Source organism: Nocardia bovistercoris, assembly GCF_015674855.1.
Lineage (GTDB): Bacteria > Actinomycetota > Actinomycetes > Mycobacteriales > Mycobacteriaceae > Nocardia > Nocardia bovistercoris.
Genome location: NZ_JADMLG010000003.1, coordinates 173,015 through 229,082, shown reverse-complemented (window position 1 = coordinate 229,082; position 56,068 = coordinate 173,015). Strand labels below are relative to the sequence as shown.

The following is a 56,068-nucleotide window of genomic DNA, read 5'->3' as shown; positions in this document are numbered from 1 at the left end:
CTCGACCACGTCGAGCAGGCGACCGAGACTCTGATCGATGCTGTCGACCATGCCCGCGTACACCTCCATGTACCGGGCGAAACGGCGCTGCTCGTCCGCGCTCAGCGAATCCCATTCGGCCGCTTCGTAACCGGGCTCGGTATTGCGCGGCTTCTGCTGGGTGCCCGCGGGGAACAGCCCGGCCCCGAGCTGGGCGGCGAATCGGCTGCGGCGCAGGTCGTCCCAGCCGCGCGCGTACCGTCCGCGATACTTCGCGAGGTCGGCGGGTTTGGCCTGCAACGGTCCGTGCATGGCGACGTGCGCGAAGTATAGGAAGAACGGTTTGGTCGCGTCGTGGGCGCGCAGATCCTTCAGGTAGCCGACGGCCTTGTCGGTGAGATCGTCGGTGAGGTAGTAGTCGCTCGGATACTCCTCGATATCGACCACCGAGGAGTCCGAGACCAGCTGATTCGGATAGTAGAAGGAGTTCAGTCCCTCGAGCGAACCGTAGTAGCGGTCGAACCCCCGCTGCGTCGGCCACGAACCACGGTGCGCCGCCGGATTCATCGTCGCGTCACGCACCAGATGCCATTTGCCGACAGCATAGGTGGCATAGCCGTTGTCGCGCAGTATCTCCGGCAACGTGAGCACATCGTCGGCCAGTTCCAGCCGCAGGCCGGGATAGCCCGGATCGGCGTTCGCGACGAACCCGAAACCCGCACGGTGCGAATTGATCCCGGTCAGCAGCGCGGCGCGCGACGGCGAGCACAGCGGCGTCGTGTGATAGTTGGTGAGCCGCACACCGTCGGCGGCCAGGCGATCCAGAGTCGGCGTCTCGATCTCCGAACCGAACGGCCCGATATCGCTGTAACCCATATCGTCCACCAGCACCACGATGATGTTCGGCGCGCCCTCCGGCGCGGTCGGCGGATAGCTCCACTCGGGACTGGAGTCGACGGCGGTGCGGCCGACAGATCCACCGAACGATTCGTAACCGCGAGCACGGGACGGAACAGACATTCGCCCAGTCAAGGGAGTCGTCCGCGCGACGACCAGTGTTGGACGCACCGTGAGCGCAATCGGGGCGGGTCGCCGCCTTCCCGGACGTCCCGGTCCTGGCGGATCGTTCGGAAGCGACGCCGTCGACGCGGCGAGCGCTTTCAGCGTCCGCAGGTCACCGAACGAGCCATCGTCGGTCGGCGGCCAGAAGCCGTTCCAGCGTCGCGTAACCCGCGGGCTCCCAGGTCGGTTTGCCGCCCGGCAGGCCGAGCTTGCCGTTGTGCCCGATCCGGATCAGGCCGAGTGCGCGCAGGACCGCCCAGCCACGGGCGCGGGTGACCGTCGCTTCGTCGGCCCGGCCGTACGCGTCGAAGAACCGGTCCGCCGGCTCTACCTGAAGCCTGGCGTCGAGCCGATCACCATCGAGCAGAACCGAGGCACCGGGACGAACTGGACCTGCTGACCCCCTCCACGGACGTCGCCGCTGAACCAACGATGGACAGGCACGGCCCCGAGACCGGAGAGCGCCGTGATCGGAATGGCATGACCGCGATCGGTCGGAACCGTGTGGTGGACCCGATGTTCCGGGCGTCGAAGATGGCCGGAATCGGCCATGACGCGGTGCCTCCTCGGATTGCACACTTCTCGGCGTGAGCACCGCGACCCTTGGTATGCGGTATGGCCAGTGCGAGGGAGAGAGCCGGTCGGATGCGTCCGGTTCGGTGAGGAGAACTGAGCGTGAAGATCGGCAATCTGGTGGTGCTTGTCGGGTGTCTCGTGGTCGCCGCGTGTGGGACCGATGATCCGGCCGACAATTCCTCCGGCACCGCGACCACGGCGGCAGCGAGCGGGGATTGCGCCTATCGCGGCAAGAGCGGGTTCTGCTTCTCGCCGCCTGCGGGCGCCACCGTGACCGAATCGGGCGACAAGGTTGTCTTCGTGCGTGGTGGTGAACCGAAAGCTGCGCAGGACATCGTGATTCGCACCGAGATGTTTCCCGCATCACCGGAGTTCGTTGCCGGCCGTCGTGCGTTCGCGCGCGAAGGTGCGGGCGGTCCGGACACCGTGGTGGTCGAGGATGTCGATATCGCCGGTGGGAAGGGGTTCTACGTGTCGACGCGTTCGGCGTCGAACGTGGTGGCGACCGCGCTGGTCGCGGACGGCGACAAGTTCCATCAATGCACGGTCATCGTCTACAACGCCGACGCGGATGCGCTCGCGGGCGAAATCCAGGCGTGCAAGTCGCTGAAGTCGGCGCGCTGATCGCTTCGGTTCGCACCTGTCGCTGTGCTGTCCTCGTACCCGATATCCCTCGGTGTCGTGTGGGTGCCGCGCCCGTGGGCGGCGGGCGCGGTTCGGTACCCGTGGAATACCGGCCCGCGTCCGTCGGAGATTCCGATCGCAGGACTCCGGGAGCACACTCGATCGCGGTAATCTGTTGTTACAGGGGGTGATTGGCGACGAGGGTCGGGGTAGGGGCGTAGTGGTCGCGGATGCGGCACAGGTGTGCCCAGTCTTCGCCGTCGTAGAAGCGGCCGGTGTCCACTCGGTGTTCGGTGAAGGTGGGGATCAGGTTGGGGCGCGACCAGGGGGAGAGGGCGCGGACCACGGCGAAGGCTGCGGCTTTGCCCGCGACGGCGGCTTGGGGGGTGGGGGCGACGGCGAGGCAGAACAGGCCGTATTCGCCGGGGATGTGGGAGAGTGCGCCGCCGGATTCGGCGGGGCGGGTGAAGGCGCCGCCGAGGTGGCGCAGTTCGGCGAACATGAGGCCGGAGGTGGTGCCGTCGCCGACCATGGCGAGGAAGGCGGCGACGGCGGCGGCGTCGAGGTCACCGAGGACGCTGTGGTCGGCGACCGTCGGAGTCGGGGTCGGCGGGTCCATGTGGACGGCGAGCAGGCCCGGTGCGGGGATGCGGGCGAAGGTGTCCAGTTCCGGGGCCAGCGCGCGCAGCGGGGTCAGGAGTTCGGCGGCGGTGGCGTCGTCCTCGAGGATCGCGCCGTCGATGATGACCAGGTCGCGGCCGGACAGGAACGGCGGCAGTTCGGGCAGCGGCGGGAAACTCATGATCCGCAGCGAGGTGGTCGCGGATTCCGGTGCGGTGCGCGACCATTCGACCCAGGCGGGCACCACGTCGGCGGCGCGGGCGCGGTCCCACAGCAGCATGCCCGCGAAGATGTCGGAGTAGGGGAGCAGGTCGATCTCGAAGGACACCACGATGCCGAGGTTGGCGCCGCCGCCGCGGATCGCCCAGAACAGGTCGGGGTGCTCCTGGGCGGTGGCGCGCACCAGCGAGCCGTCGCCGAGGACGACTTCGAGCGCGCGAATCGCGTTCGCCGCCACGCCGTGTCGTCTGCCGTAGAACGAAAGACCGCCGCCGAGCAGGTATCCGGCGACCGCGACATCCGGCGCGCTGCCGTGCGCGGCGGTGAGGCCGTGCGCGGCGGCGGCGGTGACCACCTCGTGCCACCGGGTGCCGCCCGCGACGGTCGCGGTGCGGGCGACCGGGTCGACGGTGACGCCGGTGAATTCCGACAGGCGAAGCAGCACCACGTCGTCGAAGGTGTGCTCGCCGAGCGCGCCCGCGCCGTGCCCGGTGTTCTGCGGGGCGACGCGCAACCCCTCGGCGACCGCGGCGCGCACCAGCGCGGCGACCTCGGCGGCGGTGCGCGGCACCGCGACGGCGGCCGGGCGCTGGTCGACGGCGACGTTCCAGGGGGTGCGGGCGGCGTCGTAGCCGTCGTCGCCCGGCAGGTGCAGTTCGCAGTGGGCGCGCAGGTCGGCGAGGGCGCGGGAGGTGGTCATGGAGGTGGCCTTTCCGGTGGTGCCGCGTGGTGTCGCGGTTCTGGGTTCGCCGTCGACTCTGCCGCCAGGCATCGGCGCGGCGACATCCCCGAGAGCGGGGGAATCGTGTCCCGTCGGCTCTGGTGGGCGAGCGTACCCAGACTTCTGGGATGGCGTCCGGCGAATTCTCGGCGCACACTCGTCGCATGACGGCAGGACTGACGGCGGCACGCGTGCGACAGGATATGGATGTCGTGTCCCGCGCCGGGCTCGACCTCGACACCTTTCTCGAGGAAGCCGTCACCTCGGTGGCGCGGGCGATCCCGTGGGTGAGCGCCTGCGTCGCCACCCACGATCCGCTCACGCACATGCTGACCAGCGCCCGCAAATACGGTGACCTGCGGCAACGCAACAGCCACGATCACGAGTTCGGGCTCATCGAGTACGGCACCGTCGAGCCGACGGCTTTCACCGAACTCGCGCGCGCCGAGGTGCCCGCGGCGGGCGTGCACCTGGCGACCGGCGGCGAGGTCGAGCGGTCCAGCCGGATGAGCATGTTCATGAAGCCCCGGTTCGAGTACGCCGACGAGGCGCGCCTCGCGTTCCGCGACGGCCGCGAGCTGTGGGGCGCGATGGCGCTGTTCCGCGGCGACGAGGACCCGCCGTTCGATGCCGCCGAGATCGATTTCCTGGCCTCGCTGGCGGTGCCGTTCGCACACGGGGTGCGCGCGGGCATGTTGGCGCGGCTGGTCGACGCGCCGCCGCCGGTCGCGGTGACCGGCCCGGCCGTGGTGATCGTGGCCGCCGACGACGAGATCGTGCAGATGAGTCTCGGCGCCGAACAGCGGCTGGCCGACCTGCACCTCGGCCCCGCGAGCGGCGACCCGTTGGCCCCGGTCGCGGCCCTGGTCGGCGCGGCCCGCCGTTTCGGCCGCGGTGAGACGACCGTGCCCCCGCGCTGCCGGTTGCGCACCGCGGGCGGGATGTGGCTGGTGCTGCACGCCGGACCGCTCACCTCGCGGGGCGACCGGCACGGCGACGTGGTGGTGACGATCGAGGAGGCCCGCCCGCCGGAGATCGTCGCGCTCGTGGTGGCCGCCTATGGACTCTCCCCGCGCGAACGCGATGTCGTGCAGTTGGTGTTGCAGGGCGTGGACACCAAGGAGATCGCGGCGACCCTGCACCTGTCGACCTACACCGTGCAGGACCACCTGAAGTCGGTGTTCGACAAGGCGCACGTCCGTTCCCGGCGTGAGCTGATCTCGCGCGTGTACTTCGACCAGTACGTGCCGCGCATGGGCAGCGAACTCACGCCCGCCGGGTGGTTCGTCGAATCCGAGACCCGACCGTAGTCGCTCGGCTCGGTGCCGTAGCTGTTCGGCTCGGTGTCGTGACCGCTCGGTCCGATGCCGCCCGGCCCGGTCCGGTGTCGTCGGGGCGCGCTCGGTGTCGTGGCGGATCGGCTCAGTCGAGGTCGGACAGCAGTCCGAGCACGACCGCGGCCATGGCGGCCGGATCGCCGTGTTCGGGCCGCAACACCAGGTCGGGTTCGACCGGCGCCTCGTACGGCGCGTCGATTCCGGTGAATCCGCGGATCTCCCCGGCGCGCGCCTTGGCGTACATCCCCTTGGGGTCGCGTTCCTCGCACACCGCGAGCGGGGTGTCGACGAAGACCTCGACGAACGGTATGCCCGCCGCCACGTGCGCGGCCCTGACCCGATCGCGGTCGGCGGCGAACGGGCTGATGAGCGAAACCACGGCGACCACACCGGCTTCGGCGAACAGCTTGGCGACTTCGCCGACGCGCCTGATGTTCTCGCCCCGGTCGGCGTCGGAGAATCCGAGGTCGGAGTTGAGTCCGTGGCGCAGATTGTCGCCGTCGAGCAGGAAGGCCGGACGCCCGCTCGCCACCAGTCGCCGCTCCAATTCCACGGCGACGGTGGACTTCCCGGATCCGGACAGCCCGGTCAACCACACCGTGAGACCGCGGGTCGCGCGTTCGTCGCGGCCGACGGCGGTCGCGTGCCACACCACCCGCGCCGAGGGCAGGGTCGGGCCGAGGATCATGCCCGCGGCGACGGTGTTGTCGGTGGCGTCGTCGACGAGGATGAAACTTCCCGTGGTGCGGTTGCGCCGGTACGGATCGAAGAGCAGCGGTGTGCGGGTGCGCAATTGGACGCGCCCGATCTCGTTGAGCGTCAGAGCTTCCGCGTGTTCGTCGCGGTGCAGGGTGTTGACGTCGAGACGGTAGTCGAGGCTGCGGATCTCGGCGGTGGCGGTGCGAGTGGTGTGCCGGACGGTGTAGGTGGCGCCCGCGGCGAGACGGGAGTCCTCGGCGAACCAGCAGACCATGGCGTCAAGATCGCGCCCCACTTGCGGGCGGTTGGCGGGGCGGCAGAGCAGGTCGCCGCGCGAGATGTCGAGTTCGTCGGCGAGTTGGACGGTGACCGCCTGCGGCGGGAACGCCTCGGCAACCGGCACGCCGCCGGGACCCCAGATCGCGGTGACCTCGGTGGTGAGTCCCGAAGGCAGCACGAGCACTTCGTCACCGGGTTTGAAGACGCCGCCCGCGATGGTGCCGGCGTAGCCGCGGAAATCCTCGACGTGCCTTCGGGTCACGTACTGCACGGGCAAGCGGGCGTCGATGAGGTTGCGGTCGGAGGCGATGTGCACCTGTTCGAGGTGGTGCAGCAACGGCGTGCCCTCGTACCACGGCATGCTCGCTCCCCGGTGCACGATATTGTCGCCGTGCAGCGCCGAGACCGGGATGAACGCCAGGTCGGACACGTCGAGTTTGCTGGCGAAACCGGTGAATTCCCGACGGATCTCCTCGAAGCGTTCCTGCGACCAGCCGACCAGGTCCATCTTGTTCACGCACAGCACCAGGTGCGGTATGCCGAGCAGACTCGCGAGAAAGGCGTGGCGCCTGGTCTGCTCGACCACGCCCTTGCGCGCGTCGACCAGGATCAGCGCGACGTCGGCGGTGGACGCGCCGGTCACCATGTTGCGGGTGTACTGGATGTGGCCGGGGGTGTCGGCGACGATGAATTTGCGTCGCGGCGTGGCGAAATAGCGGTGCGCGACGTCGATGGTGATGCCCTGTTCGCGTTCGGCGCGCAGGCCGTCGGTGAGCAGCGCGAGATCCGGGTAGTCGTCGCCGCGTTCGCGGCTGGCGCGTTCCACGGCGGCGAGTTGATCGGTGAAGATCGTCTTGGAGTCGTAGAGCAGGCGGCCGATGAGCGTCGACTTGCCGTCGTCGACGCTGCCCGCAGTGGCCAGGCGCAGCAGGGTGCCCATCAGAAGTACCCCTCCCTCTTGCGATCTTCCATGCCCGCCTCGGAGATCCGGTCGTCGGCGCGGGTGGCGCCGCGTTCGGTGACGCGCGCGCCCGCGACCTCGGCGACGACCTCTTGCGGTGTGGCCGCGCTGGATTCGACGCAACCGGTGCAGGTGGCATCGCCGACGGTGCGGAAGCGCACGGTGGCCTCGTAGGGCTGTTCGCCGTCGAGGAGTCGCAGGAATCGAGTGTGCGCCAACAGCATTCCGTCGCGCTGCACCACCGGGCGGCGGTGCGCGTAGTACAGCGGCGGCAGGTCGACGTCTTCGGCGGCGATGTAGTTCCAGATGTCGAGTTCGGTCCAGTTCGACAGCGGGAACACCCGGATGTGTTCGCCGGGGCGGTGTCTGCCGTTGTAGAGGTTCCACAGTTCGGGTCGCTGGTTGCGCGGCTCCCACTGACCGTATTCGTCGCGGAAGCTGAACACCCGTTCCTTGGCGCGCGCCTTCTCCTCGTCGCGACGCGCGCCGCCGAAGACCGCGTCGAAGCGGCCCTCGCGGATGGCGCGCAGCAGGGTGGCGGTCTGCAGGCGGTTGCGCGAGGAGCGCGGGCCGGTGTCCTCGACCACCCGGCCCGCGTCGATGTCGTCCTGGACCCGGCCGACGAGCAGGCGCAGGCCGAATCGCTCGACGGTGGCGTCGCGGTAGGCGATGATCTCGTCGAAATTGTGCCCGGTGTCTATGTGCAGCACCGGGAACGGCGGCGGCGCGGGCCAGAACGCCTTGGCCGCGAGGTGCAGCATGACCACCGAGTCCTTCCCGCCGGAGAACAGCAGGACGGGACGTTCGAAAGTGGCCGCCACTTCCCGGAATATGTGTGCCGACTCGGCCTCGAGCGCGCCGAGATGCGTCAGCTCGTAGGTGTTCGCCGTCGACTTCGCGTACTGGCTCACCTCATAAAACTAGAACACGTTCAGGTCATTGGTCAACGGGGTGACGCCCACCCGATGCCGCGGTGACGGCGTCCGCCGCCGCGGCCAGCGCCCGGCCGCGGCGCTCGATCTCGGCCCCGGTGATGGAGCGGCCGACATACATGGTGAGCACCATGTTCTGCCTGCCGTCGGCATCGTAGGTCGGTGCGGCGAGCAGGCTCACCGGATGTTCCTTGCGTGGCCGCAGGTCGCTGCCGAGGTAGACCCGCTCACCCAGGCTCGACACCAGTTCGCCGACGAGTTCGCGCAGCTCGTCGGGGATGTCGCGGGCCGCGACGCCGGCGAGAACGGCGTAGAGGCGCCTGCCCGCCGCGGTCAGGCTCTCCACCAGATAGCCGCGCTCACGGCAGTCGGCGACGATGCGGCGCAGGCGCGTCTCGTCCTGGTTCAGCGGGACCGTCGGCGGGGTCGCCAGCCAGGCGTCGAAGGCCGCGTCGGTGTCCCAGAGCACGTACATCAGCCCGACCGGCGGCGCGAAGGTGTAGGAGGCGCCGACCTTCACCATGCCGGGGCCGGTGCTCTCCAGGACCGCGATCCGCTCGCCGAGCAGCGCCGACGCGGTGCAGGTGGTCCGATAACGCTCGCTGAGCCGCTCGAGTTCGACCCGCGCGATCGCGGAGATCGCGACGCTGTCCTGCGCGACCCGGCCCGCGGCGATGAGCGCGGGGCCGAGTCCGTAGGTGAGGTTGGCCGGATCGCGGATCAGGTAGCCCGCCGCCGTGAGTTCGGTGAGTATGCCCAGGCAGGTCGGCTTGGCGAGGTCGAGTTCGCGGGCCAGTTCCGACAGCCCGAACCGCTTGCCGCGCTGTTCGACCAGGAAGTCCAGTATCTGCACCACACGCGCGGTCGGCGCGGATCTGCGCGCGACGCCCGAAGTCGCCGCCGTGGTGACTGTCATTGACCACTCCTAGAACAAGTTCTAATATTTCTCGCATCGTAATGTACCAGATCGGTACATATATGGACCATCGGGAGAGTCTTTTGCTTACCGAACCGTTCGCCGAGGCGATCGCCGCCGCGGAGCAGATCATCGCCGAGGCGCCGCATGTCGAGACCGAACAGGATCTGACCGAGGGCTACGACTACCTCGCGGGCAGCATTCGCGCGTCGATCCAGATGGCGTGGGCCTACGAGCGCGACTTCCCGTTCTTCGTCCAGTCCACCGGTCCGTACACCAAGATGGGCCTCGACAATCCGGACACCCTGTACTTCCACTCCTACCTGCGCCCCGACGCCGAATACGTGGTCACCGGCAGGCGCGGCAGTACTCGCGACCTCAGCTTCCAGGTGCTCAACGGCGACTACTCCCCGGTCGACGTGCCCGACAGCCTCACCGCCTTCGACGACCGCGCCCTCGATATCGCCGCCGACGGCAGCTACGAGATCCGCTTCGGCCCCGAACGCGCCCGCCCCGGCTACGTCCAGCTCGGCGCCGACGCCGCGATGCTGGTGGTGCGGGAAGTGCACAGCGACTGGTCCACCGAGAAGGCGGGCATGATCCGCATCCAGCGGGTCGACAGCATCGGCGATGCCCCGCCGCCGCTGACCAAGGACCTGATGGCCAAGCGCTACGCGGTCGCGGCCCGCATGCTCACCTCACGCCTGAACACCTTCCTGGCCTTTCCGAAGTGGTTCTACCTGAATCTGCCGGTCAACACCCTCACCGAGCCGCGCCGGACCCCCGGCGGACTGTCCACCCAGTACTCCTCGGTCGGCCACTACGACCTCGCCGACGACCAGGCCATGATCATCACCGTGCCCGAATCCGACGCGCCCTACCAGGGCTTCCAGCTCGGCAGCATGTGGTATGTCTCGCTGGACTACATCAACCACCAGACCAGCCTGACCGCCGATCAGGCGCGGGTGGACGAGGACGGCATGATCCGGCTGGTCGTCAGCGAACGCGATCCGGGACTCGCCAACTGGATCGAGCGCACCGGGCACGACCGCGGCTACCTCCAGTTCCGCTGGCAGCGGCTCTCGCGCGAGATGGGACCGAAGGACGGGCCGACCGTCGAGATCGTCGCGGTCGACGAACTGCCCGACCGCCTGCCGTTCTACGAGCAGGCGCGGGTGTCGCCGAAGGAGTGGCAGGCGCGCATCGCCGCCAGGCAGGTTGCCGTCGCGGAAAGGATGCTCGGCTGATGTTGTTGTCGGACAAGGTCGTCGTGGTCTCGGGCGTAGGACCGGGACTCGGTCGCGCCATAGCGGTGCGCAGCGCGGAGGCGGGCGCGGATCTGGTGTTGGCCGCGCGCACCGAATCGCGGCTGCTCGAAGTCGCCGAGGAGATCGAGAAACTCGGGAGGCGCGCGGTGGTGGTGCCCACCGATATCGATGACGAAGCGGCGGTGCGGAATCTGGTCGCCACCGCGACCGAGGCCTTCGGGCGCGTGGACACGCTGGTGAACAATGCCTTCGCGATTCCGCCGATCACCGATCTCGCCGAGGTCGAACTGGATCAGGTGCGGGCCGGATTCGAAACCAATGTCCTTGCCGCCCTGCGCCTCACGCGCCTGTTCGTGCCCGCGCTGACCGAGACCGCCGGATCGGTGGTGATGATCAACTCGGCGGTGCTGCGGCATTCGCGGCGCACCTTCGGGCCCTACAAGATGGCCAAATCCGGTCTGCTCGCCCTCGCGCAGAGCCTCGCCACCGAATTGGGTCCCAAAGGCATCCGCGTCAATTCCGTTGCTCCCGGCTATATCTGGGCCGACAACTTGAAGTGGTACTTCAACTTCCTGGCCGAGCAGCGCGGCGTCACCTCCGAGCAGGTGTACGCGGAGACCGCTTCGACCATAGACCTGCGCAGGCTGCCCGAACCCGACGAGATCGCCGACGCCGTAGTGTTTTTCGCCTCCGCCATGGCGCGGGCGATCACCGGCGCCTGCCTCGACGTCAACTGCGGCGAATACCACCATTGAGCACGGGAGAGATGTCGGACATGATCGGAAGAGACGACGTCGGCACGGTCGACGACCTGCACGCCTCGGCCACCAAGGTGGTCGGCCTCGACGATTTCGGCGATCCCGGATACCGCGAAGGACTCGGAGTCCTGCTCGATTCCTACGCCGAGGACGCGGCGCTGACGCCGTTCGGGAACAAGGTCAACCGCGCCTTCCTGCGCGGCGCGCTGGTCGCGCGGCTGCTCAGCGAAGCGGCGTGGCGCGCGAATCCGGAATACGCGCAGGTCGCGATCGAGCGGCCGGTATTCGTGACCGGGCTGCCGCGCTCGGGCACCACGGCCGTGCACCGGCTGCTCAACGCCGACCCGGCGCACCAAGGTCTCGAGATGTGGCTCACCGAGATGCCGCAGCCGCGTCCGCCGCGCGAGACCTGGGCGGCGAATCCCGTCTACCAGCGGATCGAGGCCGCCTTCGCCAAACACCACGTCGAGAATCCGGAATTCATGGGGGTGCACCATATTTCGGCGGATCAGGTCGAGGAGTGCTGGCAGTTGCTGCGGCAGTCGGCCATGTCGGTGTCCTACGAATGCCTGGCCTACGTGCCCGGCTATTCGAAATGGCTGCGCGAACAGGACTGGACCGACGCCTACCGCAGGCATCGCCGCAACCTCCAGCTGATCGGCCTTCCCGACGCGGGGCGGCGCTGGGTGCTCAAGAACCCGAGCCACCTGTTCGCCCTCGACGCGATCTTCGAGGTGTATCCGGACGCGCTGATCATCCAGATGCACCGCGACCCGCGCACCATCATCGCCTCGGTGTGCAGCCTGAACGAGAAGGCGTCGCAGGGCTGGTCGGAGAAGTTCCGCGGCGCGACCCTCGGCGCCGAACAATTGGACCTGTGGGCGCGGGGAGCCGAGCGGTTCCTCGCCGACCGACAGCGCCACGATCCGTCCCGCTTCCGCGACGTGTACTACGACGATTTCGTCGCCGACCCGATCGGCACCGTGGAAGGCATCTACCGCGACTTCGACATGCCCTTCGACGAACGGGCGCGCGCGGCGATGACCGCCATGCATTCCGAGAGCACCACGGGAGCCGCGCGGCCCGCGCACAAGTACACCCTCGACGATTTCGGGCTCACCGCCGACCGGGTCGACGCGCGTTTCGGCGCTTACCGGGACGTGCACTTCCCCGGCAGCTGACCTGCTACTGCTGGCCGACCTTCAGCACGATGAACAGCCCGTTGGCCTCGGCGCACAGGGTTTCGCCGTCGTGCAGGGTGGCGCGCACGAAGACCTTGCGGCCCTCCTGCCGCTCGGCCCACGAACGCAGGGCCAGCGGCTTGTCCAGCGGCGTAATGGCCCGGTAGTCGACGGTCAGCGACGCCGTCCTGGTGACCGCGCCCGCACGCACCGCCGCCGCCATGCCCATGAGGTCGTCGAAGGCGAGCGCGATGTGCCCGCCGTGCGCCGCGGCATTGCCGCCGAGGTGGAAGGTGCGGAAGGTCACCGAACTCAGCACGCCGTCGCGGTGCACCTTCTCGAGGGTGTAGGGCGGTAGCGTGACATTGCCACGTGCGGGCAGATCGTGCCTGCTCCAGGCAGGCGCCGCCCATTCCTCGACAACGCCCTCGGTGAGCCGGTCATTGAGCTTCTCCAGCGCCGCGATGGCTTCGAGAGCCAGATCGTCGGAGGGTGACAGCAGCCGGGCTCGGTCCATGAGCGTACGGATCTGCTCGACCAGCGGCCCCAGATGCGGCCCGCCGCGCGAGGTGTCGGCCGAGCGTTGTGCCTCCACGATATCGGTCAGAGTCGGCCGAAAGCCGCCCTCGTGATGCTCCTCGCTGGGTAGCGCGGCGCCGCTCTGCTCTTCACTCATATGAAACAAGTTATCGGTAGCCGGTCGAATGCCCCAGCGCGGTACCCGTCGTACCGGTCACACCGTGCGTGCGCCGTGACCTACGCTGGATATCCGTCGCGCCACCAGAGTGTGCGAACCTCCCCCGCGGCGTCGGTGCGACAGCCGGCCCGCATCGGACGCCGCGCGAGCCCGCGGCCTGCGAAAGGCGTTGTACCGATGCGTATCACGGCGGTCGTCTTCGATATGGACGGTGTGCTGATCGATTCCGAGCCCGTGTGGGAGCAGGTGCGTCGCGACTATGTGGCGGAGAAGGGCGGGCGGTGGCTGCCGGATACGCAGAAGCGGCTGATGGGTATGAGTACGGGGGAGTGGTCGCGGTATCTCAGTGCGGACCGTGACGCCGATGGGCTCGGTGTCGGCGGGTCCGCGGAGCAGGTGGCGCGTGAGGTGATCGAGCGGATGGCCGCGCATTACGACCGTGCGGTGCCGTTGCTGGCGGGGGCGGTGGACGCCGTGCAGCGGATGAGCCAGAATTGGCCGCTCGGGCTGGCCAGTTCGTCGCCGCGCGCGCTCATCGACACTGTGCTCGGCCGCACCGGCCTCATCGAATTCTTCGATGTGACGTTGTCCACCGAGCAGGTCGAGCGCGGCAAACCCGCGCCCGACGTGTACCTCACGGTCGCGCGAGCGCTGCGTAGGAACGCTGCCGATTGCGCCGCGGTGGAGGATTCCAGCAACGGACTTCGCGCCGCGCACGCGGCCGGTATGCGGGTGATCGCGGCGCCGCGCCCGGAATATCCGCTCGACCCGGAAGCTCGCACGCTGGCCACCCACGTCATCGATGGCCTCGACGAGTTGACCCCCGCTCTTGTGGTGGCCGATAGCTGAGCGGCAGGATTCGAGCCGGGTGCGGGCGGCGGCGAGCCGGTCGGGCAGCGTCGGCGGACCCGATGAACTGCCTCCGCCCTGGTGGTGGCCGATAGGTCAGCGGCGGCAGGATTCGAGCAGGGTGCGGGCGGCGGTGGCGAGGTCGGCGTCGAGCCAGTCGGGTAGTGCGGCGGCGTGCCTGCGCAGCGCCGCGTACGGGAGGTCGATGACGGCTCGGCTCACGGCCTCGAGTTCGCGTTCGCCCGCTCGCCCGCACAGGTCGGCGGTGACGCGGCGCAGTTGGTCGTAGAGCGGCTCGTTCATGCGGGCGCGGGTGCGTTCCAGTTCGCTGTCGGAGCCCGCGTCGATCAGGTCGCGCGGACGCAGGTCGAGCAGGAGTCGGGCGTCGTCGGGGGTGCGGCGGCCGAATTCGATGCTCGCGCATGCCATCGCGACGCCCGCTTCGAGCGCGTCGTCGTTAGCGGTGGCGGCTGCCATGGCGAGGGTTTGGAAGCGTTCGAGCGCGCGTAGCCAGACCGCGGTGAGCACGCCGTCGCGATTGCCGAAGCGGTGGTAGAGGGTGCCGACGGGGGCGCCGCTGGCGGCGGCGATGGCGGCGACGCTCGCGGCGCGCGGTCCCGCTTCGAGGACTAGGGTGCGTGCCGCGTCGAGGATCGCGTCGGTGTCGTGCTTGCGGGGAGGCGCCATGTACTAGTACGTTCCTTCTATATGGAGCGGTTGCCCTATATCGATGAGCATGCCAGGTCTGTCGCCGTCGACCGGGAGCGGGTCTGGGCGGCACTGCTGCGGGTCGTGTGTCGCGACCCGGCTGATCCGCGCACCGTTCCCGCCGGATTCGTCCTCGACGTCGCCGAACCGCCGCGTCGACTCGCCCTGCGTGGCGGTCACCTGTTCGCCCGATTCCTGCTGGAATTCGAACTCGACGCGGTGGACTCGAATACCACTCGCCTGCGGGCTGTGTTTATTGGCGTCGCCTTCGGCGCCGCGGGTTCGCGGCCCTGGGGGTCTCGCGTCCCAGCGGTCGATACTTGCTCCTGCGTCGCATCGTCTCGACCGCTGGGGCGTGGGACGGGCGTGAACCGTCGCTCGTCGGGCTCGCTCCCGACGGGGCTGGGTTGGTGGGGATGTTGCGGGTTTTGGGTGTGCCCGTCGGGGATGGGTGGGGGCTTGGAAGGAGACTTGCTGGGTACCGCTGGTGGTGTTTGGGTTTGAGGTGGCTGCGAATTGTTGCTCGTCGGACTCGCTCCCTTGGGGTGGGGTGGGGCTTGGGAGGAGGCGCATTGCTGGATACCGGGCGGTGGAGGTTGCGGGTGCACCGAGATGAGGCGGGTGGGCGTTCAGCCTTGGAGTGGGAAGACCTTGGCTTGGCCTGCGACGACGATGTCGGCTCGGTCGACCAGCGCGACCCGGATCTGTACCAGAGCGCCAGCGGCCAACGGCGCCTCGCCGGGGGCGGCGGTGAGGGTGATGGTTGCGGTCTTCTCGGTGCCGTCGCAGGTGATGGGGTCGCCGACGCCGAGTGCTGCCGCGTGGTCGGCGGACGGATCACCGGCCATGGCCTTGATCGCGACGGCGCCCGCGGCGGCGTCGCAGGTGTAGGCGGCGGCGACCGCGGTCAGGGTCGCGCCGATGATGTCGACGGTGTCGGCGGCGGCCGCGGGGCCTGCGGTGCACACGAGGGCGGCGGCGGAGCCGGTCAGTGCGGCGGCCAAGCGAGTGCGAGCGAGCATCTTCGTTCCTTCCGTACGGTGGGACGGAGCGGTCACGAACTCGGACGGCGCGCGTGCGCCACTGCGGCCCATCATCCAGCCCATCGCCGGAGTTCGTGGCGAAACCGCGGGTAGATCCCCGGTTCGGGGCGCTCAGCGACCGGTGACGCCGTCGATGCGTTCGCGCAGCAGATCGGCGTGGCCGTTGTGGCGCGCGTACTCCTCGATCATGTGCAGATAGACCCAGCGCACGGTGTAGGAGCGGTCGGCGAAGACGAAGATGTGATCGAGTGCCAGTCCTTCCATCGCGCGATCGGCGGCGGCGATCTCCTCGCGATAGCGCGTGAGATCCGCCTCCGGTTCGGCGGCGTCGACATTGTCGAAGTCGGCGTCCGGATCCGCTTCCGAACAGTAGACATAGTCCAGCCGCACACCCGCCGCGGCGATGCGGAACCAGCCGCGCTCGCATTCGGCGAGGTGGCGGACCAACCCCAGCAGGCTCAATCGCGAAGGTGGCACCGGACGCGACCGCAGCTGGTCGGCGTCGAGCCCGGCGCATTTCGACAGCAACGTCGCCCGATGGTGATCGAGCCAGCCGCGCAGCAGGGTGCGTTCGTCGCCGAGCGTGGGCGCCGGACCTCGCTCGACCCGCGGAGCCGTCCAGGTCACCGTTGTGAGGGTAGTCGGACGCCGCGTCGAACTCCTCCGAATTTCCCGGCGGCCGGGGCGGATTCAGGCCTCCCTGGTGAACCGCCACGCCGCCGCGCCGCGCAGGTGACCGGGCGGCAGGCGGCGACCGCAGAGCACGAGCAGCAGATCCTGAGCGCGACCCGTCAGCGGCGCCCCGGAGCCGTAGGTCCAGTCGATGTCGTCGGCCCGCAATTCGACGCCGCGCAGATCGACGCCGAAGTATCGGACACTGCGCGCGGAATTCGCGTCGAGAACGTGGCGCATTCGTTCGGGCGGCACCACCCGGTCGATGCCGAGGGCGACGGTGATGTCGAGCCCGTGGATGACATCGTGACTCAGCGCGCCCGCGAAACCGCCGCCCGGCGGTTTCCACGGATGGTCGGCGTTCTCGCGCAGGCATGCCAGCAGTTCGGCGTCGGTGCGGGTCGAGGTGTCGCGGCGGGCCGCGCGATCGGCCATGCGGTCGAAATTGCCGCGCGCGGTGATCATGTCGAGTACGAAACGTGGTGTGGACAGCCGGAACGGCATGGTCATGTGGGCGAGCACCTCCCTGACCCGCCAGCCCTCGCACAGGCTCGGCGCCGCCCAATCCCGCGCGTCGAGCTCGTCGAGCAGATCGGCCAGTTCACCGCGTTGCGCCGCGATCTGCTCGCGGATCTCGGTTTCGGTCACAGTTGTCCTCTCGTCGTGGTCCCCACCCGATCGGACGGTATTCGGAGCCGCCATTCATCGGTCGCCGCGCAGGCGGTGTGGTCGATGCGGCACACTGGTCGCGGTGAGCGAGGAATCCGGTATCCGGATCCGCACCGAGGACGGATCCGAACTGCCCGCGCTGACCGAACCGGTACTGGACGAGTTGTTCGACGGCGCGGCACGGCGCGAGCCGCATCTCGAGGTGGCGCGCGGTCCGGACGAGTGGATCACGGCGCGCCTACTGCCCGGCGAGATGTTCCGGCTCACCCACCGCTGCGGCCCCGACGCCGACGAATTCGAGCTCTACACCGGTGACGCGATCATGCTGCGCGACATCCTCTTCGCCTGGATCGATCGCGACCCGTGGTGGTGCGAGCGGGTGGTCTGGTCACGGGTCGATCCCGCCGTTGCCGAACTGGAAGCCGTGCGCGGCGAACTCGCCGATCTGCTGGACGGATTCGATGTGGTTGAACTCATGACGGGCGCGCTCGACGATGCGCTCACCCGTGCCGACGCGCTGCTCGCGGATGCCGAGACACCGAGCGTGACGGAGTTCGCCGACTCGGGAAGGTCCGCCGAGTTGGGCGAGATCGAGCGATCCACACCCACCGGAATGCTCCCGACCGGTCGACACGAGCGGTCCGGTTCGGACGCTGCCATGCTCGACAACGCCGCATGCGACACCTCGGACCCCTTCGCGCGCTTGGACGCGCTGCTTGCCGTTGATCCCGCTGCCTTCGAATCGAGCGGTGCGGAGACGGTGGAGTCGAGCGCGCTGGAGCCCGATGTGCGGCGTATCGCGGCCGAGCGGGCCGGGTCGACCGACTGGGAATCGGCCGATTTCGACGCAGGTGATCCCTTCGCGCGCCTGGACGCGCTGCTTGCCCTCGATCCCGAAACCTACGAGTCCGTCGGCCGCGAGTACGACGATCGCGAATCCGCAGGCCGTGGATCCGCCGATCGTGAGTCCGACGACCGCGAAGGGTGAGCGCGCCTCACAAACCCGGCCAGCCGTAGGTGACCGGTCCGGTCGCAGGCCCCGCGAGTACGCGTGCGGCCGGTACCGCCGCCGTCGCCGCATCGATATGCGCGGGGACCGAGTCCCGCGCGCCCGAGTCGGACTGTTCGGCGGCGGCGCGCACGGCGTCCATGTCGAGCCAGCGGATGTGCTGTACGACCTCCTCCAAGGCGGCGGCGTGCAGGAATCCCGGCTGGGAGAAGACGATGATGCCCTCGCGGAACGCCATCAGGGTGGGGAAGCGGTCGACCTGGGCCATGGCCGTCAGTTCCGGTTCGGCCTCGGTGTCGACTTTGCCGTACACGATCTCGGGGTGCTCGTTCGAGGACGCCTCGTAAACCGGCGCGAACTGACGGCACGGTCCGCACCAGCCCGCCCACCAGTCGACGAGCACGATCGCGTTGCGGTTGACGATCTCTGCGAAGTTGTCGCTGGTCAGCGTGAGTGTCGACATCGGTTCCCTCCGTGGGCGTCCGGTTCGCGCCGTGTCTCGACGCTCGAACAACCCCGAATCTTCGCACGCGACCACGATTTCGGGAAGGCGAGGATTCGCGTCAAACCCGCGGTTCGCCGAGCAGTGTCGCGGTGAGCGCGTCCAGTCTGCTCGCGGACTCGGGGTCGAAGTTCCTGCCGGTCAACGGGATCGGCGTGCGTCGGCGGAAGGCGCTGACGGCTTCGGCAGGCGGCTCGTCCACGAGTCGGAGAATGGGCACGACGGCCTCGGACACCGGCTGGGCGAAGAGGGTCGCGGCGGCCTTGCTGATCAGGCGCGGCACGGTCGGCAGCGGATCGGCCATCGCGGTGCGGGTGAACAGCGGGTTGTAGAGCACATAGCGGGTGCGTGCGCCGGGGTGGCGGTGCGGGAACCGCACGCCGAGCAGGTCGATGCAGCGTGAAGCCTGCATGGCCGCCCGCATACCGCGATAGCCGGACCGCAGTTGCGGGTCGTCCCAGAAGATGGTGCCGGGCAGGCCGCCGGAACCGGCGACACTCATGATCACCGGCGCCGCGGCCCGCTCCAGCGCGGGGACGAACGCGTGTCCGAGGACGTAGCGGCTCAAATAGCCGAGCGCGAAGGTGAATTCGAAGCCGTCGACGGTTTCCTCGCGGCGCGGACGGAAGCGTTGAGCGCCGAAGACGAGTCCGTCCACGGTGTCGCTGTGTTCGCCGACCCGCTGCGGGACCGCCCGCATGCCTGCGAGGGTGCTCAGGTCCGCGCGCAGGAAGTGCGCGCGTTCCCCGGCGTCGATCGCCTCGGCATCGCGCAGGAAGGCCGCGCCCTTCTCGGCGCCGCTCGCGACGGCGAAGACCCGGTCGCCGCGGGCGAGCAGGCGCAGGCCGAGGCCCTTGCCGATGCCGTCGGTGCCGCCGGTGATCACGTAGGTGCGCATGGTGAATCGCCTCTCCTGGAACGCTTCCGGAATGTCGCCGCGGGCTGCGCGGCCGGATGGGGGAGACGTTAGGAACGCCGCGCACGACAAGTCAACAACTGATGACTTAGGGTGACAGGATGACCGACGCCCCACCGCGCCGCCGCGACCGGGTCGCGACCCGCGCCGCACTGCTCGATGCCGCGCGCATCCGATTCGCCCGCAACGGATTCGAGGCCACCAAGGTGCGCGATATCGCCGCCGACGTCGGCGTCGACCCGGCGCTGCTGTTCCGCTACTTCGGCGCGAAGGAAAAGCTCTACGCCGAGGCCATGCGGGTGGAGATCCCGCGCGCCGCGCACGCCGACCCGCACCGCCCCGTCGTGCACATCGCCGACGAACTGCTGCGCGAAGTGGTCTTCGACGAATGGCCCGAATTCGGCGGCGAACATCCGTTGTTGGCGATGTTGCGCTCCTCGGGCCTGCAATCCGTCCGCGACCAGCTGCGCAGCCGACTGTGCGAGGACTACCTGCGGGAATTCGCCGAACGCCTCGGTGGATCCGACGCCGCTCTGCGCGCGGAAATGGTCGGCGCGCTGCTGCTCGGACTCGGGGTGATGCGGGTCGTGGTCGCCGCCCCCGCGCTGGGTGCGGCCGATGTGGAACAGACCAGGGGGCTGGTCGCGGACATGGTGCGCGCGATCACTCGCCCGGCGTCGCCCGAGACCGACCGAGTGCGCCCGCGGTAAGCGAGCAGGCGCCCCGCGTCCTCGGGATCGCGCGGATCGACGCGGTGTGCGAGTGGGTCGGATCCCGGGGGTTAGTGCGAGATCCTCGACGGTGAGCTGTCGCCGCGAGGCCCACATCGCGCGGATACCCGATGTGGTGACCGGAGATGTCACCGACTACGCACTCCCCGGCCTCGTGGGTAGTCGCGATCTGTTTGTACTGGAACGGTTTTCGGTGGTTCGGCGCGTTACTACCCGTTGTCGCTCCACGGTTTCCGTCGCCGTATACAAGCGTGGCGACTTTCGCGTATTCGCCGTGTGGGTTGCCCGGCGGTCCCCGTGGCGGCGCGGACGTCGGGATGAGACACTGGTTGCTTCCGTGTTCGCGGGCGTCGCGCCGCCGGCGCCGAATGGTACGAACCGGGCGGATTCTCGCGGAGCGATTGTCAAGCCCCCTGGACCGTAATTCTTCACGGCACGACGCGCCGATCGCCACGCCGTTCCGGTCGTGACGCGCGATATCCGTAGCAATATCGAATTCGACGTCGAAGGCTGGATTTCGCCAGGTCACCGGGTTCGCGAGGGCTGTCCGCACCTGTTCCCGCAGTCCGAACGTACGTGCAGATGCACCGCTCATCCGATGAATTCCGTTGGGCGATAGTGATATACGACTATGTCACGAAAACGGTGCCGGTGTGCGCCGCGGGGTACGGTGTGCCCGTGGCGGAGTGGATCAGCGTGTACTGCGAAAGTCGCATCGAACTCGATGTGAAGGATATGCGCGAGGAATTGGCGGCCGTGGATCTGCGGCCCCTCGCGGAAGCGGTCTTCGACACCGACGAAGAGGCCGCGCGCGCCCTGGAGACGGCGACCCCCAATCTTCGGATCGAGCGCCACGGCGCCGAGATCGAAGTGCGGTGGAAGCCTGCCGGGCCGCATCTACAGATCAGGGCGGTGACCGGCGCGGCGGCGGAGAACGACATCGCCGAGGTGCTCTCGGACCGGCTGCCCGCGGCCATCGGGCCGGGTCCCGACCGGGTGCGTGCCCGGCTGGCCCGCGCCACGCAAGTCGTCTACCTCGAGATGGGCAAGACCGACGCGCGTGGACTCGGTGCGGTCTTCGGTGAGGCGCTCGCCTTCCGGATGGCCGCCGCGGGCGATGGCATGGTCTGGCTGTTCGACCGGCGCTGGGCGGTGCCGGAGGAACGCGCCGTGCCTATTTGGAGTCATACCTGAGAGTTACGCCTGGGCGGTGCCCGATATCCCTGCGGCCGTGAGGGATTCGGCTGCCGCGCGGGTCGCTGCGATGAAGCCGTCGCGTTCGGATCTGGTCGTCGAGCTGCGCAACGGACCGAGTTGCACCTCGTAGGCGGCCGATCCGCTCGCGTCGAAAACCGGTGCGGCGAGATAGCTCAGCGGCAGTACTTCGTCGGAATCGAGTTCGGCGGCGGTGTAAGGGCGCGCGGTGAGTTCCGCCAGTTGCAGCAGCGCTCGATTCCGCAGATTCGATTGCAGCAGTTCGGTTCCCGCCGACCCGAGCAGATCCACGAGTAGATCGACCATGCCGGTGTCGTCGGCGCGCGGACGGAACACCGCCACACCCCGTGCTCGGACCAGATTCAACAAGGCGCCCGCCCCGCGCCGATCGGATTCCGCGGCCGCGGCCAGCCAGGCGTTCTGTTCGGCGGCCACCCGCCACGGCATGACACCTGCCCCCGCCGGGAAGCGCAGCGGAATGCGGTGGCCGACCGGGATGCCGGGCACCACGCGATCGGGTCCGTGGCGGACTTCGAGCACGGTGAGCCGATCCGGTGCGATGCGGCTCAGGGTCGCGCCGCAGCCGGTGCGGGTGGTGAGCGCGGTCAGGATGTCGCCGACGCTCGCGGGCAGCGGCGTTCCGGTCAGCCCGGTGAGTGCGCTGCGGAGTCGGTAGCCGCGACGGGGGACGCGCACCACCCAGCCCGCCGAGTCGAGTTCCGCCAGGATCGCCGTCGCGGTCGCGCGCGCGATGTCGAGGCGGTCGGCGACGCTCGCGACCGAGAGCGGTTCGGTCGCAGTGGCCAGCAGTTGCACGATCTCCACGACCCGCCGGGTCGGTGGCGAAGGGGAGCGGTCGACCTCGGCCGTGTCCGTGCGGCCACGCGCTGTAGTCCCGAGACCGCTTCGACCGTGACCAGCCTGGCCCCGATCCGTCCAGCTGTGGTCGGTCTCGGCGTGGTCGGTTCGGCTGTGCTCCAGCTGATCACGGTCGGCTCGGCCGTGATCTGCTCGACCGTCATCTATCCGATCGTCATCTATCCGATCGTCATCTAATCGGCGGTAATCGGCTCGACCGTGATCGACCCGGTCGTGGTCCGGTCGATCGTGGTCGGTTCGGCTGTGCTCGACCCGGTCGTAGTTCGGTCGGCCGGGCTCTATCCGACCGTGAACGCCTCGACCATCGTCGGACCGCTCGTGATCCGATCGGCCGTCCTTCGAGTCGGTGTCGCCCGTGCGACTGTGTCCCGTCGTGCTGTGGCCCATTGGCTGCGACCCCTTGTGCTTGCTCGGTGCGCACTCCTACGATGCCGAATATACGACATGCGGTGTCGAATATTCGTCGCCGGGATGGGTGGAGCGCATGATCCTGGACAGATTTCGTATCGACGACAAAGTAGCCGTCGTCACCGGCGCGGGTCGCGGTCTGGGCCGCGCCATCGCCGTCGCCTTCGCCGAAGCGGGCGCCGACGTGGTGATCGCGGCTCGCACCGCCGCCCAGCTCGACGAGGTCGCCGCACAAGTGGCCGCTGTCGGCCGCACCGCCCACACGGTCGCCGCCGACCTCGGCGATGTCGACACCGTCGCGAGTCTGGCCGACGTCGCCGTCGAACGGTTCGGCAGGCTCGACATCGTGGTCAACAATGTCGGCGGCGCCATGCCGTGCCCGCTGCTCGACACCACCCCGAAAGCCATGGCCGACGCCTTCGACTTCAATGTCGGCACCGCGCACGCGCTGGTGCGCGCGGCGGTCCCGCACATCCTCGCCACCGCTGGCGGCGGTTCGATCGTGAACATCACCTCCACCATGGGTCGCCTGCCCGGTCGAGCGTTCGCCGCCTACGGCACCGCGAAAGCAGCGCTCGCGCACTACACCCGGCTCGCCGCCCTCGACCTGAATCCACGCATCCGGGTCAACGCCATCGCCCCCGGCTCGATTCGCACTTCGGCGCTCGAGATCGTCGCGAGCAACGACGCGATGCGCACCGAACTCGAATCCAAGACTCCGCTCGGCGCGCTCGGCGAACCCGAGGACATCGCGGCCGCCGCCCTCTATCTCGTCTCGCCCGCGGGCAAGTACCTCACGGGCAAGGTGCTCGAACCCGACGGCGGACTCGTCGCCCCCAACCTCGACCTCCCGATCGGAGACCTGGCATGACTCTTCGCGTGGTGCAGTGGGGCACCGGCAATGTCGGCAAGCACGCGCTCGCGGGGGTGATCGCGCATCCCGAGCTGGAACTGGCGGGCGTGTGGGTGTCCGGTCCGGCCAAGGCGGGCCGCGACGCCGGTGAACTGGCCGGTGTCGATCCGGTCGGCGTCGTCGCCACCGAGGACGCGGACGCGATCCTGGCCGCGCGGCCGGACTGCGTCGTGTACTGCTCGATGACCGACAACCGGCTCATGGAGGCGATCGAGGACCTGAAGCGTCTGCTGAGCGCGGGCATCAATGTGGTGGCGTGCGCGCCGGTCTTCTTCCAATACCCGTTCGGCGTGCTGCCGGAGGACCTGCTCGGGCCGGTGCGCGCGGCCGCCGAGGCGGGTGGCGCGTCGCTGTGGGTCAACGGCATCGATCCCGGATTCGCCAACGACCTGCTGCCGCTCGCGCTGACGGGCACCTGCCTGCGCGTCGACCAGGTGCGCTGCCTGGAGATCGTCGACTACGCCAGCTACGACAACCGCGCCGTCATGTTCGACATCATGGGATTCGGCGGCCCGCTGGACGAGGTGCCGATGCTGTTGCAGCCGGGTGTGCTTTCGCTGGCCTGGGGCGGTGCGGTGCGCCAGCTCGCGGCCGGGATCGGGGTCACCCTCGACCAGGTCACCGAGGTCTACGAACGAGTGCCCGCCCCCGAATCCTTCGACATCGCGACCGGCCGCATCGCCGAAGGCACCGCCGCCGCACTGCGATTCGAGGTGCGCGGCATGGTCGGCGACCGGGTGGTCACCGCGGTCGAGCACATCACCCGCCTGCGCCCCGACCTGTGCCCCGAATGGCCGCAACCCGCCCACCCCGAGGGCTCCTACCGCGTGGAGATCACCGGCGACCCCGGCTACGCCCTCGACCTGGTCACCTCCAGCCCACGCGGCGACCACAACGTCGCCACCCTGGTCGCCACCGGCATGCGCATCGTCAACGCCATCCCCGCCGTGGTCGCCGCCCGCCCCGGCATCCTCACGGCCCTCGACATCCCCCTCATCACCGCCCCCGCCCAACGCGGTGTCGGCTAGATCCGCGAGTCCAGCACCCCCGGCGCGGTATCGGTGACACCCGCGCCCCGAGCACCCGAAGTGCGCGGTCGACGTCGTCGGCGCTGTTGTAGAGGTGGAAGGCGAAACGCAGTGCGCCGCCGCGGGCGGCTGCGACGATATCCGCTGCCCGCAGTCGCTCCTCGGCCTCGATAGTGCCCGGTACCGACACGATCGCCGAATCGCCCGGCACCGGTGTGTGTCCGAGGTCGGTCAGGCCGGTGCGGAAACGCTCGGCCAGTGCGAGATCGTGCGCGTGGATCGCGTCGACGGTCAGGTCTTCGATCAGGCGCAGACCCGATCTCGCCGTGACCACTCCCGACCAGTCCGGGGTGGTGTCGAATCGGCGGGCCGAATCTGCCAGTGCCCCGGGATGATACAGCTGCGACCACCGATCCTCGGTCGCGTACCAACCCGGCGACACTGGCCGGATCCGGTGGGCGCGTTCGGGTGACACCGCGAAGAAGGCGACGCTGCGTGCGCCGATCAACCATTTGAAGGTCGCGCACACCCAGTAGTCGGCGTCGGCGAAACGCAGCGGCAACCACCCCGCGGCCTGGGTGGCGTCGACCAGAAGCTCGGCGTCGGCGGCGCGGGTCGCGGCCCGCAGCGCCGACAGATCGGTGACCCGCCCGTCGGCCGACTGCACCACGCTGAGCGCCACCAGTGCCGTCTCCGGCCGCACCTCTTCGGCCAGCTGGTGCAGCGGCGCGAAACGTACCGTCAGATCTCCTCGGTGCACGAAAGGCAGTGACACCGAGGTGAACTCGCCCTCCGGAATCAGCACCTCGGCCCCCGGTGGCAGCGCCGCCACCACCGGCCCGAGCATCCCCGCCGCCGTATTCCCGATCCCGATATCGTCGGCCGACGCACCGACGATCAACCGCGCGAACGCTTCCCGCAACGGTTCGACGTGCTCGTCGGCCATCGTCGCCCCGCCTCGCCCCGCCGCCCACCGCGCAGTGGCGGCATCGAGCTCGACCAATGTGCTCGCGGCGGGCAGGCCGAACGACGCGGTGTTCAGATACGTGGTCTCGGTGACGAATTCACTCGGCGCGAGCGAGGACAGCGCACGGGTGGATGATGTGGAGAAGCCCATGAATCCAGCATGGAAGTCGACAGCGGCCATCGTCCAGCGCCTGCGCCGAGGAACTGGCCCTTTTGTGCCAGGTCACGTGGTCGCGCACGGGTATCCGACGCCGTCGCGGCGAGCCCGATCCGGCAGGAGGGAAAACCGCTACTGCCGCAGTGGGTGCGGCACGTATGGTGTGGCGGTGACCGGCGTTCGCGTGCAGCGGCGGCTCGTGGAGATGAAGGAGCGAACGTTTGCCAGGCGCTGAACTGCGAGGGGTGACCATGGACTGTGCCGACCCGCGAACACTTGCGGGCTTCTACGGTGCGCTGACCGGGATGCGCGAGCTCTTCGGCACGGACGAGTTCGTCGCTCTGACGAACGGTTCCGGCTGTGATCTGGGATTCCAGCGGGTCGACGGATACCGGGCTCCGCGGTGGCCGGGTCAGGACGTGCCGCAACAGTTCCATCTGGATTTCCGAGCCGACGACCTCGATGCGATGGAGGCGCTGGCACTGGAACTCGGAGCGATCAAACCGGACCATCAGCCGGGCGACGGACGCTGGCGGGTACTCCTGGATCCGGCAGGCCACCCCTTCTGTCTGACCTCTGCCTGAGATCCTCCGGCGTGCGGCGTGGGAACTAGCGCGGGTAAGCGCCGAATCCGGGGCCGGTTCCGGTGCCGATCGGTGCGCCCGCGGGGGTGAAATCGGTGGCGGAGAAGGGGATCAGGGCGCCGGGGCGGGATTGCGACTGGAGGAAGGCGGGCAGGACCGTGCTGTCGAAACCCTTGGCCGCGATGGGGGCGAGGATGCCCGGTTGCTGTCCGAGGCTGCCGACGTACATCTTCGCGCCGTCGGCGGTGAAACCGACCGAGACCGGAGCGTCGACGGGGACCTTGCCGACGATCGCGTTGGTGGTCATGTCGATGACCTGCACGGCGTTCGCGCCGAGGGTCGCGACCACGAGTTTGTCGCCGTCGGGGCTGACCGTGCCCGCCACGGGCGCGCTGCCCGCGCCGAAGGAGATCGCGCCGGTGCGGCGCCAGGCGACGGTGTCGATCACCGAGACGTTGTCGCCGAGCGCGTTCACCGAGTACAGGGTGTGCCCGTCGGGGGAGACGGCGGCGGCGTAGGGCAGTGAGCCGTCGATCTGGATGCGACCGCCGAGCTGGAATCCGGATTCCGGGTCGAAGGCGGCGGCGGTGGAGTCGGCGAAGATCGCGTACAGCTTGCTGCCGTCGGGGGCGATGGCGGCCGCGAACGGGATGGACGGCAACGGCATCGAACGCAGCAGGGTGTCGGTGCGGGTGCTCACCACGTCGATGGAAGGGCGGGCGGTGAGGATGTAGATCTGGTCGCGCACCGGATCGGTGATCGGCTGGGCCGGTCCGTCGGTGCCGGTGATCGGGACGCGCGCGCTGACCGTGTCGGTGGCGCGGTCGATGACGGCGATGTCGTCTTCGCCGATGAGCGGCGGATTGAACGCTTGCACATAGAGTTTCGAACCGTCGCGGGATGGGGTGACCGCCGAGGAGTACCTGCCGACGCCGTCGATGCGCTGCACGACGCGGTCGGCCGCGGTGTCGACCACGAGGACCGTTCCGTCGCTCACCACCGGGATGTAGGCGCGGGGAGCGGCGAGTTCGGCCGAGGCGTTCGGCGCGAGAACTGTGAGCCCGACCGCGGCCAGGGTGACCGCGATAGACCTGAGTACCATTCCTCGACCCTTCCGTGTACGGCGCAAGAGGTCACTATTGCGTGTAATCGTCACGGCCGCAACAGGTCGATAAGGGTATGACAAATATCGCACCGCGGGGCAGTGTCGTTTCACAATTCTCGTCGGCGTGTCACGGCGTGTTGGTCACCCGCATGTTGCTCGGCGCTCCGCCCACATGTTGCTCAGCGCGCTGCCCACATGTTGCTCAGCAAGGTGTGACTCGGCGTATCCGAGAGTGCCTGTGAGGATTCGTAGATACGGCGGTAGCCGGTTTCGGCGATGCGCCACCGCCCGTCCGCGTCGCGGCGATAGCGGTCGGTGTAGTAGCCCGCGCCCCGGATCAGCACACCGTATTCGGTGGCGATGACGGTGTCCTCGAAAGCCCATGAGCCCGTAGCGTTGTCGCCGTGCACCTCGATCTCGGGGTGGTTGGCGATGTGCACGGTCACGACGGACGGGCCGAGGTTGTCGCGCATGAAGGCGGTGATCGCGGCTCTGCCGTCGAAGATCAGGGGTTCGCCCATGGCGTGGGTGCCGTATCGACCCGAGGCGTCCTCGGTCAAGGTCTGTCCGAATTCGTCCCAGAGTTTGAGGTCCAAGGTTCGGAAATATCGATACTTCAATCGGCGGATGGCTTCCACGGCGGCGAGGTCCATCCGCACAGAATCGCATGCGGTTCGGGGCCGCACAAGAACGTGTTCTAGTCTTGTCCTGGTGTGTGGTCGCCCGGGTGAGCGGTGGCGAAGTGGGTATCCGGTGAGCGGGTGCGGGACCGACCCGCACCGCCGACGAGCAACCATCCGGCACGTTCGAGGAGATATCGTGACCGACAGCCCGGTCGATTCCGACCGACAGTATTCCGACCTGACCCTGGACCAGCAGCTCGCCCTGCGCGCGGCGGCGGACCGCCTCACCGAGGAGTTCGCGGGCGTGGCTCGCGAGAACGTCGTCAACGACTTACTACATGCCGCCTACGACCACATCGCCGACCACGCCAACTTCGACAACTTCGTGCCGTTGCTGGCCGAACGCTATACGCGTGAGCTATTGCATGCCGCCGATGAGCAGCGGACAGGCGGACGCTCGACCACCGACGCCTGACCAGCGCGCGTCGCCGGTGTGACTCCGCGCACTCAGTGCGGGATGGCGTCGATCAACGCCCGCGCGCCCTGGCGCAACAGATCGGCGCCGACGAAGAAGCCGAGGGCCTGCGGATCCTCCGGAACACCCCAGTGCTGGGCATCGAGCCACCGGGTGCCGTCCAGATCGAACACCTTGCCGTGCAGGGTGAGGCGCCCGGTGGCATCGGTGGTCGCGTAGCCCGCGATGGGGGAGTTGCAGTGCCCTTGCAGGGCGTGCAGCATGGCCCGTTCCGCGTCGGCGGTGCGGTGGGTGGCCGGGTCGTCCATCCGCGCGCCGAGCTCGAGCAGTTCGGCGTCGTCCTTGCGGCATTCGAGCACGATGACGCCCGCGCCGATGGGCGGCAGCATGACGTCCAGATCCAAGGTCTCGGTGATCCGGTGCTGCTGGCCGACCCGGTGCAGCCCGGAGACCGCCGCGATCAGCACGTCGACGTAGCCCTCTTCGAGCCGGGCCAGACGCGTGTTGACGTTGCCGCGCAACGGTTTCACCGACAGGTGCGGATGATGCAGGCGCAACTGGGCGGCGCGGCGCACCGAACTGGTGCCAACGGTGGTGCCGGGCGGCAATTCCCGCAGCGGCGCGCCCGTTCGGGTGATGATCGCGTCGTGGACGTCGTCGCGCGGCAGGTATCCGGAGAAGGCGAGGCCCTCCGGCACCGGGATATCGCCCGGGATGTCCTTGAGGCAGTGCACCGCGAGGTCGGCCTCGTCGGCGAGCAGGGCGCGGTCGAGTTCCTTGACGAAGGCGCCCTTGCCGCCGAGCTGCGACAGATCACCCATCCAGCGGTCACCGGCGGTGGTCACCTTGACGAGTTCGCTGTCCACGCCGAATCCGGCGAGCAGCGAGGCGACGTGTTCGGCCTGTGCCACCGCCATCGGGCTAGACCGAGTGGCGATGCGAATGATGCGCGTGCGCGACATCATTCGGACTCTACTCCCCGGCCGCGAACGCACGCGGCCGGGTCGGATCGGGAGCGAACGGGCCGGTCGCTACGAACTCAGGCGCGCCGCGAGCGCACGGCCCGCCGCACGGCCGGAGAAGATGCAGCCGCCGAGGAAGGTGCCCTCCAGCGCGTTGTAGCCGTGCACGCCGCCGCCGCCGAAGCCCGCCACCTCGCCCGCCGCGTACAAGCCGGGGAATCGGCTGCCGTCGGGACGCACCACCTGCGAGTCCAGATCGGTCTGGAGTCCGCCCAGCGTCTTGCGGGTGAGGATGTTGAGCCGCACCGCGATCAGCGGGCCGTGCGCGGGATCGAGCAGGCGATGCGGTGTGGCGACCCGGCCCGCCTTGTCGCCGAAGTAGCGGCGCGCGTTGGTGATCGCCATGAGCTGGCTGTCCTTGCTGTACTTGTTGCCGATCTCCCGGTCCCTGGCGATGATCTGGCGTTCGACCGTTCCGTAGTCCAGTTCCGGCCCGCGCGCGATCTTGTTCATGCCGTCGACCAGCTCCCGCAGCGAGTCCGCGACCACGAAATCGACGCCGTGCCGCTTGAACGCCTCCACCGGTCCCGGCGCGCCCTTCGCGACCCGGCTGCGCAGGGTGAGCCCGAGATCCTTGCCGGTGATGTCGGGATTCTGCTCCGAACCCGACAGCGCGAACTCCTTCTCGATGATCGACTGGGTGAGGACGAACCACGAATAGTCGTATCCGGTGGCCAGGATCGCCTTCATGGTGGTGTTGGTGTCGAAACCGGGGAAGCACGGCGCGGGCATGCGCAGGCCGTTCGCGTCCAGCCACAGCGAGGACGGGCCGGGAATGATGCGGATCGCGTGGTCGGGCCAGATCGGGTTCCAGTTGTTGATGCCCTCGGTGTAGTGCCACATCCGGTCGCGGTTCACGATCGCCCCGCCCGCCCGCTCCGCGATGCCGAGCATGCGGCCGTCCACGTGGGCGGGCACGCCGCTGATGAGCGTCCGCGGGCACGGGCCGAGCCGGTCGGTCGGCCAGTTGCGGCGGATCAGCTCGTGATTGTGACCGATGCCACCCGAGGTGACCACGACCGCCCGCGCCCGCAACCGGAACTCCCCGACCACGGTGCGCGAGGTGGCGACACCGCGTTCGGCGTCGGTGTCCTCGAGCACACTGCCCGCGACGCCGACGACCGCGCCGTCCTCGACGATCAGATCGTCCACCCGGTGCCGGAACGAGAAGCGCGCGAGGCCGCGGCGTTCGGCGTCGAGCACCGGCTCGGCGAACACCCTGACCACCTCGGGGCCGGTGCCCCAGGTGAGATGGAAACGCGGCACCGAATTGCCGTGCCCGTCGGCCAGGCCGCCGCCGCGCTCGGCCCAACCGACCAGCGGCGTGACGCGTAGGCCGAGGGCGCGTAGATAATCCCGCTTCTCGGCGGTGGCGAAGCGGACGTAGGCGGTGGCCCACTGCCGCGCCCAGTGGTCCTCGTCGTCGCGATCGAAGCCCGCCGACCCGAACCAGTCCTGAATCGCCAGATCGTACGAATCCTTGATGCCGAGACGACGCTGTTCGGGGCTGTCGACCATGAACAGGCCGCCCAGCGACCAGAACGCCTGGCCGCCGAGGTTGGCGCGGTTCTCCTGGTCGAGCAGGTGGACCGTACGGCCTGCCTTGGTGAGCTCGTAGGCCGCGACGAGGCCCGCCAGCCCGGCCCCGATCACGATGACATCGGCGGTGTCGGCGTCGGCGTCGGTAATAGCGGCTGCGGCCACCGCGGCCTCGGGGATGGTCTCGGTGGTGGCGGCGTCGGGGGCGGATGCGGGGGCGGCGTCGGACCCGGCGGCGGCGACCTCGGTCTCGGCGGCGGCGGTCTCGGCGGCGGCGGTCTCGGCGGCGGCGACGTCGGCAGTGGGTTCGGTCCCGGTGGTGGCCTCGGCGGCGGTGTCGGCCTCGATCACCTCGAGCTTGTCGCCCGCGGCGGCCCGTGTCGCGGACTCGGAGGTGGGATCGGTCATGGTCGTCCTTCGCGGTCGGTGGTCGGGTCCGTGGCGGCGGTGCTCTCGGTCAGCACGATATTGGTCGGCGCGTCGATACGGCGGCGGCGCACCGCCGATTGTCCGGTTCCGTCATCACTTCCGTGCGTAGTCGAACTCCCAGCGGAAGTGGCGCCGCAATCGCTCGACGCTCTCGTCCCAGGTCGGAGCCTCGCACGCGGCGACGGTGCGTTCGAGCCAACTCCACAGCGTGTCGTAGTCGAACCGTCGTATCACCAGCAGCGGAGACTGCGCGATCAGTTCGGGTTCGCCGCTCGCCGCGAGACCCGCGGGCGTGGCGACGCGCAGCGTGAAGCCGTCGCCGCCCTTGCCGGGTTTGCGGCCGATCAGCACCTGCACGAAGTCGTCGAACACCTCGGGATCGTCCGGGATGTGCGTCCGCAGGTTCGGATACTTGCCGCTTTCGACGCCGTGTAAGACCAATCGCATGACCGCCTCGCCTCCTCGGTGTTCAGGCGCACGGTCGAGGTTCGCTGACGTTCGAACCAGTCGTCGCCCCGGTTCCCGCGCCGATGGTAGTCGGCTTCGCTCTCCCTCGGGATCGTGCTCCCGGATGTCGGCCGGGTTCGCGGACCGCGCGTTCGCCCGCTGCGGAAATGTCGCGGATCCCACTGCTGCCGGGTTGCCGTGCGTGATGTCGTGGTCGATGGTTTCGTGGATCGTCCGTTGCATCGGGGAGTCGCTCGAGGACGCGGGTCATGTCCCCGGTGCGGCAATTCGCTCGGCGATACCGCATGACCCGACCGGGTAGCGAATCCTTCCCGGCGCGACGAACTTTCGGAGTGATGTCCGCGCACAACGATTGCGCCATGGGCCGGTTTCGCTTCGGTCGCGTTGCTTGACGGCGCTTCTCGGTGTTCTTACCTTCGCGGATATAGCCGGGTGACGCTCGTCGTGGCGAGCGCCATCCGGCGTCTCACAACGGCGTGAGTGGGTGATCACCATGACAATTCGGCAGAGATGGCGTCCGGTAAGGACATTCGCGGTACTGGTCTTGATCGCGGGTGTGACGAGTGTCGGTGCGACGGCGTGGGCCGGGGCGTGCGCCACGGTGGACGTGGCGGTGGCGCGCGGCACCGAGGAACCGGGGGCGCTCGGCGCGGTCGTCGGTGACCGGCTCTATGATGCTCTGGCACAAGGGATTCCGGTCGACTCTACGGTCTACGCGGTGCGCTATCCGGCGAGTACGGACTTCCCGTCCTCGGTGAGCGCCGGTATCGCCGATCTCGCGGGGCACCTCGAGGCGCAGGCGGCGGCCTGCCCGGAGCAGCGGTTCGTCCTCGTCGGCTATTCGCAGGGCGCGGTGGTGGTGCACGGTGCGCTCGGCACCCCGTTGTTGACCGCTGCGCCCGGAATCCACCCGCTGCCACCGTATCTCGCGGATCGGATCGCCGCGGTACTGCTGTTCGGTGATCCGCTGCGCGCGGTGGGGCAGGGGGTGGCCGGACCGTATGCCGGGCGAACGGGCAACTATTGCACCGGTGGCGACGCGATCTGCGGCGGCGGGTTCGTGCCCGAGGCACACGTGATCTACGGGTGGTCCATCGGTCCGGCGGTGTCGTTCGCGGCGGCGCTGCTCTGAGCGAGTGTCTGTGCCGACGGATCGAGGCGCTCGGTCGATCCGTCGGCACATTGCCGGAACATACACTCGGCCAGACTGATTCGGCGACGAACCGACCGTGCCCGCAACTCGGCCGCGTGGGCGGTGCGAGCCGCCCGGAGCCGGTTCACCGCCTGCGGTCGAAGAATCGATCGCGCATCGACAGGTCGCGCATCGATGAGTCGCGGACCGGCCGGTACGAGCGCGCGAGCGTCGACCCGGCGGCGTTCGCGGACATGGACCCGATCGACACCCGGTGACCTACTTCTTCTCGACGCGCGGCTGCGGCGCCTGGACCGGGGGACGGGCGTTCAGGAAGGATTCGAAGGCGTCGAGATCCATCGGCCCGACCGTTTTGTCGGTGCCTTCGGCGAACACCGAGAATCCGTCGCCGCCTGAGGCCAGGAAACTGTTGGTGGTGATGCGATAGGTCGCCACCGGATTCAACGGCTGCCCGCCGATGCGCACGCTGTCGGCGACGATCTTGCGATCCTTCGGCGCGGATTCGGTGTAGCTGTAGCTGATTCCGGCGGGGGAGAGCACCGTGGGTTTGCTCGCGTTGTCCCACTGCTGTTCCAGCAGTCGCATGATCTGCTGACCGGTGAGGGTGACCGTCACCACCTGATTGCCGAAGGGCTGCACCGTGAAGATGTCGCCGAAGGTGATCGCGCCGGGTTTCAGGTCGGAGCGGACTCCGCCCGGATTCATGAACGCCGCGACCGCCGACGCGGGCTGCGCGGTGACGGTCAACATCGCGTCGGCGATCACATTGCCCAGCGGCGACTCACCGGAGGGCAGCGGAGTCTGCGGCAGGGTGGCCTCGGCCGCGCCGACCACCCGGCCCGCGCGCGGCGCTGCCTGGGTGGTGAAGAAGTCGATGAGGGCGGCGGTCGGCGCGTCCGGGGTGACCTCGCGGGTCACGACTCGGTTCACCGCCGAGGCTTTGACGCCGTCCGCGCCGAAACGCAGTGTGATGTCGGTGATGAGCCTGCCGTAGGAGGCGGCCTGGGTGACCACCTTGCCGTCGATCGAGCACACGTAGGGCTGGTGGGTGTGCCCGGTGACGATCGCGCGGACCGCGGGATCGGTGCGTCCCGCCAGGTCGGTGACCTCGCGGCTGATGTTCTCGCAGCCGTTGTAGTCGGGGGTGGCCGCGCGCTGCGAGCCGCCGTCGTGTACCAGCGCCACGATCGCCTGCGCGCCCGCCGCCTTCATCTCCGGCACGTAGGCGTTGACGGCGGCCACGTCGTCGCCGAAACTGTAGCCGCGAATGCCTTCGGGGAACACGATGTTCACGGTGTCCGGCGTCACCGTGCCGACCACGCCGATCTTGCGTCCCCCGACCTCGAGCATGGTCCAGGCCCGCAACCCCGGGGGCTGTTTGCCCGCCGCGTCGGTGACATTGGCGGCCAGGTACGGGAAGGCCGCGCCGGTGAACGGCGCGCCGGGCGAGCAGCCCTCGAACGAACATCCGCCCTGCTGCATGCGGGTCAATTCGATGACGCCGTCGTCGAATTCGTGATTGCCGACGGCCGAGGCCGCGACGCCGAGCGAGTTCATGAACGTGACGGTTGGTTCGTCGTGGAACAGGCCCGATACCAGCGGGCTTGCCCCGATGTTGTCGCCCGCGGCCAGGACCGCGCTCGCCGGGTATGCGGCCTTCAACCTGGCCATGTGGGTGGCCAGGTACACCGCTCCGCCCGCGTCGTGTCCGGCGATCTTGCCGGTCGACCCCTGCGGCGGTTGCAGATTGCCGTGCAGGTCGTTGAATCCGAACAGGTGTATCTCGTCCGGATTCGCCCCGGTGAGATCGTTGGTCGACACCAGCGGGACCGGGCCGGGGGGCGAAACGGGCGCCGAGCCGGAATCGTCGTCGCGGCCGGAGCAGGAGGTGGTGAGGAGGGCGAGGGTCAGGAGTCCGATGATGACGCCGGTGATACGGCTGCGCTCGCTCATAGGCCGACTTTCCCATGCGCGCCGCGTTCGCGCACCCACCATATCCTGAACAACGGCCGTACACTTACCGTGTTGATCTCGGTCTTCGACACGACGGTGGTTCCCATGTCGTCGACAACCTATCGACAGTCGCCGTCGGCGCTGCTCGATACCTGGCTGTGTCTGGCCGCGGGCTTCCTGTTCGGCGGCGCCGGTGTCGCGGTGGTGGTGTCGGCGCTGCTCTCGGTCGGCAGCGAGGTGTCGCGCGCGGACCGTTCCGGCGTCGAATTCGGCGTGGTGCTCGGCCTGATGTGGTGCGCCGTCGGCGCGGTCGGGCTGTGGGCGGCGCGGGAGATCTGGCGCACCACGCCGCGCCTGGTGATCACCCCCGAGGGGCTCACCCACTGGCACGGCGGGCTGGTGACCGCGTTCGACTGGTCGGAGATCGAGTTGATCCACATCGCGGGCGGCCGGTACGGCAGGCTCACCGTCGTCGCGCGTCGCTTCGATCCCTATCGCATCGACACCGCCGATCTGCGGGCCTCCGCCGACGCCATCGCACACACCATCCGGGAGTACCAGCCCTCGGCGCTCATCGTCCGATGACTCGAAAAGGGTTGCTGCCGTCCGGATCCGCTGCGGTGGATCCGGACGGCCACGTGCGGCGACCTCAGATGGTCCAGGGTTTGCCGTAGGTGATCACGGTGTCACCGCCCGCGCTGACGATGCGGACGAACGGGCGGATATTGGTCGCGCCGAGCACGCCGGTGACCGAACCGTGGAAGCCCGCGAGGCGAATGAACCCCTCCGGACCCGAGATATCGCCCGCCGCGCATTCGAAGGTCTGGATGCCGGGCCCGAAGCCGACGTCGAGTTCCACGCCGGCCTTGGGGATCAGGCTGTCGATCTTCAGCAGTCCGCCGTTGGAGCCGCCGAGTTCGACCCCGAGTCCCGGCGTCGAGTACTCGAAGCGGATGCGTCCGCCGACGGTGGCCGGATAGCCGACCTGATAGCCGATGGTGACGCGCCCGCGCCAGTTCTCGGCGTCGGGTCCGGTGACCTTGTAGGCCGCGGTGCCGTCGTGGAACCATTCCCGGGACAGCGGATTCCCGTCCAGCGGCGGCACGAAATCGATCCTGGTGTCGGCCTGGACGGCCTCGACCGCGCGACCTGTGCTGTCGACCACGCTGTTGCTGCTGTCCACCGCCGCGCTCGCCGGTCCGCCGCCGAGCGCGAGGCTCGCGGCGAGGATCGAGGAGATGGCGAGGATTCGTGCGCCGCGCGCGCTCCGCGTCAGGAGCCCGTGGGTAGCCCTCATCAGATGTTCTTTCTACTTCGGCACATTCCGCCGATATCCCGGTGCGGGTGACGGAATGTGATGGTGATCGGAAAAACGCAGTGCATGTTCCTATCAACCGCGTGGTGCTGACCCGATTACCGCAATGTTGCGGTGCGGCGAATTCGGGTCGCCCATTCGGACTCGCGGTGGCAGGGCCTGGAAGATCAGGGCAGGGGCGCGACCTCCGTTCCCCGGCACGGGCGCGGATCGGATTCGAGCGCGGAATCCGTGCGTGGCGGCGGTGCTGCCGTCATGACAGGATGTCGCGGTGCGTATCGAGCAGACCGAGCTCGCCGATGTTCTCGAGCTGATTCCTCGGCCTTTCCATGACGACCGCGGACTGTTCACCAGGACCTTCGACGCGGAGATATTCGACGAGCGGCTCGGCGTGCCCGGCGCGAGCGCGTCCTTCGTCCAGGATTCCCAGTCCCGTTCCGCGCGCGGGGTGATCCGCGGCATGCACGGCCGTTCCGGACGCGGCGAGGCGAAGCTGGTGCGTTGCGCCAACGGCGCGGTGCACGATGTCCTCGTCGACATCAGGCCCGGATCGCCGACCTTCGGCCGCACGCAGGCGTTCCGGCTCGACGACATCGAATTCCGGCACCTGTACGTGCCGCCCGGATTCCTGCACGGCTTCCAGGCGCTGACCGCGACCGCGGACGTGTGCTACCGGATCGACCGCCCGCACGATCCCGCCGAGGATATCGCGGTGGCGCACGACGACGCCGATCTCGGCATCGAATGGCCGCTGCCACTGACCGCGATCTCGCCGCGCGACGCGGCGGCGGGGAGCTGGGAGCACCTGCTGCGCATTGTCTGGCAGGGCCGTCGCGGCTGAGCCCGCGCGGCGAACGAGCGAATGCGGGCCGGACATCGGCGCGGATCGCGGGCGCATGTCGTCGGTTCTGTCGCGCGGGCGCCCGCGGTAGGGCGATACGACCTTCATCGGTTGCCGTCTCTCGTGTCGATCAGCGGGGGAGGAATCGCCCGTCGGCCGTTGCGGATCCGGCTTGGCCTTGACGTCGAGCGGACCCGCGCCCGCGTTACATCTTAGTATCCGACGCACCCGGTGAAATCGGGTGCGCGCTGGCTGTTTTCGGACACGCGGGCGTGGGGTGGGGCATTCGGCATTCGATCGGCTATCTCGCCTGTCGGTGAGATGTGCGGTATGGGAGCCGGTTCCGGTCATGAGATGTCCCATTTGCGCCATCGCACCCGCGATGTAATGTGCTATGGCTATGGCACACCACGCGTTTCGGCGAATCTTCGGCTACCGACGCGGGTGGTGGATGACACCGAACGACGGATATGTGGGTCATCTCGTGGTCTGTAACAATCTCCCTGCGGACGCCGATCGACCGATCATCCGTGGCGACCACCACATGTGCCTCGGGTGACCGGTCGACGCGGATCGGGGGCGACAGATTCTCTCCAGGGGGAAGCAGGTGTTCATGAGCTACGAGCTCTCCGACGGCGAGGAGCCGGAGGCCGCCGCACAGGCGCCCGACGAGCCGCGTTCGCCACGCGAACGCTGGCAGGCCGACTACGTCAAACGGCTCGAGGTCACCGATTTCGCGGTGATCACCGTCGCGGTGTTCTCGGCGCAGATCATCCGCTTCGGCGGCCCGGCCGCGCCGCCGCTGGCCTGGTCGATGTCCTACGAGGTCGGCTACGCCGTCGTCTCCGGCCTGCTGATCGGGGCATGGATGACCTTGCTCGTCGTCGGCAGCACCCGCTCGCCCCAGGTGGTCGGCACCGGCAGCGAGGAATACCGGCGGCTGGTATCGGCGACGCTGCGGCTGTTCGGGGTGCTCGCCATCGTCGCGCTGATCTTCCAGATCGAGTTCGCCAGGGGGTATCTGGCCATCGCCCTGCCGCTCGGACTGCTGGGGCTGATGCTCAGCAGGCTGTGCTGGCGGCTGCACGCGCGCGGCCGCCGACACGAACGCGGCGAATTCCTCACGGCGGTCCTCGTGGTCGGCGCGCCCGAGGCGGCGCAGGCCATGGCGACCGCGTTCTCCCGCGATCCGAAATCCGGCTACCGGGTGGTCGGCGTCTGCGTCCCGGACGGCATTCCGGGCAGCGTCGGCCACGGCGTGCAGGCGTCGGGGCGCACGATCTCGGTGGTCGGCGACGACCGCTCGGTGGTCGAGGCGGTGCGCCGCAGCGGCGCCGACACCGTGGCCGTCACCACCACCGACAACCTCGGCCCCGCCGAATTGCGCCGCATGGCATGGGAACTCGACCCGCTCGGCGTCGACCTCATCGTCGCCCCCGGCGTGGTCGACATCTCTGGCGCCAGGCTCACCAACCGGCTGGTGGCGGGCATGCCGATGCTGCACATCGCCAAACCGCAATACGACCGCGCCAAATCCACCGGCAAGGCGGTCTTCGACATCTGTTTCTCGCTGACGGTGCTGCTCGCGATCCTGCCCGCGCTGCTCGTCATCGCGGTGGCGGTCAAGGTCACCAGTCCTGGGCCGGTGTTCTACCTGTCCGAACGCATCGGCCGCGGCGGCAAACCCTTCCGCATGATCAAGTTCCGCAGCATGTACACCGACGCGGACCGTCACGTGGCGGCCCTCATCGAACGCAACGGCGGCAACCCGGTGTTCTTCAAGATGAAGGACGATCCGCGCGTCACCCCGGTCGGGCGGATCATCCGCAAGTTCAGCCTCGACGAACTGCCGCAGTTCCTGAACGTGGTGCGCGGGGAGATGAGCGTGGTCGGGCCGCGCCCGCAGGTGCAGCGCGAGGTCGACTCCTACGACGGCGAGATGCGCCGCCGTCTGCTCGTGAAGCCGGGAGTCACCGGATTGTGGCAGGTCAGCGGGCGTTCCGATCTGTCGCTGGAGGATTCGGTCCGGCTCGACCTGTCCTACGTCGAGAACTGGTCGATGGTGCTCGACCTGTTGCTCATCGCCAAGACCATCGGCGCTGTCGCCCGCGGCGAGGGCGCGTACTGAACCGGTGGCGGCGGGCAGGCGAGGGCCGCGACAGGTTCAGCGGGGCACGCTCTCCCGCTGTTCCTCGACCACGGTCGCGAGTTCGTCCTCGGTGGCGGTCGGCCCGCCCTCGGTTTCCGGGGTGCCGTGGCGTTCGTAGACGCTCGCGTCGTCCAGCAGCGCCGCGCGCAGCATGGATTCGGGTACGCCCATGGCCTCAACCAGGGTGAGCGCGTGCGGGCGCAGCCGGTCGACCAGTTCGTTCACCCCGCGGCGGACCGCCTTGGCCCGTTCCACCGAGATGAACCGGTGCATGATGAACCAGGCCGAGTTCTCCTCTAGCAGGGTGTAGACGAACAGGTCGCACACGTCGCTCGCCAGCGCGCGGGCCTCGGGATCCTCGATATCGCCGATGCCGTCGATGAACGCCTCGAGCACCAGCCGGTCGATATGCGCGGTGCCCGCGGCCAGGATGTGGTCCTGCGCGTTGTTGAACGCCTCGAACGGGCCGGTCTCCTCGGCGCGCGCCCGCAGCCGGTGCGCGGCGGTGCGGACCAGGTAGTCCTCCCGGTCGGCGAACAACTGCAGCTGCACCGAACGGCGGGACAGGTCGGCCTCGTCGACGGATTCGTCGTTGCGGTCGCGCATGGTCTGGATCATCTGGCGCACGCCGGAGCGCTTGCGCACCACATCGCCCGCCATGGTCGCGGCGAAACGCACCCAGCCGAGTGCGTCGAGGTCGCGGATCTCGTCGGCGTAGGAGGTCAGCAACTCCTTGGCGACCAACTGGGTGAGTACCACGTTGTCGCCTTCGAAGGTGGTGAACACGTCGGTGTCGGCCTTCAGGGTGACCAGGCGGTTCTCGGTGAGGTAGCCCGCGCCGCCGCACGCCTCGCGGCATTCCTGGATGGCGCGGGTGGCGTGCCGCGTCTGGGCCACCTTCAGGCCCGCGGCCCGCTTCTCCAGCGCCCGCTGCGCCTCGGGATCGAGGTTCTGGCCGGTCTGGATCAGATGCATGCGGCGCACCAGGTCGTTCTGCGCGAAGGCCAGCGCGTAGGAGCGCGCGAGCAGGGGCAGCAGCCTGCGCTGGTGGCTGCGGTAGTCCAGGAGCACGGTTTCGGCGCCGGTGTCGGGATCGGAGAACTGGCGCCGCTTCAGCGCGTAGCGGACCGCGATGCTGAGCGCGACACGCGCGCCCGCCGCCGCCGCGCCGCCCACGCTGACCCGGCCGCGCACCAGCGTGCCGAGGGTGGTGAAGAAGCGGCGACTCGGATTCTCGATCTCGGAGCTGTAGGTGCCGTCGGGCGCCACGTCGGCGTAGCGGTTGAGCAGGTTCTCGCGCGGGACACGCACGTGGTCGAACACGATGCGCCCGTTGTCGACGCCGGGCAGCCCGCCCTTGAGTCCGTCGTCGGAGGTGGTGACACCCGGTAGATCCGCGCCGTGCTCGTCGCGGATCGGCACGAGCAGACAGTGCACCCCTCGGTTCTCGCCGCCGGTGATCAGCTGGGCGAAGACCGCGGCCATCCTGGCGTGCTCGGCCGCGCCGCCGATGTAGTCCTTGCGCGCAGACGGCGTCGGGGAGTGGATCACGAACTCCTCGGTGGCCGAATCGTAGGTGGCGGTGGTCTCGACGCTGGCGACATCGCTGCCGTGCCCGGATTCGGTCATCGCGAAGCAGCCGAGCAGGTCCAGTGACATCAGGTCGCGGATGTGGTCGCGGTGGCGTTCGGTGCCGAGGTTCTCCACCGCCCCGCCGAACAGGCCCCACTGCACGCCCGCCTTCACCCACAGCGAAAGGTCGGCGTAGGCGAGCATCTCCAGTCCGGTCACCGCGGCGCCGGGTTCGCCGGTACCGCCGTTCTCCCGCCGGAAGCCGCGTTCGGCGATGCCCATGCTCGCGATGGCGCGCATCTGGTCGAGTACGCGGGTGCGCGCCGCGCGGTAGTCCAGGGTCGGATCGCCGGCGAACTCCGGGCCCGCGAGTTGGGTGCGCGCCTGTTCCCGCACCTCGCGCCAGGGGCCGTCGAGTGCCGCACGAAGCTGATCCGCCGTCGATGAGCTGCCGGTATCCATACCCCGACGATAGCCCGCACGGCGTGGGGCAAACCGGTGGCGCGGTAAGTGTGATCCATCCCTTGCGGAGAGGTTAAACAAGTGTTTAGCATGTTGAACATGCGTTTAATCGATTCGCGTAGACCGGCCTCGCTCACGTCGCGGTCATGAGCACGGCGGACCTCACGACCACCGCCCGCATCCGCGACGCGGCGATCGACGTTTTCGGCGAAAACGGATTTCAGGTCGGGGTCCGCGCCATCGCCACGGCGGCGGGCGTCTCTCCGGGCTTGGTGAACCATCACTTCGGATCGAAGGAGGGACTGCGGGCCGCCTGTGACGAGCGGGTGCTCGAGATCATCCGGGTGGAGAAATCCAAGGCCATCGACGCGCCGGGGCCGACCGGCATGATCAACGCGCTCGCCGAGATCGAGGTGTACGCGCCGGTGGTCGCCTATATGCTGCGCAGCTTCCAAGCGGGCGGCGCGCTGGCCGAATCGCTGCTCGAGCACATGATCGACGACGCCGAGAAATACACCCAGCACGCCGTGGCGACCGGGCGGATCAAACCCAGCCGCGATCCGGCCGCCCGCGCCCGATACCTGGTGCTCTGCAATGTCGGAGCGATGAACCTCTATATCCAAATGCGTCAACAGCGCGAGGGAAAACTCAACTACCGCAAGGTGATTCGAGATCTCGCCGAGGAGACCACCTTCCCGGCGCTGGAACTCTACACCCAGGGAATGTTGACCGACCCCACAATGCTCGACGCCTTCCTCGAGGAGCGAAAATGGCCGACCGAGCCACCGAACCGGTAATCGAAATCGCCGACCTCCGAAAACGATTCGGCCATGTCGCCGCGTTGGACGGACTCGACCTCGAAGTCGCCGACGGGGAGATCCACGGATTCCTCGGCCCCAACGGCGCCGGGAAGTCCACCACCCTGCGGATACTTCTGGGCATCCTGCGCGCCACCGAAGGACGCGTGCGGATGTTCGGCCGTGACCCGTGGACCGACGCGGTCGCCCTGCACCGCGAAATAGCCTATGTGCCAGGCGATGTCACGCTGTGGCCGTCGCTGTCGGGCGGTGAGACCATCGACCTGCTCGCCCGGATGCGCGGCGGCATCGACACCGCCCGGCGCGCCGAACTGATCGAGCGATTCGACCTCGATCCCCGCAAGAAGGCGCGCACGTACTCGAAGGGCAACCGGCAGAAGGTCGCGCTGGTATCGGCCTTCGCCTCCGACGTGCGCCTGCTGCTGCTCGATGAGCCGACCTCGGGCCTGGATCCGTTGATGGAGCAGGTCTTTCGCGAATGCACCGAGGAGGCGCGCGATCGCGGGACCACGGTGCTGCTGTCCAGCCACATCCTGTCCGAGGTCGAGGCGCTGTGCGACCGGGTCACCATCATCAGGGCGGGGCGCACGGTGGAGAGCGGGTCGCTGTCGGGGATGCGGCACCTGTCGCGTACCGCCATCACCGCCGAATTGCTCGGCGACCCCGGCGATCTCACTCGCATCCCCGGCGTCGGCGACATCCAACGCGATGGCGCGACACTGCGCTGCCAGGTGGACGGCGAACATCTCGGTCAGTTGATCCGGGTGCTCGGCGACACCGGTGTGCGCAGCCTCACCAGCGCGCCGCCGACCCTCGAGGAACTGTTCCTGCGCCACTACCACGTCGAGTCGGGGGAGAAGGTGCGCGCATGAGTACCGCCACCATCGATGATCGCTGGGCCGTGCCGCCTGCGCGGGTGTCCGCCGATTTCGCGGGCACCGGCCAGTTGTTGCGGCTGTACTTGCGTCGCGACCGGATCGTCGCACCGCTGTGGGTGCTCGCCTTCGGGCTGCTCCCGACCTTCTACGTGGCCAGCACCACCGGGGTCTACGACACCCCGGCGAAGCTGGCGGACTACGCGAAGTCCATCACCGACTCGCCCGCGCTGGTCGCCATGTACGGCCCGGTGTTCGGTGTGGAATCCGGCTCGATCGGCCTGTGGAAGGCCGGACCGTTCTACGCGCTGATCGCCATCGCGACCGTGCTCACCGTCATCCGGCACACCAGGGTCGAGGAGGAGACCGGCCGCGCCGAACTCGTCGGCGCGACCAGCATCGGCCGCTATGCCGGACTCACCGCCGTCCTCACCATGACCGGTGTGGGCTGCGCGTTGGTCGCGATCGTGGCCGCCGCCGCTCTCCACGCCGACGGCCTGCCCGCGGCGGGTTCGATCGCCTACGGCCTGACCCTCGGCGGCTCCGGCCTGGCGTGGGCCGCCGTCGCCGCGGTGACCGCGCAGGTGAGCGCGGGTGCGCGGGTCGCGCGCGGTGTCGCCTTCGGCGCACTGGGGGCGGCGTTCGCGGTGCGCGCGGTCGGCGACGCGGGCAACGGCGTGCTGTCCTGGTTCTCGCCGCTGGGCTGGTGTATCAATATGCGGCCCTTCGCCGACGAGCGCTGGTGGGTGCTGATCCCGCTGTACGGGCTGGCCGCCGTCGCGATCGTGGCCGCCTACCTGCTGCTGAACAGGCGCGATATCGGATCCGGGCTGCTCGCCGAGCGTCCGGGGCCTGCCGCCGCCGGGCGCGGACTGTCCGGCGCGAACGGTCTGGCGTGGCGATTGCAGCGTGGTGCGCTACTGGCCTGGTCGATCGGATTCCTGCTCTACGGACTGCTGGTCGGCGGTGCCATCGACAGCGTCGGGCAGATGCTGGAAGACAGTCAGGGCATCGCGGACGCGGTGACCAGGATGGGCGGGTCGGATGTGCTGCAGGACTCGTTCATCACCTTCGCCCTGTCCTTCCTCGCCATCGCCGCGGCCGCGTACTCGATCTCGGCGGTGCTGCGCCTGCACGAGGAGGAGAGCACCGGCCGCGCCGAGACGGTGCTGGCGAGTTCGGTGAGCCGCACCCGCTACGCGGCGGGTCACCTCGCGGTCGCGCTGCTCGGGTCGGCGGTGCTGCTGCTGATCTCCGGCGCCGCCATCGGCCTGGTCTACGGCGCGATGGACGGCGACATCGCCGCCGCGCTCGGCGACAGCCTCGCCGCCGCCCTGGTCCAGGTCCCCGCGGTATGGGTGCTGACCGGCATCGCCACCCTGTTCCACGGAGTGCTGCCGCGCTACGCCCCGGTCGCATGGGGCGTGCTCAGCGCCATGGTGGTCGTCTTCTTCCTCGGCGCGCTCGACGGCCTGCCCCAGTGGCTGGTCGACGCGGTGCCGTTCGTACACCCGCCGAAGTTGCCGGGCGCCCCACTCGAATGGCCGCCGATCCTGTGGCTGCTCGGCGTCGCCGCGGCGCTGCTCGCCGCTGGTGTCGCTGGTTTGCGCCGCCGTGATCTGCGCTGATCTGTCGGTGTCCGTGGCTGTATCGCCGTGATTCGCTTTGGTGCGCCCGCTGATGTTGCCGGGCGCCCCACTCGAATGGCCGCCGATCCTGCGGCTGCTCCTGGTCGCTGCGGTGCTGCTCGCCGTTGGTGTCGTTGGTTTGCGCCGCCGTGATCTGCGCTGATCTGTCGGTGTCCGTGGCTGTATCGCCGTGATTCGCTTTGGTGCGCCCGCTGATGTTGCCGGGCGCCCCACTCGAATGGCCGCCGATCCTGCGGCTGCTCCTGGTCGCTGCGGTGCTGCTCGCCGTTGGTGTCGTTGGTTTGCGCCGCCGTGATCTGCGCTGATCTGTCGGTGTCCGTGGCTGTATCGCCGTGATTCGCTTTGGTGCGCCCGCTGATGTTGCCGGGCGCCCCACTCGAATGGCCGCCGATCCTGCGGCTGCTCGTGGTCGCTGCGGTGCTGCTCGTCGCTGGTGTCGTTGGTTTGCGTCGCTGTGATCCGTGCTGATCCGTTGGTGTCTGTGGCTTGTATCGCCGTGATTCGTTTCGTGCGCCCGTCGAAGCTGCCGGGTGCCGTGTTCGAATGGCGGCCGATTCTGCGGCTGCTCGAGTCGCCGCAGTTCCGCTCGCCGTTGATGTCGCGGGATTACGCCGCCCGTGATCCGGGCTGCGGCGCCGGTCGAGGGGAGAGTTGCGGGTGCGACGCCTTCCTTTGTGAAACAGCCTGTGACACGGACCGTTTCGGCGGCGCGCGCACGGGTATCGCCTCGGGTGCGCATTGTCGCGCAGCCCCACCGCCGCACCGACGACATCCCCCGCGGATGCGTGAGCACGGAAGAGGTGACTACGTTCGCGATCATGGGTCATGACGTACTCTCGATAACCGACGAGAATGTTTCGCGGGCCGACCACGGGAGTCGGCGACGATTCCGGCAGCGCAAGCCCATGCAGGTTCCGGGGGTCACCCAGGCCGTCGGCATGTTGGTCGCCGATCGGCAGGCCACCGCCGACAGCATCGTGGCCGCGCCGACGCCCCTGCAACCCATCGACCTCACCGACGACGCGCGCGTCGCCGAGGTCCTCGATCTCGCCGTCCGGGTCGGCGAGGTCGTGCTCGCGTCGGGAACCGGCGTGATCGACACCACAACCCAGGTCAGATTCATCGCCGCCACCTACGGCCTGGCCCGCTGCGATATCGACGTCACCTACGACGCCATCCGCATCTGGGCCGACCGAGGACCGCGACTACCGCCCGCCAGCACCATGCGCGTCGTGCAGTACCGGTCCATGGACTTCACCCGCCTGGCCGCCGTCGACCGCCTGACCCGGCGCATCCGCACGCAGGTGGTGTCGCCGGAGGACGCGCGCGCCGCGCTCGACGCCGTCGTCGAGGCGCCGCACCCCTACCACCGCTGGACGGCGACCTTCGCCTGGTCGCTGCTCGCCGCCGCCATCGGCGCGCTGCTCGGCGGCGGCTGGCTGGTCGCGGTGGTGAGTTTCGGCGCGACCGCACTCATCGACCGGGTGAACCGGATGCTCAACCGGCACGGTCTGCCGTTCTTCTTCCAGCACATGGCGGGCGGCGTGATCGCGGCCAGTCCGGCGATCGCGCTGTCCACGCTGGCCGGTCCGCTCGGGCTCGAGGTCGATCCGACGCTCATCATCGCGGCCGGGATCACCGTGCTGCTCAGTGGGTTGCAACTGGTCGGCGCGGTGCAGGACGCCATCACCGGCGCGCCGATCACGGCGTCGGCGCGCCTGCTCGAGGTCGTGATGATGACCGGCGGCATCGTCGCGGGCATCGTGCTCGCGCTGCGCTTGGCGCAGGTGGTCGGCGCGACGGTGCCCTCGATCTCGATGACGGCCGGACCCGATATCGCCGACCTGCCGGTGAAGATCGTGTCGGCGGCGGTCGCGGCCGTGGCCTTCTCACTGGCCTGTTACGCGGAGAAACGGGCGCTCGCGGCGGCCGCGCTCGGCGGTGCGGCGGGCCTGATCTGCGACATGCTGGTCCAGTGGGTGGGTTTCGGCCCGGTGGTGTCCTCGGGCGTCGCGGCCACGGTGGTCGGTCTCGGCGGTGGTCTGATGGCCCGGCGCGCCCTGACGCCGCCGCTGGTCGTCGCGGTCGCGGGCATCACGCCGCTGCTGCCGGGCCTGAAGGTGTATCGCGGGCTCTACGCCGTACTCAGCGACGAGGTGCTGCTCGGGTTGAACCAGCTCCTCGCCGCCTTCGGCGTCGGCTGCGCGCTGGCCGCGGGCGTCACCCTCGGCGAATGGTTCGACCGCACCCAGTTGCGCCCGCGCATCCTGCGCCGCTTCGGTTCGCTGCGCAAGCCGATCGTGCGCAAGAGCAAGCGGGTGGTGTCGCTGGTCAAGATCCGGCCGCGCCCCGGCAGCCGCGCCGCGTCGGGCGCTCGACCTGAGTCCAGGAAGCACGACGGTCGCGGCGACCGTGGAAGGGCGGAGCGCGGCGGAGCGGAGCGCGGCAGGTCGGAACGTGACCGGCACGTCGGCGGGCAGCGCGGGGTGCGCTCGAGCGAGGAACGGCGACCGTGAATCGGGCGCGGAGCGGCCGCGGAGCCAACAAACCGACCACTGCGTAACCAGCCGGAAACCGGTATCGTCGGGGCGGCTGGTCAGGCGGGCGAATCGGTGGTCGCCCGCGCGCGATGGTGAGGTGAACGGGACGTGTCGGATACAGCGGTGCCTTTTTCGACGCGGATCCGGTCGGCCACCGAACAACAGCACGCCGAGGCGGAGAACTCCTCGTTCATCACCGATATGCTCGGCGGCGGCCTCGGCATCGCGTCCTATCGGCGGTACACGACGCAGTTGTGGTTCATCTACCGCGCGCTCGAATCACGCTGGGACGCACTCGCGAACGATCCGGTCGCCGCGCCGTTCATCCGTCCGGAACTGGCGAGGACCGCCGCGCTGGAACGCGACCTCGCCCACCTGCTCGGCCCGCGGTGGCGTGCCGATATCGCGGCCCTGCCCGCCACCGCCGCCTACGCCGCGCGCATCGAGGAATGCGCCCGGGACTGGCCTGCGGGCTATATCGCTCACCACTACACCCGCTATCTCGGCGACCTGTCCGGCGGCCAGGTCATCCGAGGCGCCGCCGAGAAACTGTGGGACCTGCCGCGCCGCGGTGACGGGGTGCGGTTCTACGTCTTCGAGGACATCGCCAACCCGGCGGCATTCAAACGCGAATACCGTGCGCTGCTCGACGAATTGACGGTCGACGAACTCGAGCTGCGGCGGGTGCTGGACGAAGGACGGCGTGCCTTCGCCCTGAACACGGCCGTATTCGCCGAACTCGCCGCCGAATTCCCGGCCCGCCGCCCTTCCTGAATCCGCCCGTGTCGAATCCCGTTATCCGGGACCGTAGGTGAGCAGCGCGGTGATCAGGAACCACAGCACCCACGCGAAACCGATGACCATGCCGATCATCAGCGCCACCCGCATGCCGCCGCGCCGCATGCTCACCTCGCCCGCCCGCCGCGGGTACAGCTTCCACGGGCTGTACCAGGGCGCTTCGATGAGCGGCCCCCGCGCCTCCCGTTCGGCCCGCGCCTGCTCTTCGGCGTAGGCCTCGGCCTGCGCCTGCTGCGGTCCGCCGTGCCAGAGCACGACGTTGACCGGACCGAGGAATCCCTCGTCGATCAGATCCTGCGGGGCGGGCAGATACGCCAGGATGTCGAGTTTGCGGAAGGCGACCGCCACGTCGTTCGCCGTCCACAGATGCTTCTCCGACTGGGCGAGCATCTCGAAGTAGTGCCGCAGCCTGCCGGGATCGTTGCCCAGGATGACATCGAAGCTCGGGTCGGTCCACGCCTGCTGGATCTTCACCTCGGTGCCGCGGAACGGCACGATCAGCGCGACGCCGTGCACGGCGCGCTGGCCGAGGCCGTTGGCCGCCAGCCAGTTCTGCAACGCGAAGGTGTGCTCGCGTGACTTGTCCAGCGGCGGACGCTTGTCCTTGCCCTCGAAGGCGGCGGGTTCACCGTCGATGGTCCACGCCCCGTTGAGCGGGACGTCGAGCACACCGCCCTGCGGCGCCCCGATGGTCTCGGCCTCGATCACCACGCAGCTGGTCGGCGTCCACACCACCGCGTCGAAATGATGCAGCGTGTTCTCATAGGACAGACCGCAATTGAGGGTGGCCACCCCGTGCGGACTGCCGGGATCCTTCCACGCGCTCAACCAATCGATCAGCGCCCGTTCGGCATTCGTGCCTGTCGGGTTCTGCACCTGCACGAGCATTCGCGACCGCCCTTCACGTCGTCACTCGACAGAGGACAGGATACGAGCAATCGGGCGCCCCGCGCCCGTGGACACGCGTCACTGCGGTAGTTCGGCCGCCAGCTTCCCGGCCTTCACCGCGGCCGCCAGCTCGGCGTGATCGGCTTCGGTGCGGTCGGCGTAGCGCACCGCGAACGCGGTCACCGCGTCGTCGAACGCCTCGTCGCCGCCGAGATAGGCCGAGGTCAGCCGGGGATCGAGGGAACGCGAATGCGCCCGTGCGAGAAGCGCGCCCGCGAGTCTGCCGTAGTCGTCGAGGTCCTCGGCCTCGAGCGCCGCCGGATCGATGGAACCCTTCAGATTGCGGAACTGGCGCACGATGAACGGCAGTTCCCGTTCGCCGAGGCGCACCGAGGTCCAGCCGAGCAGGATGTCGGTCTCGGCCTGAACGTGTCTGGCGCCCCGCACGATACGTTCGCCCTCGTGCACCGCGGGCTGCGGCGGCAGGTACGGCGCGAGCGCCGAGGGTATGGACTGCTTGAGCTGAAGTACCAGTGCCTCGCCTTCGTTGCCGTGCATCAGCGCGACATAGCTGTGCAGGCCGACGCTGCCGGTGCCGACAATGCGGAACGCGATGTCGGACACCGCGAATCGCGTGATCAGCGGGCGCCGCGATTCACGCAGGGTGTCGACGTAGCCCTCGAGGCCGTCGATCACGGCATCGGCCACCGAATCCGCGACGGCGGTCAGAACCGGTGGGTCGCTGACGAATCGGTGCCGCCGCACGCCGGTCACGTGGTCGTCGATGTGCTCGGTCCACTTGGCGGCCACCTTGGCGCTGGTGTTCTTGCGCGCCTTCTTCGCCGCCTTCTTGAAATCGTCGACCAGATCCTCGGCGGCGGCCAGGCTCAGCACCGACTCGTCCGGCAGCGCCGACCAGGAACTCAGGAAGGGCATGTCGGCGAGTTTCTCGGTGGCGAGCCGGTAGGAGGTGGCGGCGTCGCGTGCGGCGCGCGCGCACGCGTCCTCGTCGACGCCGGATTCGCGACCGGCGAGCACGAGACTCGCGGCCAGCCGCCGCACATCCCACTCCCACGGCCCGACCACGGTCTCGTCGAAGTCGTTGATGTCCATGACGATATCGCCGCTCTGCGTGCCGTACAGGCCGAAATTCGCGGCGTGCGCGTCACCGCAGATCTGCGCGTCGAGCCCGCTCACCGGCGCGTGCGCCAGATCGGCCGCCATCAGTCCGGCGGCGCCGCGATAGAAGGTGAACGGTCCCGACATCATCCGCCCGACCCGCAGCGGCACCAGATGCGCCAGCCGGTCGGCGTGCGCGGCGGCGAGGAATTCCAGCACCCCTGGCCGATCCGGCGCGGTGACCTCGCCCGCGCTAGCCCCGACCGGAACCCGCTCCCGCAACGCCCGCCCGCGCTCCCTGACCGCCTCGGCGGAAACGTAGGTCCGTAGGTCGATACCACTGTCTGACACGCGTCGAGTCTATTTGCCGTGACTGCACCGCGTGCGGCTCGCCCGCTATCCGGAGGCGGGTGTCGGATTCGAGCGGTCCGCGCGCAGGGCGGGATCGACGGGGGTGATGGGCAGCCGCAGCGCGCCGGGCGCGGTGTCCGGGACGGTCGGTCGGCTCGGCGGCACCGGGTCGATGCGGGTGTAGGCGGCGCCGAGCGGCGGGCGCGGGTCGGCCTCGTTCTTGTTGGGCCAGAACGACATCGCGCGTTCGGACTGCGCGGTGATGGTCAGCGACGGATTGACGCCGAGATTGGCGGTGACCGCCGAGCCGTCGGCCACGTGCAGGCCGGGATGGCCGTAGACGCGCTGATACGGGTCGACCACTCCGGTGTCCGGACTGTCGCCGATGACACAGCCGCCGATGTAGTGCGCGGTCGCCGGGATGTCGAACACGTCCATGATCAGCCCGTGAGTGTCGCCGTCGACCTTCGCGCCGAATCGGCGGCCGATGTCGTGGGCCAGCGGGATCCAGCTCGGATTGGGTTCGCCGGTGCCCGCCCTGGTCTTCAGCAGGCCGCGGCGGCTCGGATAGGAGGTCAGCGAGTTGTCCAGCGACTGCATGATCAGCAGGATCACCGACCGCTCCGAGGCCCGCCGCGCGTCGAGGCTGCGCAGGAACACCAGGGGATGCAGCAGTATCGCCAGCAGGAATCGCAGGAAGCGGAACGCGCCGCCGTCCACGATCGGCACCGACATGGGGAACAGCGCGTTCTGTCCCTTCCCGTAGTGGCACACCTCGACGTGGGTGTTCGGCTCGGGATGGATCGATGAGGTGATCGCGATGCCCTCGGCGAAATCGGTGCGGGTGCGACTCACCACATTGAGGATGGCCTCGGAATTGCTCCTCGTCAGTTCGCCGAGGCGCGGGGACAGATTCGGCAACATCGCCTTCTCGCGCATCGCGTGCAGCAGTTTCTGGGTGCCGAGCGCGGCGCCCGCGAAGACCACCTGCTCGGCCGTGACGCTCGCGCGCCCTGGGCGCAGCGGGCGGTCCGAGCGCACCGTGTCGACCGCGTACCCGCCGTCGGGCAGCGGCCGCACCGCGACCGCGGTGGTGAGCGGCAGCACCCGCGCGCCTGCCTGTTCGGCCAGGTACAGGTAGTTGGTCGGGGTGGTGTTCTTGGCGTTGTGCGGGCAGCCGGTGAAACACTGCGCGCAGTGCACGCAGCCGCTGCGGCGCGGACCGGCGCCGCCGAAGTACGGATCGTCCACCTCGACGCCCGGATTCGCCTCGTCGAAGAAGACGCCGACCTCGGTGGCGTGGAAGGTGTCCCCGACGCCGAGATCGTCGGCGATCTCGGCGATGATCCGGTCCGCGGGCGTGCTGCGCGGGTTCGTCGTCACCCCGAGCATGCGTTTGGCCTGGTCGTAGAACGGGGCGAGTTCGGCGCACCAGTCGGTGATGTGCGCCCACTGCCGGTCGGCGTAGAAATCGGGCAGCGGCTCGTAGAGGGTGTTGCCGTAGATCAGCGATCCGCCGCCGACGCCCGCGCCGGAGAACACCGCGCACTTGCCGAGCAGGCTGATGCGCTGGGTTCCGGTGAGCCCGAGGCGTGGCGCCCAGATGGATTTGCGCACATTCCAATTGGTGCGCGGCAGATCCTCCGCGCGCCAGCGCCTGCCCGCCTCGAGGACACCGACCCGGTAGCCCTTCTCGGTCAGGCGCAGCGCGCTCACGCTCCCGCCGAATCCGGAACCGATCACCAGCACGTCGTAGTCGAATACGGGCATGACTTCCTCTCGAGTTCCGTACCCCGCCGGATGAGATGGTTTCATACTCATTCTTTCAGTGGGCTCGATGTGACATAACCCGTCCGGCCTCCGGCGTGCCCGGATGGCGGCGCGCGGGTGCGGTGCGGTATCACGGGGGCTGTGACAAGCGAACCCGGGACGACGGACCCGAGCCGACGATCCGACTCGGACGCCGCGGGCGGTCTGCGCGCGGTCCTCGCCGACCGGATCCTGACCGTCCCGAACGCGCTGAGCGTGATCCGGCTGCTCGGCGTTCCGCTGTTCCTGTGGCTGCTGCTGGTGGAGCACGCCGACGGGTGGGCCTTCGCGCTGCTGATCGCCAGCGGCGTCACCGACTTCCTCGACGGCAAGCTGGCCAGGCTGCTCGATCAGTCCTCGCGCCTGGGCGCGCTGCTCGACCCCTTCGTCGACCGGCTCTACCTGGTCACCACACTGCTCGCCTTCGTGGTGCGCGGGCTCATTCCGTGGTGGGTCGCGCTGATACTGATCGGTCGAGATCTCGTGCTCACCGCGACCCTCGGCGTCTACCGGCGCCGCGAGCTCGACCCGCCCGAGGTGATCTACCTCGGCAAGGCCGCGACCTTCGCGCTCATGTCGGCGCTGCCGTGGTTGCTGGCGGGGCAGATGGATTGGCCGCTCGACGGATTCGGTCGGGCCTTCGGCGGGGCGTTCCTGGTCTGGGGAACCGCGGTCTACGTCTGGACCGGCCTGCTCTACCTGGGGCGAGCCGTCGCGGTGGCGCGCGCGATACCGACTGTGCCACACCGACGCCCGTAGCGGAGACGTCGGGTCGGACCCGCCGGGGAGTCTCGCATAGAGTTGCGGGCAACGTCGATGAGAAAGGACGGCCTCGTGACCCAGATCCCCGAGGACTTGCGCTACACCGAGGAGCACGAATGGGTGCGGCGCATCGGCCCGACGAAGGTCCTCGTCGGCATCACCGACTACGCCCAGTCACAGCTCGGTGACGTCGTGTTCGTCCAACTGCCGGAACTCGACATCGAGGTCGACTCCGGTCAGAGCATCGCCGAGGTGGAATCGACCAAGAGCGTCTCCGACATCTACGCCCCGTTCGCCGCGAAAGTCGTTGCGGTGAACGAGGTATTGAACGATACGCCGGAGACGCTGAACGAGGATCCCTACGGTGACGGCTGGCTGTTCGAGCTCGAGGTCGGCGACGCCGCCGGACTCGAATCCACACTCGCGCAACTGCTGGATGGCGCAGGTTATCAAGGAGTTATCGGGGGCTGAGCAAGCCTTCCCGGTTCTACCTGCACGGGCACGGCCCGGCAGGGTACGGTCAATGCCAACAGACGTCCGGCGGTGGATGCCGGTGTTCGCCTCGACACGTCAGCTCGTGTCGGTGAAGGCATCACCTGCCTGCATGGATAATCAGGTTCGAGGAGGAGAGAAACGGTGAGCGAGAACAAAGACCCGGGTTACCAGGAGACCGCGGCCGAGACGACGTCGGTCTTCCGCGCGGATTTCCTGAACGAGGTCGACGCGTCGCGCTCCGTAGAGCAGACCGGCGAACAGCCGGTCCAAGGGGTCGAGGGCCTGCCTGTCGGCGCGGCCCTCCTGGTCGTCAAGCGCGGGCCGAACGCGGGCTCGCGATTCCTGTTGGATCAGCCGACCACATCCGCGGGGCGCCACCCCGACAGTGACATCTTTCTCGACGACGTCACCGTCAGCCGTCGCCACGCCGAGTTCCGGCAGGACGACGACACCTTCCAGGTGGTCGACGTGGGCAGCTTGAACGGCACCTACGTCAATCGCGAGCCGGTGGACTCCTCGGAGCTGCAGAACGGCGACGAGGTGCAGATCGGGAAGTTCCGTCTGGTCTTCCTCACCGGACCGCGTGCCCAGGTCAGCGAGCCGACGGCGGGTGCGGGCAGCCTATGAGAACGGCGGCGCCGGCGATCATGAAGGATTCGGCGCTGTGACGGGCGCGGCGCAGTGGGCGCGCGGAGGCATGTCGATCGGCTCCGTACTCGACCTGCTGCGCCCCGACTTCCCGGACGTCACCATCTCCAAGATCAGGTTCCTCGAGGCCGAAGGTCTGATCCGCCCGGAGCGCACACCCTCCGGATACCGCAGATTCTCCGTCGCCGACTGCGAGCGGCTCCGTTTCGTGCTCACCGCGCAGCGGGACCAGTACCTCCCGCTGAAGGTCATCAAGGAGCAGCTCGAGGCGATCGACAGCGGCGCGGCGACGCTCGGGGTGCGCGAGGCGCGCGCCCGCGCGGTGTCCGGCAGGCGTGTCGACGCTGCGCCCTCGGTCGAGTCCGGCGCGTCCGCCGAACCGGCGGGGCGTCCCGCTCGGGTTGCGGGCGCGGCAGCGCCACGTAGGCTCGGAGTCGTGCCCGGTGAGATCTCACCCGACGAACTGCGGTTCGATCACGAAATCCGGCTCACCCGTGCGGATCTGCTCCAGCAGGCCGAGATCGACGAGAAGTTCCTCAACGATCTGATCCGGGCGAATCTGATCACGCCGGGTGCGGCGGGCTTCTTCGACGCGGAATCGGTCACCCTGGCCAGAACCGCAAGGGCGATGGCCGAATTCGGTCTGGAGGCGCGGCATCTGCGCGCGTTCAAGCTGGCCGCGGACCGGGAGGCGGCGCTGGTCGCCCAGATCGCGGCGCCGATCGCCAAGAGCCGCGACGCGGACGCGCGGGCGCGGGCGGAGGAGACGGTGCGCGAGTTGGCGGCGCTGTCGCTCACCCTGCACACCTGCCTGGTCAAGGCTTCGGTGCGCAGTTCGCTCGGCAGCTGAGGCGTCGCGCGGTCCGCTGTCACCTTCACGCGGGATTCCACCGATACATCACGCGGGATTCCGCTGAAAGATCACGCGGGATTCCGCTGAAACATCACGCGGGATTCAGCTGAAACATCACGCGGGATTCCGCGGCGACAACACACAGGTTTCGGCTGCGCGCACCGATCGCAGCACCCCCGCCGGTTCGCTTAGACTCGTGTTACGGCGAGCTCCGCAGCGGTCATGCCGGGCGGCCGGCGAGTATGGGAGGCAGTGCGATGAGTGAGATGCGCGTGATCGGCATTCGAGTCGAGCAGCCGCAGAATCAGCCCGTGCTCTTGCTGCGCGAAGTGTCAGGAGACCGGTACCTGCCGATATGGATCGGGCAGGCGGAGGCCACGGCGATCGTGCTCGAGCAGGAGGGGGTGACCCCGATCCGCCCGTTGACCCACGATCTGATCAAGATCCTGATCGCCGAACTCGGGCACACCCTGAAGGAGGTCCGCATCGTCGATCTCCAGGAGGGCACCTTCTACGCGGATCTGGTGTTCGACAACGAACTGACGATCTCGGCCAGGCCCTCGGATTCGGTGGCCATCGCGCTGCGCGTCGGGTGCCCGATCTACGCCGAGGAGGCCGTTCTCGACGAGGCGGGCCTGGTGATGCCGGACGAGCGCGAGGACGAGGTGGAGAAGTTCAAGGAGTTCCTCGAGTCCGTTTCGCCCGACGATTTCAAGGCCACCGATAGCTGACAGCTATCTCAGGTTTCTCGCCCTGAACTATAGGTCGAGACTTTTACCGCGCGTCGCGTTTGGATCGATGCCGCTGCTCACCGGAGAATCAAGGGAGTAACCTCGATAGTTGGGCCGGGCGCACACGGCGGCGGAAACGCCACCCGCGGTGAACGGTCGTCACGGAGCCGGGTCATCGCGCACGGTCGCGAACGACAGGCGTCGGCGAAGCAAGGGAGTGGTCAGTGGCAGAGCAATCGCAGGATGTGGTACAGCCTGGCCTGTTCCCGGATGATTCGGTGCCCGACGATCTAGTGGGCTATCGCGTCCCCAGCGCATGTCAGGTGGCCGGGATCACCTACCGCCAACTCGACTACTGGGCGCGCACCGGACTGGTCGTGCCGTCCATTCGCGGGGCGGCGGGCTCGGGAAGTCAGCGGCTGTACTCGTTCAAGGACATCCTGGTCCTCAAGATCGTCAAACGCCTGCTCGACGCGGGAATCTCGTTGCAGAACATCAGGATCGCCGTCGACCATCTGCGCAGTCGCGGCGTCCAGGATCTCGCCGG

At 68.9% G+C, this 56,068-nt stretch carries 55 protein-coding genes (2 of these 55 cut by a window edge); 30 read left to right on the top strand and 25 right to left on the bottom strand.

Translation table 11 applies throughout. The annotated features are described in order from the left end of the window. Positions 1–999, bottom strand: the 5' portion of a protein-coding gene (locus tag IT779_RS09080) for an arylsulfatase (protein ID WP_196148774.1). The gene continues 1,314 nt to the left of window position 1, outside the view; only the first 999 of its 2,313 coding nucleotides appear in the window; its start codon is at positions 997–999; the stop codon falls past the left edge of the window. 259 nt (positions 1,000–1,258) lie between these two features. Between IT779_RS09080 and IT779_RS09075 the strand changes: the two genes are divergently transcribed. After that, the gene (locus IT779_RS09075) at positions 1,259–1,441 is read left to right on the top strand and encodes a hypothetical protein (RefSeq protein WP_196148773.1); all 183 of its coding nucleotides are present in this window, start codon (positions 1,259–1,261) and stop codon (positions 1,439–1,441) included. 275 nt (positions 1,442–1,716) lie between these two features. Next, entirely contained in the window at positions 1,717–2,241 is a 525-nt protein-coding gene (locus IT779_RS09070; RefSeq protein WP_196148772.1) for a hypothetical protein, read from the top strand. 178 nt (positions 2,242–2,419) lie between these two features. Here IT779_RS09070 and IT779_RS09065 read toward each other — a convergent pair whose 3' ends face one another. After that, positions 2,420–3,781: an FAD-binding oxidoreductase gene (locus tag IT779_RS09065; protein WP_196148771.1), complete on the bottom strand. Its 1,362-nt coding sequence runs from the start codon at positions 3,779–3,781 to the stop codon at positions 2,420–2,422. 185 nt (positions 3,782–3,966) lie between these two features. Here IT779_RS09065 and IT779_RS09060 point away from each other — a divergent pair, with 185 nt between their 5' ends. Then, complete coding sequence (locus tag IT779_RS09060) at positions 3,967–5,112, top strand: response regulator transcription factor (protein WP_196148770.1); 1,146 nt, start codon at positions 3,967–3,969, stop codon at positions 5,110–5,112. A 112-nt stretch (positions 5,113–5,224) separates the two neighbouring features. Here IT779_RS09060 and cysC read toward each other — a convergent pair whose 3' ends face one another. From cysC to IT779_RS09045, 3 genes are read right to left on the bottom strand one after another with little or no spacing between them, the layout of a single operon-like run. Beyond that, positions 5,225–7,057 carry an adenylyl-sulfate kinase gene (cysC, locus tag IT779_RS09055; protein ID WP_196148769.1) on the bottom strand — a complete coding sequence of 611 codons (1,833 nt, stop codon included), beginning with the start codon at positions 7,055–7,057 and terminating at the stop codon, positions 5,225–5,227. Continuing rightward, the gene (cysD, locus tag IT779_RS09050; protein WP_196148768.1) at positions 7,057–7,989 is read right to left on the bottom strand and encodes a sulfate adenylyltransferase subunit CysD; all 933 of its coding nucleotides are present in this window, start codon (positions 7,987–7,989) and stop codon (positions 7,057–7,059) included. Before cysD ends, cysC begins: the two co-directional genes overlap by 1 nt. A 25-nt stretch (positions 7,990–8,014) precedes the next feature. Then, entirely contained in the window at positions 8,015–8,926 is a 912-nt protein-coding gene (locus tag IT779_RS09045) for a helix-turn-helix domain-containing protein (protein WP_196148767.1), read from the bottom strand. Positions 8,927–9,009: 83 nt separating this feature from the next. Between IT779_RS09045 and IT779_RS09040 the strand changes: the two genes are divergently transcribed. The 3 genes from IT779_RS09040 to IT779_RS09030 are packed head-to-tail and all read left to right on the top strand — an operon-like array spanning position 9,010 to position 12,133. After that, positions 9,010–10,173: a hypothetical protein gene (locus IT779_RS09040; RefSeq protein ID WP_196148766.1), complete on the top strand. Its 1,164-nt coding sequence runs from the start codon at positions 9,010–9,012 to the stop codon at positions 10,171–10,173. Continuing rightward, a complete protein-coding gene (locus IT779_RS09035; RefSeq protein WP_196148765.1) occupies positions 10,173–10,949 on the top strand; it encodes an SDR family oxidoreductase in 777 nt (258 codons plus the stop codon). Before IT779_RS09040 ends, IT779_RS09035 begins: the two co-directional genes overlap by 1 nt. 20 nt (positions 10,950–10,969) lie before the next feature. Beyond that, positions 10,970–12,133, top strand: a complete 1,164-nt coding sequence (locus tag IT779_RS09030; RefSeq protein ID WP_196148764.1) for a sulfotransferase family protein — start codon at positions 10,970–10,972, stop codon at positions 12,131–12,133. Positions 12,134–12,137: 4 nt separating this feature from the next. On the opposite strand, the gene IT779_RS09025 is transcribed toward IT779_RS09030, so the two are convergent. Next, a complete protein-coding gene (locus IT779_RS09025) occupies positions 12,138–12,809 on the bottom strand; it encodes a PaaI family thioesterase (RefSeq protein ID WP_196148763.1) in 672 nt (223 codons plus the stop codon). A 198-nt stretch (positions 12,810–13,007) separates the two neighbouring features. On the opposite strand from IT779_RS09025, the gene IT779_RS09020 reads away from it, so the two are divergent. After that, entirely contained in the window at positions 13,008–13,679 is a 672-nt protein-coding gene (locus tag IT779_RS09020; protein WP_196148762.1) for an HAD family hydrolase, read from the top strand. A 96-nt stretch (positions 13,680–13,775) separates the two neighbouring features. On the opposite strand, the gene IT779_RS09015 is transcribed toward IT779_RS09020, so the two are convergent. From IT779_RS09015 to IT779_RS09000, 4 genes are all read right to left on the bottom strand, one after another. Next, entirely contained in the window at positions 13,776–14,366 is a 591-nt protein-coding gene (locus IT779_RS09015; RefSeq protein ID WP_196148761.1) for a TetR family transcriptional regulator, read from the bottom strand. 650 nt (positions 14,367–15,016) lie between these two features. Then, the gene (locus tag IT779_RS09010) at positions 15,017–15,409 is read right to left on the bottom strand and encodes a hypothetical protein (protein WP_196148760.1); all 393 of its coding nucleotides are present in this window, start codon (positions 15,407–15,409) and stop codon (positions 15,017–15,019) included. Between the two features lie 132 nt (positions 15,410–15,541). After that, complete coding sequence (locus tag IT779_RS09005) at positions 15,542–16,057, bottom strand: DinB family protein (protein WP_196148759.1); 516 nt, start codon at positions 16,055–16,057, stop codon at positions 15,542–15,544. A 63-nt stretch (positions 16,058–16,120) separates the two neighbouring features. After that, entirely contained in the window at positions 16,121–16,750 is a 630-nt protein-coding gene (locus IT779_RS09000; protein ID WP_332838728.1) for a maleylpyruvate isomerase family mycothiol-dependent enzyme, read from the bottom strand. 103 nt (positions 16,751–16,853) lie between these two features. Here IT779_RS09000 and IT779_RS08995 point away from each other — a divergent pair, with 103 nt between their 5' ends. Then, the gene (locus tag IT779_RS08995; protein ID WP_196148757.1) at positions 16,854–17,759 is read left to right on the top strand and encodes a hypothetical protein; all 906 of its coding nucleotides are present in this window, start codon (positions 16,854–16,856) and stop codon (positions 17,757–17,759) included. A gap of 7 nt (positions 17,760–17,766) precedes the next feature. On the opposite strand, the gene IT779_RS08990 is transcribed toward IT779_RS08995, so the two are convergent. Both IT779_RS08990 and IT779_RS08985 read right to left on the bottom strand, forming a co-directional pair. Continuing rightward, positions 17,767–18,243: a thioredoxin family protein gene (locus IT779_RS08990; protein WP_196148756.1), complete on the bottom strand. Its 477-nt coding sequence runs from the start codon at positions 18,241–18,243 to the stop codon at positions 17,767–17,769. A 100-nt stretch (positions 18,244–18,343) separates the two neighbouring features. Beyond that, the gene (locus tag IT779_RS08985; RefSeq protein WP_196148755.1) at positions 18,344–19,180 is read right to left on the bottom strand and encodes an SDR family NAD(P)-dependent oxidoreductase; all 837 of its coding nucleotides are present in this window, start codon (positions 19,178–19,180) and stop codon (positions 18,344–18,346) included. 119 nt (positions 19,181–19,299) lie between these two features. Between IT779_RS08985 and IT779_RS08980 the strand changes: the two genes are divergently transcribed. Together IT779_RS08980 and IT779_RS08975 are read left to right on the top strand one after the other, a co-directional pair. Continuing rightward, the gene (locus IT779_RS08980) at positions 19,300–19,908 is read left to right on the top strand and encodes a TetR/AcrR family transcriptional regulator (RefSeq protein ID WP_196148754.1); all 609 of its coding nucleotides are present in this window, start codon (positions 19,300–19,302) and stop codon (positions 19,906–19,908) included. 699 nt (positions 19,909–20,607) lie between these two features. After that, positions 20,608–21,123 (top strand): hypothetical protein, encoded by a 516-nt coding sequence (locus IT779_RS08975; protein ID WP_196148753.1) that lies wholly within the window; start codon positions 20,608–20,610, stop codon positions 21,121–21,123. 3 nt (positions 21,124–21,126) lie between these two features. Here the strand turns inward: IT779_RS08975 and IT779_RS37590 are convergent, their stop codons facing one another. Then, positions 21,127–21,969 (bottom strand): helix-turn-helix domain-containing protein, encoded by an 843-nt coding sequence (locus IT779_RS37590; protein WP_332838727.1) that lies wholly within the window; start codon positions 21,967–21,969, stop codon positions 21,127–21,129. Between the two features lie 87 nt (positions 21,970–22,056). On the opposite strand from IT779_RS37590, the gene IT779_RS37585 reads away from it, so the two are divergent. The 3 genes from IT779_RS37585 (at position 22,057) to IT779_RS08960 (ending at position 24,372) form a co-directional block, all read left to right on the top strand. Beyond that, entirely contained in the window at positions 22,057–22,200 is a 144-nt protein-coding gene (locus IT779_RS37585) for a hypothetical protein (RefSeq protein ID WP_232541577.1), read from the top strand. Positions 22,201–22,507: 307 nt separating this feature from the next. Then, positions 22,508–23,302, top strand: coding sequence for an SDR family oxidoreductase (locus IT779_RS08965; protein WP_196148751.1), 795 nt, complete (start codon positions 22,508–22,510; stop codon positions 23,300–23,302). Continuing rightward, positions 23,299–24,372, top strand: a complete 1,074-nt coding sequence (locus IT779_RS08960; protein ID WP_196148750.1) for an NAD(P)H-dependent amine dehydrogenase family protein — start codon at positions 23,299–23,301, stop codon at positions 24,370–24,372. Before IT779_RS08965 ends, IT779_RS08960 begins: the two co-directional genes overlap by 4 nt. On the opposite strand, the gene IT779_RS08955 is transcribed toward IT779_RS08960, so the two are convergent. After that, the gene (locus tag IT779_RS08955; RefSeq protein ID WP_232541576.1) at positions 24,341–25,519 is read right to left on the bottom strand and encodes an aminotransferase class V-fold PLP-dependent enzyme; all 1,179 of its coding nucleotides are present in this window, start codon (positions 25,517–25,519) and stop codon (positions 24,341–24,343) included. The genes IT779_RS08960 and IT779_RS08955 overlap by 32 nt on opposite strands. 197 nt (positions 25,520–25,716) lie before the next feature. On the opposite strand from IT779_RS08955, the gene IT779_RS08950 reads away from it, so the two are divergent. After that, a complete protein-coding gene (locus IT779_RS08950) occupies positions 25,717–26,079 on the top strand; it encodes a VOC family protein (protein ID WP_232541575.1) in 363 nt (120 codons plus the stop codon). A 25-nt stretch (positions 26,080–26,104) separates the two neighbouring features. Here the strand turns inward: IT779_RS08950 and IT779_RS08945 are convergent, their stop codons facing one another. Next, the gene (locus IT779_RS08945) at positions 26,105–27,181 is read right to left on the bottom strand and encodes a beta-propeller fold lactonase family protein (protein WP_196148749.1); all 1,077 of its coding nucleotides are present in this window, start codon (positions 27,179–27,181) and stop codon (positions 26,105–26,107) included. A 182-nt stretch (positions 27,182–27,363) separates the two neighbouring features. Further along, entirely contained in the window at positions 27,364–27,837 is a 474-nt protein-coding gene (locus IT779_RS08940; protein WP_196148748.1) for a nuclear transport factor 2 family protein, read from the bottom strand. A 166-nt stretch (positions 27,838–28,003) separates the two neighbouring features. On the opposite strand from IT779_RS08940, the gene IT779_RS08935 reads away from it, so the two are divergent. After that, positions 28,004–28,282 (top strand): three-helix bundle dimerization domain-containing protein, encoded by a 279-nt coding sequence (locus tag IT779_RS08935; RefSeq protein WP_196148747.1) that lies wholly within the window; start codon positions 28,004–28,006, stop codon positions 28,280–28,282. Between the two features lie 32 nt (positions 28,283–28,314). Here IT779_RS08935 and hemC read toward each other — a convergent pair whose 3' ends face one another. The 3 genes from hemC to IT779_RS08920 all read right to left on the bottom strand — a co-directional run bounded on the left by hemC (position 28,315) and on the right by IT779_RS08920 (position 31,719). Next, positions 28,315–29,244, bottom strand: a complete 930-nt coding sequence (hemC, locus tag IT779_RS08930; protein WP_196148746.1) for a hydroxymethylbilane synthase — start codon at positions 29,242–29,244, stop codon at positions 28,315–28,317. Between the two features lie 69 nt (positions 29,245–29,313). Then, positions 29,314–31,251: an FAD-binding dehydrogenase gene (locus IT779_RS08925; protein ID WP_232541573.1), complete on the bottom strand. Its 1,938-nt coding sequence runs from the start codon at positions 31,249–31,251 to the stop codon at positions 29,314–29,316. Between the two features lie 114 nt (positions 31,252–31,365). Next, the gene (locus IT779_RS08920; protein WP_196148745.1) at positions 31,366–31,719 is read right to left on the bottom strand and encodes an Imm8 family immunity protein; all 354 of its coding nucleotides are present in this window, start codon (positions 31,717–31,719) and stop codon (positions 31,366–31,368) included. A gap of 514 nt (positions 31,720–32,233) precedes the next feature. Here IT779_RS08920 and IT779_RS08915 point away from each other — a divergent pair. Further along, on the top strand, positions 32,234–32,872 hold the full coding sequence (locus IT779_RS08915; RefSeq protein WP_196148744.1) for a cutinase family protein: 639 nt from the start codon (positions 32,234–32,236) through the stop codon (positions 32,870–32,872). Between the two features lie 279 nt (positions 32,873–33,151). On the opposite strand, the gene IT779_RS08910 is transcribed toward IT779_RS08915, so the two are convergent. Next, positions 33,152–34,846: a bifunctional metallophosphatase/5'-nucleotidase gene (locus IT779_RS08910; protein WP_196148743.1), complete on the bottom strand. Its 1,695-nt coding sequence runs from the start codon at positions 34,844–34,846 to the stop codon at positions 33,152–33,154. 105 nt (positions 34,847–34,951) lie between these two features. Between IT779_RS08910 and IT779_RS08905 the strand changes: the two genes are divergently transcribed. Then, positions 34,952–35,431, top strand: a complete 480-nt coding sequence (locus IT779_RS08905) for a hypothetical protein (RefSeq protein WP_196148742.1) — start codon at positions 34,952–34,954, stop codon at positions 35,429–35,431. Positions 35,432–35,495: 64 nt separating this feature from the next. Here IT779_RS08905 and IT779_RS08900 read toward each other — a convergent pair whose 3' ends face one another. Beyond that, positions 35,496–36,143 carry an MspA family porin gene (locus IT779_RS08900; RefSeq protein WP_196148741.1) on the bottom strand — a complete coding sequence of 216 codons (648 nt, stop codon included), beginning with the start codon at positions 36,141–36,143 and terminating at the stop codon, positions 35,496–35,498. 289 nt (positions 36,144–36,432) lie between these two features. Between IT779_RS08900 and IT779_RS08895 the strand changes: the two genes are divergently transcribed. Together IT779_RS08895 and IT779_RS08890 are read left to right on the top strand one after the other, a co-directional pair. After that, positions 36,433–37,002 carry a dTDP-4-dehydrorhamnose 3,5-epimerase family protein gene (locus IT779_RS08895; RefSeq protein WP_196148740.1) on the top strand — a complete coding sequence of 190 codons (570 nt, stop codon included), beginning with the start codon at positions 36,433–36,435 and terminating at the stop codon, positions 37,000–37,002. Between the two features lie 613 nt (positions 37,003–37,615). Then, positions 37,616–39,130, top strand: coding sequence for a sugar transferase (locus tag IT779_RS08890; RefSeq protein WP_196148739.1), 1,515 nt, complete (start codon positions 37,616–37,618; stop codon positions 39,128–39,130). Between the two features lie 36 nt (positions 39,131–39,166). Here the strand turns inward: IT779_RS08890 and IT779_RS08885 are convergent, their stop codons facing one another. Further along, positions 39,167–41,185 (bottom strand): acyl-CoA dehydrogenase family protein, encoded by a 2,019-nt coding sequence (locus IT779_RS08885; RefSeq protein WP_196148738.1) that lies wholly within the window; start codon positions 41,183–41,185, stop codon positions 39,167–39,169. A gap of 146 nt (positions 41,186–41,331) precedes the next feature. Here IT779_RS08885 and IT779_RS08880 point away from each other — a divergent pair, with 146 nt between their 5' ends. From IT779_RS08880 to IT779_RS08860, 5 genes are all read left to right on the top strand, one after another. Continuing rightward, positions 41,332–41,982 (top strand): TetR/AcrR family transcriptional regulator, encoded by a 651-nt coding sequence (locus IT779_RS08880; protein ID WP_196148737.1) that lies wholly within the window; start codon positions 41,332–41,334, stop codon positions 41,980–41,982. Next, complete coding sequence (locus IT779_RS08875) at positions 41,955–42,875, top strand: ABC transporter ATP-binding protein (RefSeq protein WP_196148736.1); 921 nt, start codon at positions 41,955–41,957, stop codon at positions 42,873–42,875. Before IT779_RS08880 ends, IT779_RS08875 begins: the two co-directional genes overlap by 28 nt. Then, positions 42,872–44,506: an ABC transporter permease gene (locus IT779_RS08870; protein ID WP_196148735.1), complete on the top strand. Its 1,635-nt coding sequence runs from the start codon at positions 42,872–42,874 to the stop codon at positions 44,504–44,506. The genes IT779_RS08875 and IT779_RS08870 overlap by 4 nt, the downstream gene beginning before the upstream one ends. Before the next feature lie 926 nt (positions 44,507–45,432). After that, positions 45,433–47,043 (top strand): threonine/serine exporter family protein, encoded by a 1,611-nt coding sequence (locus tag IT779_RS08865; RefSeq protein ID WP_232541617.1) that lies wholly within the window; start codon positions 45,433–45,435, stop codon positions 47,041–47,043. A 132-nt stretch (positions 47,044–47,175) separates the two neighbouring features. Beyond that, the gene (locus IT779_RS08860) at positions 47,176–47,841 is read left to right on the top strand and encodes a biliverdin-producing heme oxygenase (protein ID WP_196148733.1); all 666 of its coding nucleotides are present in this window, start codon (positions 47,176–47,178) and stop codon (positions 47,839–47,841) included. 21 nt (positions 47,842–47,862) lie between these two features. On the opposite strand, the gene IT779_RS08855 is transcribed toward IT779_RS08860, so the two are convergent. The 3 genes from IT779_RS08855 to IT779_RS08845 all read right to left on the bottom strand — a co-directional run bounded on the left by IT779_RS08855 (position 47,863) and on the right by IT779_RS08845 (position 51,993). Next, positions 47,863–48,741 (bottom strand): nuclease-related domain-containing protein, encoded by an 879-nt coding sequence (locus IT779_RS08855; RefSeq protein ID WP_332838726.1) that lies wholly within the window; start codon positions 48,739–48,741, stop codon positions 47,863–47,865. Between the two features lie 90 nt (positions 48,742–48,831). Then, complete coding sequence (locus tag IT779_RS08850) at positions 48,832–50,223, bottom strand: DUF2252 domain-containing protein (RefSeq protein ID WP_196148731.1); 1,392 nt, start codon at positions 50,221–50,223, stop codon at positions 48,832–48,834. A gap of 45 nt (positions 50,224–50,268) precedes the next feature. Next, positions 50,269–51,993 (bottom strand): GMC oxidoreductase, encoded by a 1,725-nt coding sequence (locus tag IT779_RS08845; RefSeq protein ID WP_196148730.1) that lies wholly within the window; start codon positions 51,991–51,993, stop codon positions 50,269–50,271. A 204-nt stretch (positions 51,994–52,197) separates the two neighbouring features. Between IT779_RS08845 and IT779_RS08840 the strand changes: the two genes are divergently transcribed. The 6 genes from IT779_RS08840 to IT779_RS08815 all read left to right on the top strand — a co-directional run. Continuing rightward, positions 52,198–52,791 carry a CDP-alcohol phosphatidyltransferase family protein gene (locus IT779_RS08840; protein ID WP_198428365.1) on the top strand — a complete coding sequence of 198 codons (594 nt, stop codon included), beginning with the start codon at positions 52,198–52,200 and terminating at the stop codon, positions 52,789–52,791. Positions 52,792–52,866: 75 nt separating this feature from the next. Next, on the top strand, positions 52,867–53,265 hold the full coding sequence (gene gcvH / locus IT779_RS08835) for a glycine cleavage system protein GcvH (protein ID WP_196148728.1): 399 nt from the start codon (positions 52,867–52,869) through the stop codon (positions 53,263–53,265). A 165-nt stretch (positions 53,266–53,430) separates the two neighbouring features. Beyond that, a complete protein-coding gene (garA, locus tag IT779_RS08830; RefSeq protein WP_196148727.1) occupies positions 53,431–53,916 on the top strand; it encodes a glycogen accumulation regulator GarA in 486 nt (161 codons plus the stop codon). 70 nt (positions 53,917–53,986) lie between these two features. Continuing rightward, positions 53,987–54,787: a transcriptional regulator FtsR gene (gene ftsR / locus IT779_RS08825; RefSeq protein WP_196149150.1), complete on the top strand. Its 801-nt coding sequence runs from the start codon at positions 53,987–53,989 to the stop codon at positions 54,785–54,787. Positions 54,788–55,047: 260 nt separating this feature from the next. Continuing rightward, positions 55,048–55,521: a bifunctional nuclease family protein gene (locus tag IT779_RS08820; protein ID WP_196148726.1), complete on the top strand. Its 474-nt coding sequence runs from the start codon at positions 55,048–55,050 to the stop codon at positions 55,519–55,521. A 224-nt stretch (positions 55,522–55,745) separates the two neighbouring features. Then, positions 55,746–56,068: the 5' portion of a MerR family transcriptional regulator gene (locus IT779_RS08815; RefSeq protein ID WP_054813953.1), read on the top strand. 235 nt of this gene lie beyond the right edge of the window; only the first 323 of its 558 coding nucleotides appear in the window; its start codon is at positions 55,746–55,748; its stop codon lies beyond the right edge, outside the window.

What these genes read in the sequence shown, in the direction of transcription:
- IT779_RS08940 (WP_196148748.1), bottom strand. Translation starts at nt 27,837, where the DNA reads ATGGACCTCGCCGCCGTGGAAGCCATCCGCCGATTGAAGTATCGATAT.
- IT779_RS08900 (WP_196148741.1), bottom strand. Translation starts at nt 36,143, where the DNA reads ATGAGGGCTACCCACGGGCTCCTGACGCGGAGCGCGCGCGGCGCACGA.
- IT779_RS09035 (WP_196148765.1), top strand. Translation starts at nt 10,173, where the DNA reads ATGTTGTTGTCGGACAAGGTCGTCGTGGTCTCGGGCGTAGGACCGGGA.
- hemC (WP_196148746.1), bottom strand. Translation starts at nt 29,244, where the DNA reads ATGTCGCGCACGCGCATCATTCGCATCGCCACTCGGTCTAGCCCGATG.
- IT779_RS08870 (WP_196148735.1), top strand. Translation starts at nt 42,872, where the DNA reads ATGAGTACCGCCACCATCGATGATCGCTGGGCCGTGCCGCCTGCGCGG.
- IT779_RS08875 (WP_196148736.1), top strand. Translation starts at nt 41,955, where the DNA reads ATGGCCGACCGAGCCACCGAACCGGTAATCGAAATCGCCGACCTCCGA.
- IT779_RS09025 (WP_196148763.1), bottom strand. Translation starts at nt 12,809, where the DNA reads ATGAGTGAAGAGCAGAGCGGCGCCGCGCTACCCAGCGAGGAGCATCAC.
- IT779_RS09015 (WP_196148761.1), bottom strand. Translation starts at nt 14,366, where the DNA reads ATGGCGCCTCCCCGCAAGCACGACACCGACGCGATCCTCGACGCGGCA.
- IT779_RS09020 (WP_196148762.1), top strand. Translation starts at nt 13,008, where the DNA reads ATGCGTATCACGGCGGTCGTCTTCGATATGGACGGTGTGCTGATCGAT.
- IT779_RS09010 (WP_196148760.1), bottom strand. Translation starts at nt 15,409, where the DNA reads ATGCTCGCTCGCACTCGCTTGGCCGCCGCACTGACCGGCTCCGCCGCC.
- IT779_RS08905 (WP_196148742.1), top strand. Translation starts at nt 34,952, where the DNA reads ATGTCGTCGACAACCTATCGACAGTCGCCGTCGGCGCTGCTCGATACC.
- IT779_RS08915 (WP_196148744.1), top strand. Translation starts at nt 32,234, where the DNA reads ATGACAATTCGGCAGAGATGGCGTCCGGTAAGGACATTCGCGGTACTG.
- IT779_RS08965 (WP_196148751.1), top strand. Translation starts at nt 22,508, where the DNA reads ATGATCCTGGACAGATTTCGTATCGACGACAAAGTAGCCGTCGTCACC.
- IT779_RS08955 (WP_232541576.1), bottom strand. Translation starts at nt 25,519, where the DNA reads ATGGCCGCTGTCGACTTCCATGCTGGATTCATGGGCTTCTCCACATCA.
- ftsR (WP_196149150.1), top strand. Translation starts at nt 53,987, where the DNA reads ATGTCGATCGGCTCCGTACTCGACCTGCTGCGCCCCGACTTCCCGGAC.
- IT779_RS08910 (WP_196148743.1), bottom strand. Translation starts at nt 34,846, where the DNA reads ATGAGCGAGCGCAGCCGTATCACCGGCGTCATCATCGGACTCCTGACC.
- IT779_RS09030 (WP_196148764.1), top strand. Translation starts at nt 10,970, where the DNA reads ATGATCGGAAGAGACGACGTCGGCACGGTCGACGACCTGCACGCCTCG.
- IT779_RS08980 (WP_196148754.1), top strand. Translation starts at nt 19,300, where the DNA reads ATGACCGACGCCCCACCGCGCCGCCGCGACCGGGTCGCGACCCGCGCC.
- IT779_RS09045 (WP_196148767.1), bottom strand. Translation starts at nt 8,926, where the DNA reads ATGACAGTCACCACGGCGGCGACTTCGGGCGTCGCGCGCAGATCCGCG.
- IT779_RS09060 (WP_196148770.1), top strand. Translation starts at nt 3,967, where the DNA reads ATGACGGCAGGACTGACGGCGGCACGCGTGCGACAGGATATGGATGTC.
- IT779_RS08820 (WP_196148726.1), top strand. Translation starts at nt 55,048, where the DNA reads ATGAGTGAGATGCGCGTGATCGGCATTCGAGTCGAGCAGCCGCAGAAT.
- IT779_RS08885 (WP_196148738.1), bottom strand. Translation starts at nt 41,185, where the DNA reads ATGGATACCGGCAGCTCATCGACGGCGGATCAGCTTCGTGCGGCACTC.
- IT779_RS08990 (WP_196148756.1), bottom strand. Translation starts at nt 18,243, where the DNA reads ATGTCGACACTCACGCTGACCAGCGACAACTTCGCAGAGATCGTCAAC.
- IT779_RS08985 (WP_196148755.1), bottom strand. Translation starts at nt 19,180, where the DNA reads ATGCGCACCTACGTGATCACCGGCGGCACCGACGGCATCGGCAAGGGC.
- IT779_RS08880 (WP_196148737.1), top strand. Translation starts at nt 41,332, where the DNA reads ATGAGCACGGCGGACCTCACGACCACCGCCCGCATCCGCGACGCGGCG.
- IT779_RS08865 (WP_232541617.1), top strand. Translation starts at nt 45,433, where the DNA reads ATGCAGGTTCCGGGGGTCACCCAGGCCGTCGGCATGTTGGTCGCCGAT.
- IT779_RS08925 (WP_232541573.1), bottom strand. Translation starts at nt 31,251, where the DNA reads ATGACCGATCCCACCTCCGAGTCCGCGACACGGGCCGCCGCGGGCGAC.
- IT779_RS09065 (WP_196148771.1), bottom strand. Translation starts at nt 3,781, where the DNA reads ATGACCACCTCCCGCGCCCTCGCCGACCTGCGCGCCCACTGCGAACTG.
- IT779_RS08920 (WP_196148745.1), bottom strand. Translation starts at nt 31,719, where the DNA reads ATGCGATTGGTCTTACACGGCGTCGAAAGCGGCAAGTATCCGAACCTG.
- IT779_RS08960 (WP_196148750.1), top strand. Translation starts at nt 23,299, where the DNA reads ATGACTCTTCGCGTGGTGCAGTGGGGCACCGGCAATGTCGGCAAGCAC.
- cysC (WP_196148769.1), bottom strand. Translation starts at nt 7,057, where the DNA reads ATGGGCACCCTGCTGCGCCTGGCCACTGCGGGCAGCGTCGACGACGGC.
- IT779_RS08945 (WP_196148749.1), bottom strand. Translation starts at nt 27,181, where the DNA reads ATGGTACTCAGGTCTATCGCGGTCACCCTGGCCGCGGTCGGGCTCACA.
- IT779_RS08890 (WP_196148739.1), top strand. Translation starts at nt 37,616, where the DNA reads ATGAGCTACGAGCTCTCCGACGGCGAGGAGCCGGAGGCCGCCGCACAG.
- IT779_RS08845 (WP_196148730.1), bottom strand. Translation starts at nt 51,993, where the DNA reads ATGCCCGTATTCGACTACGACGTGCTGGTGATCGGTTCCGGATTCGGC.